The following is a 42075-nucleotide window of genomic DNA, read 5'->3' on the forward strand; positions in this document are numbered from 1 at the left end:
CCCGCCGGTAATACGGAAAGTTGAGCCCCGTTCCCGAGCCGATTTCAAGCACTCGTCCTTCCGCATCCCCGGCAATCTGCCTCCGCATTTTGCAGAAGCTGGCGGCCTCCAGCGGTGTCATCAGATGATCATACAGCCTGGAAAATAAGGTCATGCGGCTTCCTCCTCATTTAAAAAGAAACGGGCGGAGGAAAACAAACCGTCTCCCTCCGCCCATTTTCATTCATGATTTGCCTTTTCGATCAGTACCGGTCGGCTTCCCGGCTTTTCTCGACAGCTTCGTCCACCGCTTCGTTCTGTGCGGTCGTGCCGCCTTCGCCGTATTTCGATTTGATGCCGGCTTCCTGGCCCGGAATGCGCTCGTCTGCACCTTCGGCCTCCAGTTCCTTCATCTTGGCCTCGATGCCTTCTTTCACCCTGCGGCCGTAGTCCTCGTCCGCTTTCGTGAAGTGTTCGACCATCGCATCTTGGATCTTCTTATCGCAGATCGCCAGCACGTCGGACAGGTTGCTGATGAGTTCCTCGCGCTCCCAGTCCTCGAAGCTGCGGTACGTTTCGCCGGCCTGGCCGTAATTGTTCGTGCGGTCGATCGGCTCGCTCATGACATCCGCCGCCTCATAGTGGGGGCGGTACTGAGGGCGCTCTTCCTTGCTCGCCTCATCCAGGCCTCCGAGCATCGACGGCTCGTAGTTGATGTGCGGATTGCCGCCGGCTTCCTCCGGCGTGCGCATGCTCATCATGCCGCGGTGCTGGTTCGTGCGCACTGTCGTCTTCGGTGCGTTCGTCGGCAGCTGGAGATAGTTCGCGCCGATCCGGTAGCGCTGGGTATCAGAGTAAGAGAAGGTCCGGCCCTGAAGCATCTTATCGTCCGAGAAGTCCATCCCGTCGACGAGGACACCGGTGCCGAATGCCGCCTGCTCGATCTGGGAATGGAAGTCCGTCGGGTTCTCGTCCAGGACCATCCGGCCGACCGGCAGCCAAGGGAACTTGTCCTCAGGCCACAGTTTCGTGTCATCCAGCGGGTCGAAATCGAGTTCCGGATGATAGCCGTCTTCCATGATCTGGACAAAGAGTTCCCACTCCGGATAATCGCCGCGCTCGATCGCTTCATACAGATCCTGCGTGGCGTGGGAGTGGTTCTTCGCCTGGATCTCCATCGCCTCTTTCGTCGTCAGGTTGCGGATGCCCTGCTTCGGCTCCCAGTGGTACTTGACGAGAACCGCTTCGCCTTTGTCGTTCACCCACTTGTACGTGTTGACGCCGGAACCCTGCATATGACGGTAGGTCGCAGGGCGGCCCCACGGGGAAAACAGGAAAGTGATCATGTGGATCGCTTCAGGCGAGCGGGAAACGAAATCGAACATGCGGCGGGGATCCGGGACGTTCGACGCGGGATCCGCCTTGAATGCATGGATCATATCCGGGAATTTCATCGCATCACGGATGAAGAAGATCTTCAGGTTGTTCCCGACGAGGTCCCAGTTCCCGTCTTCCGTATACATCTTCACGGCGAAGCCCCTCGGGTCGCGGTCAGTTTCCGGAACGTCCTTCGAGCCTGCGACGGTGGAGAAACGGACAAGGACCGGCGTCCGTTTGCCCGCGCCCTGGAACACTTTCGCGCGCGTATACTTCTCGGCAGGTTCGTCGCCCACTTTGCCGTACGTCTCAAAGTAGCCGTACGCTCCGGTTCCCCGTGCGTGCACGACCCGCTCCGGAACTTCCTCGCGGTCGAAGTGCGACATCTTCTCGATGAAATGGTAGTTCTCCATCATGGCCGGGCCGCGGTCCCCGAGCGTCTTGATGTTCTGGTTGTCCGTTACGGGGTGCCCCTGGCGCGTCGTGAGCGTCTCGCGCTCAGCCTGTTCGTTTGAAGCGTTCATTTTCTTCTCTTCCGACAAAATGAAAACCTCCTCATTGATTGTGGATGCCTTTATACTACCTGTTATCTGAATAATTATAAAGTATAAAGAACTTCTGTTTGTAATAAGTACTTAACGATAATTATTCTAAATAACGTTAAACCAAGTATAAGAGACCCGAAGCAGAGTTGCAACTCTTTTGGTTTGCGCATGACTCTGTTTTCCCCGGTCACACATTGTTTATGCACAGAAAAGCACGGCATCAGGCAAGACGATAATGCCAGACACCGCGCTTCATTGACTTTTCCACTTGCTCCCGCGATTCGAGCCAGTCCAGGTGGCCGATGATCTCGGACATGACGAGAGGGAATTCGGTCTCATATTTAGGTCCATAATAAGCTCGGGCAATGCCGGCCGGCACGGATTGGCCTTCCCGGATCAGCTTCAGGATCCGCTCGTCCTTCCGGTCCATTTTCGCGAGCTTTTCTTCCGCAAGACTGCGGTGGTTCCAGATCTCGTTCCGGTGTCCCGGGAAAAGCACATCCGCCTCCGTCCCGGCGATCAAGCCGAGCGATCCTCGCTGCTGGGCGACGGACGGAAGGCGCTGTCCATCACGTCCGGGATCGATGATGGCATTGACCGACGTACCGTCAAGGATCACGTCTCCGGAGAACAGACGGCGACCGCCCCGGTCCAGGAAGCTGATGCAGTCAGGGGAATGGCCCGGCGTCCCGAGCACTTCCAGCCCCGCCATGACATCCCCCGCGTGCAGCGGCAAAATCCCGGTGCGGAGTCCGAGGCGGTCCGCGTCACGGATCGTCTCTTCGAGCTTCCTGAACCGGTCCGCCCCCATCTCCCCGCATCCCATTTCGCTGTAGAGCCTGCGGAAGAATTCCAGCCGCATCTTGAGGAATTCCCGGTCCGCCTTCAATCGCGGAATAGCCTCGGGATGCGCATGCACGGGGATCTCCTTCTCTTTTAGGATCCGCGGGAGAAGGCCGGCATGGTCCTCATGATGGTGGGTCAGGAGGATCCGGCTGATGTCCCTGACCGATGCCCCGATCGACTTCAGTTCGTCCAGAAGACGTTCCCAGCAGGCATCAGAATCGGCCCCGGCATCGATCAGGGTGAGCTGCCCGCCTTGCTCAATCAAATAAAAGTTGATGGAACCGATCGTTCCGTAGTCGATATCCCAGATGACGGGATGGACGGCTGTAATGGCCGGGCTGCTCGTTTTGTCCAACTTGTTCACTTCCCTGTCTTTGATTACTTGTCCCCGCTTGCCCGGATCTGCCCAATGGCGTCCATCGCCTCGAGCACCGAGTCGATGAACGGTCCGAGCTCATTTATATTTTCTTCGCCGAGTTTCGCATGGAACTTCGCCTCAATCCGGTTCAGCCACACCGGTTCTTCTTGCGGATAAACGAAGCTGAGCGTCTGTTCCACCCGGATGCCTTCCTCCCATATTCGATTAAGCATTGCTTCGATGCGCTCACATCCGGTGGAGATCCGCTCCATCTTCGCAAAAAACCGGACGGCCAGCGTGCAGCCCGGATCCGGAACGCTCTTCTCCAGGATTTCGCCGGCAAGTTCCTCCGCTCCCGCCGACAGACAAATCTCCGCCTCAACGTCCGGCTGACCTGTTCTGATGAAGCGAAGAGACAGGCTCCTCCCGAGAACAGCAAAATCCATCAGGTCGGACCGCCCGGTGATGGAGATGATTTCATCGAGGTTATCCAGATCATACAGACGGTTCTCAAATGCGACTTTCAAATTTTCAAACACGGTCGGATCAAACATGGGCACCCCTCCCCTTCTTCGTTGCCTCTATCCTACTCCAGCGAGGCACCTCCGTCCATCACCTTTCCACGCCGGGTTAGCCTGGACAATAGGGGGGAAGAGGAAGGATTGAGTGATCCGCCCAGGAGGGATTCCATGAAAATCACTTTACTTCAACAAAACGATACGCACGGCGTGCTCTGGGAACACGAGGAAATGTTCTGGCAGGACGGGCAGCCTTCTCTCAGGAAAACAGGCGGCCTCGCCAGGATCAGCCGATATGTGCAGGACGTCAAGGAAGAAACTCCGCGTGTCCTGTTTTTCGACGGCGGCGATACGTTCCACGGCACGCTGCCGCTCACGGACACGGACGGGCAAGCGGCGCTTGATGTGATCGGGGATATGCCGATCGACGGCTTCGTGCCCGGAAACTGGGACTATGCCTACGGCAAGGAGCGGCTGAAGGACATCGCCTGCCGGCTGCCCGGTCCGATGCTCGCCTGCAACTGTTTCATGAAAGAGACCGGCGAGCCGTACTTCCGGGAATACGCCATTTACGCATTCGACGGGATGAAGGTCGGCGTGATCGGACTGACTTACCCGCATGAAGATAAAACGATGCCGCCATCCTTTTCGGAAGGCCTCTCGTTTTCGAACGGCGTCGAGGAAGTGCGCCGGCTCGTGGGAAAACTGTCCGCCAAGACCGACCTGATCGTGGTCCTCAGCCATATGGGACTGCCGCTTGACGGAAAGCTCGCCGGTCTTGTCGACGGAATCGACGTCATCTTGTCCGGGCACAGCCATGACCGGGTCCTTGTCCCGGACGTCATCAACGGAACCTATATCATCCAGGCCGGATTCAGCGCCTCATTCGTCGGCCGGCTGGACTTGGACGTGGAGGACGGCAAGGTGAAAAGCGCCGATTACCGGCTCGTCCATCTTGACGAATCGTTCGAAGAAGACCCGGTCATCCGGGAGCGGGTGGACGCAATCCTCGCCAACTACGCAAACGAACGAAATGAAATCGTCGGAGAAACCGGTGTTGTCCTCCACCGGATGGCACTGGAAGAGACGCCGATGGACAAGCTGATCACGGACAGCTATATGGACGCTCTGGACGTGGATGCGGCGTTCTCCCACGGCTGGCGGTACGGGCCTCCGATGGCGCCGGGCCCGCTTTCCCTGTTCGATTTATTCACGATCATCCCGACCGATCCGGAACTGTTCACGCTCCGGCTGACCGGCCGGGAACTGACGGAATCCCTGGAGAAGAACCTGCAGCATGTCTTTGCAGCGAATCCGTTCGGACAGCAGGGCGGCTATATCCTCCGGTCGAGCGGCCTCTCGATGACCTACAAACCCTACAATCCGGAAGGCGGCCGGCGAGCAGGCGTTCAGCACCTTCAGAGACCGCCGGGAGATGAAAGGGATCCATGCGGTCGAAGCCATCCGGAACTACTTGAAGACCCATGGCCCGTATCCCGGCATCCGGAAAAAACAGATCATCAGTGCTTGAATTCAAAGCGGCACCCCGGCATCAATCCTGCCCGGGTGCCGCTTCTTTTCGGCCGGATCCTTAAACCGGACGGACCGTGATTTCATTGACGTTCACGTGCGACGGCTGGGAAACCGCATAGACGATCGCCTGGGCGATGTTTTCCGGATCAAGGATTTTCCGGTCCACGCTCCGCGAACCCATGAGCGGCGTGTCGACCATGCCGGGTGAAATATTCGTCACCCGGACCCCCGTGCGCGCAAGTTCCTTCTCAAGGCCCATCGAGATCGCACGGACGGCGAACTTCGTCGCGCTGTACACCGTGCTCGTCTTCGTCACTTCGTGTCCTGAAACAGAGTCGATGTTGATGATATGGCCGGAACCGCGGTCGATCATCCCCGGCAGGACGGCGTGGATGCCATAGAGGACGCCTTTGATGTTGACGTCGATCATGTTTTCCCACTCGTCCGTCTTCCCGGAGCGGACCGTTCCCGACAGCATCTGGCCGGCATTATTGACCAGAATGTCGACCGAGCCGTATGCCTCCTTCGCTTTCCGCACCGCCGCTTCCACACTTTCCCGGTCCGCCATATCCGCCCGCACGGCGATCGCCTCGCCACCGCCGGCGCTGTTGATCTTCTCCTCAAGTTCGGCCAGCCGTTCGGCGCTGCGGGCGGCCAGGATTACATTCATCCCTTCTTCGGCGAGCCGGATGGCAACCGCCTTTCCGATCCCGCTGCTTGCACCTGTCACGATTGCCGTTTTTCCCTGTAATTGTGTCATTGGTTTTCCTCCCCTTCATGGTCATTCCCTTTTCCTTTACCCGAATCTTGCTGAAGCGTCCTCGAATAGACGAGGCCCGCGATGCCGACGAGGATGAAGAGGATCGCTCGGATCATGATGGAGACCGTCGCCATATCGACAATGAACAGCTTCAGGAAGCTGAAGCCGAGCAGCACAAACCCCGCGATGCGCACCGCTCTCCAGTCCCGGCTTCTTCCGGCCGTGATGGAGAGGAATGCGAACAGGAACAGGAGGAATGTGTGGACAAACAAGGTGGTCTCGCTCCCCCATCCATGTTCCCGGACACCTGCGAAAAACCATTTGTTCAGCAGCATGAAATAGATCAACTGCAGGACGAAGGCGGCTGCGGGCAGCGGAAGCCGTTGCCGGACCGGGAAGCGGTCTTTTGCAACCTGGACGAACAAATAGGTGATGCCCGCCGCAAACAGCAGCCCGACTGCCAGGCTGATCCAGTAGCCGCCGCCTCCCCAGTTGCTCATCGGCAAAGCGAAGAGGACCACGCCGATCAACAGGACTTCAGCCGCTCCGGCAAGGGAGACGAACCGGCCGTTCCTGAACCTTTGGAGGAAATAACTTCCGAAAGCCGCGGCTCCGAGAATGCCGAGCCTCACATGCCATTCCGGCCCGTACATCAAGCTCGTGTTTTGCATCAGGATGCCCGTCATCTTGAAGAAGTAGACCATCACGGCGACCTGGCCGGCGATGAGCGATGCATCGAGATTCTCACGCTTCAACCAGACCGGAGGATGTTGATAGAACGCCGCGTAGACAATGGCGAACGTCCCGAGGAACATCAGCCAGGCGGCATGCTCCAATGAGAAGAAAACATCGAACGAGCCGAACAGCAACGTAAACATCGCTGTCATGGCATACAGTACGCCGGAGACTGCGAGCGTCCGGATTGATCCGAAGCGGAGTGCGGCCCAGATGCCGGCCGCTCCGGTGATGAACAGGATCATGAACTGCACTGCAGGCTCTTCCAGCCGGAAACTGAGGATGAACACGGCGGCCGCCGCCACCGTGATCGCCGACAGGATATCCTGGAGCGGCGTGTCCTTCAGCAATCTTGCATAAACGGCCAGCGCCGCGTAAAGAACGGCCGTCACGCCGTACACAACCTGCATGAGCGGCTCGTCAAACAGCCCGGTCCACATGAGGCCGGCGGCAAAGTTGACGTACAGCAGCACTTCGGTGAAGACTTGCCGAGGGATGTTCCCTTTTAAATAGAAGAACAGCAGCACCAAGTGCTGGATCAGTGCAGTCCCCGCGACCAGGTTTTCATGGCCGCCCCGGATGCCGTCCAGCGCCAGATAGGCGAGGAGCGTCAGGTTGAACAAAGCGAACACCACGTAAAACGTCACGCGGTGATGGCCGCGGACCGACACTCCGAACACGGCCAGGAACAGGAAAAGGATATACGCACAGAACATCAGCGCCGACGCCCCTTCGCCATCCAGCAGGAACGGCAGGAGGAAGCCCGCAATGGCGGTGAACACCGTAAGTGTCTCCGAGTCGGTTCTGAGAGCTGCATAAAGACCGGCGGCGACATACCCGACGCCGACCGCGAATGCCGCGGGGAGCGGCAAAAATCCGTACAGCTGGTTCGCCGCAAATGTCGTCAGGATGCCAAGCGCAACCGTGCCGCCCCAGAGTGTCAGGCCATAGCCGCGCCGCGCCCGGCGGACCGAGCGGAAGCCGAGATACCCGAGCAGGATGGAAGCAAGATATCCGAGGACGATGCGGACCCCCGGCGTGATCCATCCCATGTCAAAACTGACCTTGAGTCCCCACAGCACTCCGAGGAGCAGGATGACCATGAAGACGCGCGGAAGCCAGACGGACAGATGATGCTCAAAGTCGGGCTCTTTTGCCGGAACACGCGGTGCAGCGGGCCTGCCCGGTGATTTCTCTTCATCGCGCCGCTCGTTGACGGCGGGCGGGCGGCGGACTGTTTCTTCTTTGCCCTGGGCGAGTCCGAGTCCCGCCAGCATCGCTTCAAGAGAGCGCGGTCCGGCATCCGCTTCACCCGCTTCCGCCCCCGTGGCCTCATCGGCGGCATCAGGCTCTTTTTCCCTTGAGGTCTCATCCGGGACGTCCCGCGGGATCGGGGCCTCCTCGGCCTCCACGATCCTCGGCATGTCAGGTACAGCCAAGCGGTCCACGGGTGTTTCCATGAGACCGGGATCCAGCGGCTCCGTTTCAGGGCCTTCTCCTTGGCTGCTTTGAATCTCAGAGGCCGGACGGAGTGCCTGCAATTCTTCCCGGATCTCTTCCATCTGTTTCTCCAGGCCGTCAATCCTTCCGAGAATCTCCTTCAATTCTTCATTCACGTTCCATATCCCCCCTTGCAAAAGCCGCTCCGATGGACGCTTTGAACCTTACCTTCCTGTCTCAAACTATAGCACAGTATGAAACCGGTTTTTCCGGCGGCATGAAAGTTTTTCGCCGAATAGTTAATGAACCCGGTCCGGAACCCCCGACAGCCGCTCCGCTGTATAAAAAACCCTTCTTTCAAGGCCTTTCGGGATGTTTTCGGGCGAATCCTCCGATTTGCGGTTTTAAACGATGCGTTTCAGGAAAGAGTGAAGGAAGGAAGTGGCGGCTTACCGGCTTTCTCACTTCTTCGCAGCAATACATAAGCGCCGGTCATCCGGCGCCTATACATGAAAAAGGAGGCATGCAAAATGGCAGAACCCAATGATACGCAAACGCCGGGGAAAGGCGGAGTGGACCGCAGGACATTCCTGAAAAACTCGGGGCTGCTCGCCGGCGGCCTGATCGGAGGCGGACTTCTCGGAAGTCTCATCACAAATGAAGTCAAAGACAATGACAGCGGGACGAAAGGCGGCAGCACGGGCGATGACGGCGGCACTGACCACCTGGCCGATGCACGCATCTTCTTCAACCGGCAGGAGGACTTCGAAGTACTCGCCGCCGCGACGGAGCGCATCTTCCCTGAAGACAAAAATGGACCGGGTGCCATCAAGCTCGGCGTCCCTTATTTCATCGACCGGCAGCTCGCCGGCGAATGGGGCCTCAATGCGCGCGAATACATGAAGGGGCCGTTCCTGAACATCCCGGAAGCCAACCAATATGAAGATATGAGCCTGACATCCGAAGGCCGCGATGAACAGGGGCCGAGCGGTGATACCCTCAATCCGCTGCCGACTCCCCGCTATCAGACCCGCATGACACGGGCCGAAATGTTCGTCGTCGGCGTACGGGCCATCGACCAGGCGGCTCGCGAGAAATTCGATAAAGGCTTCAAGAGCCTGGAACCCGAACAGCAAGATGAAATCCTTACACACTTTGACAAGGACGAGGCGAAAATGCCCGGCGTCTCTTCCTCTACATTTTTCAATCTGCTTGCACAGACCACACTTGAAGGCGCCTACTCGGATCCTGTCTACGGCGGAAACCGGAATATGGACGGGTGGAGAATGATGGAGTACCCGGGACCGCGGGCGAGCTATGCGGACCAGATCGAGCCGGATGAATTCATCGTGCTCGAACCGCAGGGTCTCACCGACTATCAGGGGCATTAATGACTGGAGGAATGTAAATGGCTAGGAAATTGGAAAAAGTCGATGTCGTGGTCGTCGGAAGCGGATGGGCCGGCGGCATCGTCGCAGCAGAAGCAGCAAAGGCGGGCCATAAAGTCATCGTGCTCGAACGGGGCAAGAACAAGAAACGCTCAGACTACATCGGAGCAAAAGACGAACTGCGTTACACGGACCGTTTCGACATGATGCAGCCCCTCTCATCAGAGACGATTACATCACGTGTCGGCATCGATGACACGGCGCTGCCCGTCCGCACCCAGCAGGAAATGATGGTGGGCGATGATCTCGGAGGCGGAAGCGTGCACTGGGCGGGCTCCACTTACCGTTGGCGTCCATATGACTTTGAGATCCGCTCCAAGACAATCGAGCGGTACGGCGAGGAAAAGATTCCGGAGGGCAGCACCATTGCCGACTGGGGCATCACATACGAGGAAATGGAACCCTACTACGATAAGTGGGAAAAAACCGCCGGCGTCTCGGGCGAGCCGGATCCGCTCGGCCCTCCGCGTAAAAATGACTGGCCGAATCCGCCGCTGAAGGAATCACCGCCGCTGAAGCTGTTCAAGAAGGCCGCGAAAGACCTCGGGTACCATCCATACCAGCTGGCAGCCTGCAACCTGTCCCAGGCCTACACGAATCCCGACGGTGAATCGCTGAACCCGTGCATGTACTGTTCTTATTGCACGATGTACGGCTGCGACTTCAGCGCCAAATCAGACCCGCTCGCGACGGTCATCCCGACCGCCCAGAAAACGGGCAATGCCGATTTCAGGACGAACGCCCTCGTCCGACGCGTTCTCTATGAGGGCGGAAAGGCAACGGGCGTCTTGTACACGGATGTGCTGACGGGCGCAGAATACGAGCAGCCTGCAGATGTGGTCGTCCTGGCCGCATTCACCTTCTCGAACAACCGCCTCCTCATGCTGTCGGAGATCGGAGAACCGTATGATCCCAAAACCCGAAAAGGCGTGATCGGCAGAAACTTCACGATCCAGGGCGACATCACTTTCCTCGGCGCAAGAGGATTCTTCGAAGACAAGAAGTTCAATCTGTACGCCGGGGCAGGCGCGCTCGGCGCAGGGCTCAGTGACTTCGATGCCGATGAATTTGACCATACCGATCTGGACTTCATCCACGGCGGCGGCATCGAGCTCCGCCAATACGGGTACGCGGCCATCGGACTGAACCACGTACCCCAGGGAACGAAGAAGTGGGGCGCCGAGTTCAAGGAGAAATCCTTGCATTATGCCTACCGGAACCTGAACGTCTGGTACACACCGGCCGTCATGTCCTACTGGCACAACTACCTGAGCCTCGATCCGACGTATAAAGACGACTACGGCGATCCGCTCCTGCGCGTCACGAACAAGTACACTGACCAGGAGCGCAACATCGCAAAGTTCGGCATCGAGAAATGTGCACAGATCCTCGAGGAAATGGGCGCGGACATCATCGACAAAGATACGGTCGCGGATGACGAGGAGTTCGACCATATCTACGACGGCGGCCACTACACAGGCGGCGTCATGATGGGACCGGATCCCGAAACGTCGGCGGTCAACTCCTACCTGCAGATGTGGGAAATGGAAAACCTGTTTGTCGTCGGCGGCTCCGCCTTCCCTCAATTCGGGAGCCATCACCCGACACCGACCATCGGGGCGCTCGGATACCGGGCGGCCGAAGGCGTCAATAAATACTTGGAAAGCGGCGGCATGCTCGTTGAAGCGAAAACCGCCAAGGCCAACGCCTGAATGAATCAAAAAAGTTCCGCGGAGCGATCGTGCCCCGCGGAACTTTTTGCATTTCGGACCGGCTCCTTCATTCAACGGCCTTCTTGGGAATATAAAACCGGATGGTGGTGCCCGATCCCGGACGGCTCTCGACCACCAATCCCTTGCCGTACAGCTGCTTCAGCCGCGCGTCGATATTCCGCAGTCCCACGCTCGTCCTTCCCGGCGACCGGTTCCTGCTGAACAGGCTGGCGACCTTTTCGGGCGGCATTCCGACTCCGTTGTCTGCAACAGAAACTTCTGTGAAACTGTCGCAATCCCGTATCCGGATGATGATCTTCCCGCCCTGCGGAACTTTTAAAATACCATGTCCCACCGCATTTTCCACGAGCGGCTGGATGGAGAGCGGCGGTACCAGGATGTCCGGACGCTCATCGATGTCCCATTCGACCGCCAGGCGGTCTTGAAACCGTGCCTTTTCGATGTACAGGTACGAACGGACCAAGGACAGTTCCTGTTCCACGGGCACCAACGGCTCTGCGTTGTGGAAGTCAAAACTCAGGCGCAGGTAGTTGCTGAACTCTTCCAGCAGCTCCTGCATCCGGTCCGGGTCCAACATGCCGAACGCAGAGATGGAATTGAGTGTATTGAAGATGAAATGCGGTTGTATCTGTGACTGCAGCCAAGCCGCCTCCATGCGCATCCGGTCTTCGATTGATGTCTTCAGGGCCATCAGCGCACCGACCCTTGCCTTCAATTCCAGCGGGTCTGCGGGCTTCAGCACATAATCATTTGCCCCTGCCCGAAAACCGGCCACGGCATCCTCGGTCCGTACCCGGGCAGTGAGCAGCAATACGGGCAACTCGGCGATGGAGTAGCGGTCCCGGATCATCCGGGTCAATTCATAACCGGACATCTGCGGCATCATGACATCGGAGATCACCAGATCGAACGCCTCTTCCCCAAGTCTTTTCAGAACGTTGAGCGGATTGGTCTCACCGATGGCCGAATATGCCTCCCCCTCCAGGATCGAGATGAGGATATCCACATTCACGGGATCGTCGTCGACAACGAGAATCTTCGCATTCGCAGTCGGGGACCCAGTCGGAGCCTGTTCCAGGGGACCATCCGGCCGGGGCGGCATCCATTCCTCAACCGGCGAGCTTTGCTCCGGCCGGTCCGGCTCCGTCGGGCTTTGCTTTTCTTCCGCCCCGTCCGGCAACGGCAGCGTGAAGGTGAAGACCGAGCCTTCGCCCGGTGCGGATTGCGCGGTAATCGTTCCTCCATGCATTTCCACCAGCTGCCGGGTGATGCTGAGTCCCAATCCGAAACCGCCGGAGTTCCGTACTTTCACAGCCTCGCCTTGTTCATAGGGATCAAAGATGCTCTGCAGCTCTTCCGGCTTCATCCCGATTCCTGTGTCTTCAATCTGAATGGAGGCCATTCCCCGTTCAGCCGTTGCCCGGACGGCCACCCATCCTTCATCTGTGTATTTCACGGCATTGTGGATCAGGTTGAAAAGAATTTGAGCAAGACGGTTTTCATCCGCCAGGACAGCGGGAAACCCTTCGGGGATCTCCATCCGCAATCGGACCGGCTTCCCTCTCATGATGAATCCGGTCATATCCAAAACTCCCGTGGCCGCCGCCCTCATGTCAATCCGGTCGATCTCCAACTCAATGGTCTGGTCTTTCAGTTGTGAAATATCCATCAAATCTTCTACCAGCCGGGACATCCGCCGGCTTACGCCGATCAATAAGGACAACTGCTTTCGGTGGACTTCATGAACCGGACGCCTGCTGTCATCCAGCATCGTCTGGACGACGGCAGATATGCCATGCAGCGGATTTCTCAGCTCATGGGAAGTGTTCACCAAAAACTCATCCTTGCGCCTGTTCTCCAGCTGCAGTTTCTCCGAAAAGCGCACCGCATCCGTTGCCACGCGAGAAAACCGCTTGAACCAGAATGCGGCAAAGCAAAGAAGCGCGATGATCAAATCGAACGGATAGTGCATCCTGTCCGCTCCGGTGCTGTTGCGCATCACGGTCACCCACGCGATATTCACTCCGATGCTGATGCACCCGAGGAGCAGATAGATGCCCTCGTCCATCCTCAAAGGAGTTTTGCGGATCCGGACGATTGAAGCGAAAACAGGCAAGACCAATACGGCGAGAAGTAAAACTCTTGCCGTTGCGATGACGTCTCTGGGCGGTGCCAGCATGACGAATAGCGCATATCCAATGCAATAAACAATGACAGCTCCTGTCAGCCGTTTCTGGTCCTCCACCGGAAAGATCTGTTTCACAACCAGGAGAAGAAATGCCCCAACACCGATATAAGAGAGAAAAGTGAGTTTCAGGCTCCATTCCTCGCCAACAGGAAACCACCGGTACAACAACTTATCGTCGGATGTCAAAACACTGACGATGGCACAAAGCAGCAACAGGGAAAAGTAGAGCAATCCTTTGCGCGGCTTCACGCGCATGAGAAACAAAATGATTCCATAGACGCTGTGAAGCAACAAAATCAGGCAAAGCAACAACTGTAAACCATAAGAGAGCATCGTTCGGTTTTTGATGGCTTCCGCGCTGCCAAAGTGAATCGGAGTGATCATTCCGCCCTTGCCGACATCACCGGAGACGGAAATGACCAACTCCATTTCTTCTTGGTCAGCCGGGAAGTAAACCTCGTAGGGTCGATTTTGCCCCTTATATTCCTTTTCTGAAGCCGCGACGGTTCCCGCTCCCCCGTACTTTTTCCCGTTAACGGACACAGAAGAGGCGCGCGGCAATTCGTGGATTCTCAGTCCCATAAAAGTCTTCATATCCGGATCGAGCAAAACCTTGAGACGATAGGTCCCGTAATAATAGGAATCCTCTTTCGCAAAAAATGCTTTCCAATTGCCCGGCACATCAGTGAAAGTCTCTGAAGTGTCCGGCAACCCGCCTCCGGTTTCAGGCAATGCGGAAGGATAAAACCCCCACTCACCTGACAGCCGGAGCGTCTGCCTGTCATTAAACGTCCATCCGCGCAGATCGATGACGCCCCGTTCTGCCCGGGGCTGTTCCTCGTACTCCAGCGTCCCCAAAAAATTCATCCATGCAAGCCGCAGCGCGATCAGGAACACGACAAAAACCACAATTGCCAAGGAACTCTTATATTTCTTCATAGGGCCCATCCGGAGTTTATCTCCCTGTCCTTTTGATAGACCTATCATACGTCATCTCGGTGCAGCGGTCATCCATTGACTGAAAATCATGAAAAAGGACAGGCCCGATGTTGAGCCTGTCCTTTCCTTTTTATTAAACGCTGACCGTCTCGGTCTGATGACGGACGAGATAGTCGAATGCACTGAGCGATGCGGTCGCACCGGAGCCCATCGAGATGATGATCTGCTTGAATGCGCTGTCCGAGCAGTCCCCGGCTGCGAAGACGCCCGGCACATTTGTTGCACCACGCTTATCGACGACAACCTCGCCGGCCCGGTTGCGCTCAACCGTGTCGCCCAGCCAGTCGGTGTTCGGCACGAGTCCGATCTGGACGAACACGCCTGCCAGTCCGACGTGATGTTCTTCGCCGGTCTCGCGGTCGATATAGGAGATGCCATCGACCTTGTCGGTACCGGTGATTTCCGTCGTCTGGGCATTTTTGATGACCGTGACATTCGGGAGGCTGTACAAGCGGTCCTGAAGGACGCTGTCGGCTTTCAGTTCGGAACCGAATTCCAGGACCGTCACGTGGTTCGTGATGCCTGCGAGGTCGATCGCAGCTTCGATGCCCGAGTTGCCGCCGCCGACGACCGCGACGTCCTTGCCCTCAAAGAGCGGTCCGTCACAGTGCGGGCAATAGGCGACTCCTTTGTTCCTGAACTCCGCCTCGCCCCGGACGCCGATATTGCGCCAGCGCGCACCGGTGGCCACGATCACGGACTTGCTCTTGAGCACCGCCCCGTTTTCAAGCTCGAGCTCAAACAGGTCTTTTTTCTCAAGGCGTTTCGCCCGCTGGAGGTTCATGATGTCCACATTGTATTCCTTCACATGCTCTTCAAGACCGGTGGCAAGCTTCGGTCCTTCCGTGTGCTTCACACTGATGAAGTTCTCGATCGCCGCCGTATCCAGGATCTGCCCGCCGAAACGCTCGGCCACGATGCCGGTCCGGATGCCTTTCCGTGCCGCATAGATCGCCGCACTCGCACCGGCCGGTCCGCCGCCGACTACAAGGACATCAAACGGCTCCTTGCCTTCGAATTCCGATGCATCGGTACCGCTGCCGAGCTCCGCGAGGATTTCCTCGAGCGTCTTGCGTCCGTTCGTGAACGGCTCGCCGTTCAGGTAGGCTGTCGGAACGGCCATGATGTTCTTGCGCTCGACTTCATCCTTGAACACCGCTCCGTCGATCATCGTGTGGGTGATGTTCGGGTTGAGGACGCTCATCGTATTCAGCGCCTGGACGACTTCAGGGCAGTTCTGGCAAGTGAGGCTGATGTACGTCTCGAAATGAAGCGTATCTTTGATATTCTTCACTTGCTTGATCACTTTTCCGTCCACTTTGGGTGCCCGGCCGCTCACTTGAAGCAGCGCGAGGACAAGCGAGGTGAATTCGTGGCCGAGCGGAGTGCCGGCAAAGACGATGCCGGTCTCTTCGCCCGGACGGTTGACGCTGAAGCTCGGTGTTCTTTCCAGTTCGGCCTTCTCCACTTTGATGCGGGAAGACATGGCGGCCAGCTCATCCGTAAGCTCCAGCATGTTCTCCGAAGCCTTTTCGGAATCCGCACTCACTTTGAGGACGACGTCGCCCTCCATCAGTTCAAGGTACTGGGCCAGCTGTTGTTTGATCTCTTTATCAAGTGCCATGTTATCCGCTCCTTAGATCTTGCCTACGAGGTCCAGGCTCGGCTTCAGTGTTTCTTCGCCTTCCTGCCATTTTGCCGGGCACACTTCGCCAGGGTTGTTGCGCACGTATTGTGCCGCTTTGATCTTGTTCACGAGCGTGCTTGCATCACGGCCGATGCCGTCTGCGTTGATTTCTGCCGCCTGGACAACACCGTCCGGGTCGATGATGAATGTGCCGCGCTGTGCAAGGCCTTCCTCTTCGTCGAGGACGTCGAACGCACGGGAGATTTTCTGGGAAGGGTCGCCGATCATGATGTACTCGAGCGTGCTGATCGCTTCGGAGTGGTCATGCCAAGCTTTGTGAGTGAAGTGAGTGTCCGTCGAGACAGAGTAGACTTCAACGCCGAGATCTTTCAGCGTGGCGTACTCTTTCTGAAGGTCGCTCAGTTCAGTCGGGCAGACGAACGTGAAGTCTGCAGGGTAGAAGCAGACGATGCTCCACTGGCCTTGCATGTTTTCGTCTGTCACGTCGATGAATTCGCCTGTACCTGCGTTGTACGCCTGTGCTTTGAATGGTTCGATTTTCTTGTTGATAAGGGACATTTGTCAATTCCTCCTGTTGGTATGTATTTATAGTATGACCGGACGGATGTGCGTCCATTCAAACTATAATTATTCTAATCACATACTCATTATTATATGATTCAGCGTGTAAGTCAACCTCTTTGCTTCTGATTCGGCGAAAGACATGAATTGTTCAAAAAGCCGCCAACAACCGGTCAAACCTGCATTCGCTCCGTCCTTCCGCCTCCTGGTGGCCCAATGCCCCGCTTCTTCGTCCGACGCGTTCCGCTCATCCCGCCGATTATCAACTGATTCTCTTTCTTATCAGTTGCCCGCCAGGCGATCAAAGAAGCGCCGCCCCGTTTTATCAGGGCGGCGCCGAAATCATTATTGCTCGTCCGGATCGTTTCTCGCATCTTCGTGCGTCTTGTGGACGGTGCCCGGCTTGTGGTCCGGATCCGCATAGATGGAGTAAATCTTCAGCGGCTCATCGCCCTTGTTTGTGATGTTGTGCCAAGTGTTCGCCGGAACGAGGATCACATCATCATCCCCGACTTCCTTTTCGAAGTTCAGATTATCTTCCGCAGGTCCCATCTGGCAAAGTCCCTTCCCGCTTTCAATCCGCAGGAACTGGTCGATGCCCTTGTGGATCTCGAGGCCGACGTCATCCCCCGCCGGTATGCTCATGAGCGTCACCTGGAGCTTCTCGCCCGTCCAGATCGTTGTCCGGAAGTTGTCGTTTTGCAGTGTCGCCTCTTCAATGTTCAGTACGTACGGTTCTTTTCCGTGGTCTTTGAAATCAATCGTCATCGAAAAATCCCTCCCTGCCTATCTATACACTTGTCCGCAAAAATTAAACTCTTCCGCGGTCCGTCAATGAACAAAGCGCCCCCCAAAAGGGACGGCGCTCAGTTCAGGTTCATCGGACACAGAACGATGATGCGGTATGGGACAGTTTGGGCGGGGATGCTTCTCGTTGACGGGCCATACAGCACGATTAAATCACGGTTTGCCGGATACTTTGTAAAAAGCTGCCCGTTCGTCGACAACACCAAAGTCGCCGGGGACAGATTGAGTTTCAGCATTTGGTCGCTGCTCACCAATTGGCTGTCATAGTGAGCGACTTTTACATTCTGTGCCGGATTATCTTTCACCATGACAAGCGCCGGATACTGCGGAGGGTAAATCAGGATTGCCGGTAAATCCCCGTCATAATAACCTGTCACCTGATCTCCCACGCGGATGATTTCATGGCCCACGAAATAAGTGGACGGCGAAACGACAAAGTTTACGATGGAACCGAATCCGTTCTCCATTGTAAACAGTTGATGGCAACCTTCGCTTCCGGGATTTATACCAAAGTCACTGATTGCAGTGACCGTGCCTTGAAATGCATAGAAATTTGTCATGTCATGACGTCCCTCCAATAACAAGATGAGGACTACTGTTCATCTGTGATTCCCAAGAGCCTCCTGACCACGTTCACATATGGTTCCTTAGGATACTCATTATACAAAGAGCTGGCGATGCGGACCGGATCACCGAAAAAGTATCGTTCATACTGCATTCCCCTCGTTCCGAACGAACTCATCGTCAAATCCCAGGCCAGCCGGAAAATCTTCACCCGTTCTTCGGCGGATCTCGTGGCGCCTTGAAGATAGAGATCAAGGTCCGGCCTGATGCCGGAATGGAAAGCGGTCTCGGTCGGAATCGTAATCATTCCGCTGGCTCCGATGATCTGGATGATCTCAGTGAAGCGCGGATACAGCTTTGGAAACACGGCGCTTGCCGTATTCAGCGGAATCACATTTGGCCTCATCACGCCAAATTCATCGATGGCAGCATGGTTTTCCGCCTTCTCCAGCAATGCCTTCATCGTTTCAAGGCCTATAATGATCTCCGATACTTTTTCCTGTATATGCTGGTAGCCATCCACCTTGATGGTTTCGGACAATAACTGGGCGAGCCCTAAAATAAATTCGGTCTTCACAATTTGCCGTGTCACGACTTGATGCTTGGCAAATGCGTGAAAAGAACTACGCTTGATGAATTCTTCAGCCACTTCACCATCATTGTAATAGAACACCCGGTCCCAAGGGACCAAAACATTGTCGAACACAACAACTGAATCCATTTCCTCGTATCGCGCGCTTAATGGATGGTTGAACGGCGAGGACCCTCCGATGAATGTATCCCGGCAAATGAATTTCAACCCCTTCGCATTGGATGGGATTGAAAATGCAAATGCCTCGTCTTCATTGAATAGGAATTTGCCGACACTAAAAACAAGGACCTCATCGGTCAATCCGCCCTGTGTGGCGAGTAAACGCGCACCTTTGATGACAATCCCGTCCGGTTTCACATCCACCACTTTCGCAGCGATGGGTTCTTTGCTGGTTTCGACATAGATTTGGGAGCGGTTTACCTGCGGACTGACGAATGTATGAGTGAACGATAAGTCCTTTTCCCTGGCCTGTTTATAAAACGCAACAAGATTTTGCGGATAACTATTTTCCTTGCCCTCCAAAAACCCGGCGCAAGAAGCAAAGCTCATCAAGACAGAGTTCAAGTAATCGGGACTTCTCCCCATCATCCCAAAGCTTCGGGCAGCCCAATGTTCCATCATTTCCCGTCTTCTTTTCAGATCTCCCATGCTTTTTGGCTGCATATACGACAGTCCGATCGGATCACCTGTTTCAGGCGAACGAAACGTCATCTTGTCTTTGAACCGGGGATCGAGTTGCATGTCGTAGAGAGCCGCTTTTTCCCGGATGATTCCCTTGAACACAGGGTGACTGGAAATCGGCCCTTCCACTTTTTTGCCGTCCAGCCAGATTTCATTGTTCAGGCTGTCAATTCGCTCGATGTACGCCTTCCCGTTGATGGCTCCCACTTGGTCACTCCTAATCAAAGTCTGGAGGCGATAGCACCGGATGGCCGCCCTTTCTATGCTATGCATCAGCCCGCTATTCCTGAACCCCGGAAAATTAAGCGGACATTGAAAATCATTGTGGTATTTCGTACTTTCCCTCTCCTGCAGCCGGCACTTTACGCATCCACCCGTCGGCAGATTGAGAGATTTGAACTATTGGAATGCTGCGGTTCATTGTTACACTAAGATAGGAGATCCACTCGTTGGATCAAACATCATTCAAAATAAATGGGGATTTGAGATGCTAAGGGCTTTGAAAATCGCCGGGGCTTTCGTCGGCGTCATTGTCGGTGCAGGCTTTGCATCCGGTCAAGAGGTTTTGCAGTACTTCACCAGCTTTGGCTACAAGGGGACGATTGCAGCAGTCGTCGCGACTGCGCTGTTCGCCTATCTCGGAATGATCTTGACGAATATCGGAAGCCGGTTGAAGGCAGATTCACATAAAACCGCCATTTATGAAATCAGCGGGCGCTATCTTGGCGTGATTGTGGATGCCATCATCATCTTCACCCTGTTCGGTGTCGGCGTCGTGATGATCGCGGGCGCGGGGGCAACGGTCCATCAGCAATTCGGTCTGCCTGTTTTTGTCGGCAGTCTCATCATGTCGGTCCTTGTGATCCTTGCCATGATGCTCAAGATTGATAAGGTGATCGCGGTGATCGCGAGCATCACCCCGTTCCTCCTCGTGTTCATCGTCATCATTTCGGTGTACAGCATGAGCACGATGGACGCATCATTTGCTGCACTGAACGCGGTCGCCGAAAGTCAGGAAAAGTCGTTTCCGAACTGGTTGGTCTCTGCGATCAACTATGTCTCCTTCAACATCGCGGTCGGAGCCGGAATGGCATTGATGACAGGAGGATCGGAAAAGAATCCGCGGATCGCGGGCTTCGGCGGACTGCTCGGCGGACTGGCCATCGGCGTGATGATCATCCTGTCCCACTTCGCCATCTTCGCCAAAATCGAAGAAGTGGCATCGTATGACCTGCCGTTGCTGAAAATTGTGGAGGACATTTCACCTGTCCTCGCGATCCTGATGTCCATCGTCCTGTTCGGGATGATCTTCAATACGGCGCTCGGGATGTTCTACGGATTTGTCGCCAGATTCTTTGAAATGGATACGAAAAAAGCCCATACGGCGACGATCATCACCGTGGCCATCGGATTCGTCCTGAGCTTTGTCGGCTTCACCACACTGGTTTCCAAGTTCTACTCACTGATCGGCTATCTGGGGCTGTTCCTGATGGTGGCCCTCATTTACGCGCCGTTCAAGCTGAAGCGGGAAGGTAAATAATCCTGATATCCGAAAAGGCCCCTCCTCCATATCGCATGGAGGAAGGGCCTTTCTTCGATGCGAAAGGTGGATAAGCTTAGATCCATTAATACAAGGAATGGCCAAACTTTATTATTAAGCCAGTCAATTCGCTCAAGGCGCATGTGCCTGATCCGCATCAGCCGGACAAGTTTCATTTGAGGACTGGGCGGAATAGCGTAGACGGAGGTGATCGGTTGGAACATCTGGTTCCGATTGCAGTGTACCTGGATGGCTGCCTGTTCATCGCCCTGTATGCGCACCTGTGGAAAGTGAGGAAGCGGGTCGGATTCCATCTGGGCATGAACATCAGTTTGGCCACGGGCGGCATGGCTGCTCTGTTGTTTGGTGTTTTGCTCATCAACCAATATCCGTTTCATTTCACTTACATTACGATTTTATCAGCACTGGTCGGGATGGCTGCAGGCGCGTTGTTCGGCAGGCTGTTTGATTACCAGACTTTCGTCACCGGCCTGACGAATGGGATTGTCGCCGGGCTGATGGCACCGATGATCGGAACAGTCGTTGACATGCCTCTTTTGTTTATCGGCTGCCTTCACATTTTGTTTGTGCTCTGCCTCTGCGTGATCTGGATTTCCGTCATAAGGTCGTGAAGACGCATGATGATCATTTTAGGAGCGTTTGTATGGAGTGCGCTCGATGCCGGCAACATTTACCGGGTGTTCAGGAAAAAGCACCTTCTCTTTGATGACCGGTACTCGAAGACCATGGGCACGGCGTTATCCTCCGTCACTTCACTTGTCATCGCCCTCTACCTCACCCTGCTTCTTCCCCCGTCCTGGCAGATTCCAGCTGCCGCAGCCGGCTTGTGGGTCGGTTGGAAATTCGGTTCATTCATGAAAGCGCCCGCTTCACTGGCCGGCATCTATCACGGGGCCATGGGCGGCATCATGGGGATGATGCTCGGTGCGGTGATCCTGAACCCCGCTCTATGCAAAGTGCCGATTGATACCGAAACGATGATCCGAATGAACTTGTACACGCTGACAATCTTCTGCGCCTGTCTCCACGCACTTGTGATCCGGCTCGTCCGTCATTCGCTGAAAGCCTGAACATGGAAGGAGACTGTTGATGAAGTTCCTTTGGGGGGCATCGGCCCTTCTGCTCGGTTTCCTGGCTGTGTTCTTTTTTTGGCCAAAAACTGTTGAACTGCCCCGCATGGGCACTGTTGGAGAGTGGCCGCTCACCGACCTGGAGGGCCATCATCTCCGGCAGCCGGAGAAGCCGGTATTGGTCACCTTTTTCTTCACCAATTGTCCGGACATCTGTCCGACGACCTTATTTGACCTAAAACAGCTGGATGCCGAGATGAAAAGCCGCGGTCACTCACCTGATGATTATTTGGTCCTGGCCGTCACGCTGGATCCTGAATATGATACAAATGAGCGCATCCATGAATACAAGAATAATCTCGGAATCGATGCCCCCAACTGGCTGTTTGCCCGCGGGAGTGAAGCGGACACAAGGCGCTTCACCCGTTCGTTCAACTTCATCTATTCAAAAGACGAACACGGATTTGTCACCCATTCAACGTCGATGTATATCGCCGATGCAGACGGTGTTGTACGGGCGCATCATGACATGGCGGTCGGCAGCAACCGGGTCGACATCGGACAAATTGCCGATCATCTGGATTCATTGATCAAGTGAACGGGAGGTGAATGCAATGCCAAACGAACAATCCGCCAAACAAGACAGACTTCAACCGACATATGCGTCTCCCCTTCACACATCGCCGACCAGCGCGGTCCCGACTGAAGAAACAAGGGTTCTCACGGAGTACATCCAACAGAAAAATTTGTTCAGGGTGGCAGCGAGGGATGAGTCCCGGCGAAAGTTCATCATGCTCAAACAGTTCTTCAAGATGAAGCGGCATCAGCAGGTCGTCGTCAACTCTGCTCTGGATGAGGGCGAGCTCATCACGACCGAGGGCAAGGTCGCCGCCATCGGAAGAGATTTTGTCATGCTGACGGACATCCGGAAACGGATATGGATCCCCTATGCCGCAATTGACTCCGCAACCATCCCCTATGGCTTCCCCACCTACTCGAACCCCCACCAGAACCATATTTATGACAATCAACTCCGGCAAAAGCTCATCTTGAACTTCGGCGAAACCGTGAGCTGCAGAGAGGAACTTGTCCGCCAGTTCTTTGAAGAGACCTTTCACACGAACCTGTCTTCCTGGAAAGGAACATGGGTTCAAACCAGGACGGCAGATCGATCTTACGTCGGCAGATTGGAAAAAGCGACAAAGAAAGCATGCACCATTCGTTCCTTCAGATCCGGCCGGCTCATCCCGATGGATGATCTGCGTTTTGTTGAAGTTCTCAGTGGGACGGATCTCCTCAAACGGTTTGCCGGACAACTGATGCCAAAGGTGTTCAAAAGAAAATGATCGGAGGCGGCTGCTTTGAAAAAGGCGGAGGCAACTTTATTTGACTCGCTTCACGGAAAACTGGGGGAGGAAGTTTTGATCGTCACGAAGGCTGCGCAACTCAACTTACTGGGACAGGTGTTCCGTCCCATTTTCGCGGGGACCGTCCACGAAGTCACCCTGGGGCACATCACGCTCTGGCCGGTCATCATCAAAATGGTGAATGCCCCCTTCTACCAATTCCCTTTCCCGCTCAGCATCCCGTTTGAGCAGGTGGTGTCGTATTCAACTGAAATCCCGAGCGATCTGCAATTCCCCCTAACTTAACGAAGGAGGTCTTACAATGGAAAATCCCATGGAGAACAAAACGATCAACGATGTCCGGGAAGAAGCGCTCATCAGCCACTTCAGGGATCACGCCGGGCAAAGGGTGTTCATCCTGACAGAGGCCTTCCCGTTCATGTTCATCGGCAAAATCAAGAGGGTGGTCGATGACATGGCTTTCCTGCATGTGGAGACCACGTCCGTTCCCGCCCTGGAGGGCAAGGAATGGTCGATCCACCTGGATTCGGTCGAAGTGTTTTATATCGAAAAAGAAAATGAAAACAAGATTCCCTTCCTACAGGATAACTGGAAAAGAGGGAGGCCATGATCCGGAAGTTCCACGTCGTGGCGATTCCCATCCGCATGGTCATCAATACGTTCGGCGACCATAATCCGAATGGCATGATGTACGTCCTGAAAGAAAATGAAGAGAAAGTGAAGGAACTCGTCAAAAAAAACCCGTTCACTCCCGTCGACCTCGTCCAGCCGCTCATCATCCGGGCGAACGAGGGAGATACGGTGGAAGTTCTGTTGGAAAACAAGCTCAGCTTCCATGCAGGCCTTCATTTCCAGCAGGCGGAGTATGACCCGGATCAATCCGACGGCGCGCATGTCGGGCTGAATGACGACAGCACAGTTGCTCCCGGGGAAACCGGACTGTACCGGATTCATCCCGTAGAGGAAGGCATTTATTATTTCTCCGACCTCGGCAACCCGGCAAGCAGCGAAAACGGGTCGAACATCAACGGCTTGTTCGGGGCCTTGTTCGTGCAAAAACGTTTTTCCTGGTGGACAGACCCCGAAACCGGAAAACCGATGAATTCCGGCACCTATGCAGATGTCCATCATCCGCTCCTCCCCTCGTTCCGCGAATATGCATGGGTCTTCCACGATGAGATGGAAGTGAAAGACCTGACCGGGAACCGGCCGATCCACCACTTGACCAACCAGGAGGAAGCTTCGTTCCACGGGGCGAACTACCGGTATGAACCTGTGAACAGGCGGCAGCAGCTCATTTCGGAGGGAGTGGTCTGTCCCACCTGCGAGGGAGAGGAAGTCCACCATGATTCCTGGGTGTTCGGGGATCCGTCCGCTCCGATCCTGCGCGGCTATGTCGGGGATCCGGCAAAGATCCGCGTGCTTCACGCCGGCGTGAAGGAAACCCACGTTTTCCATTACCATGTTCATCAATGGCTGAGCGATCCGTATGACCTGGAATCGGAAATCTTCGACTCGCAGGCGACCAGCCCGCAGACGCACTACACCGTCGAGCCGCTCTATGGTTTGGGCAGCATGCAGGGTTCATTCGGCGACTGCGTCATCCACTGCCATCTGTATCCTCACTTTGCGGCGGGCATGTGGGGGATGAACCGGGTGTTCAATACGCTGCAGGACGGCAGCCAGTGCTATCCGAACGGCGTTCCGATCAAACCGCTCCAGCCGCTCCCCGACCGGAAGGCGCCTCCAAAGCCGACTGCAGAAAAGCCCGGCTTCCCGAATTTCATCCCCGGAAAAGTCGGTTTCAAGGCCCCCCGTCCGCCGCTCGGCATTGTCGGCGGGCGCGGGCTGACGGAGCTTGAGCGGCATGCGGCCATCGAAAACCCGAGGCCCGGAGCCGTATTCACAGATCCGTGCCCGCCGGAAGCGCCGGTCATGGAGCTGAACATTTCCGTGATCGAGCTGCCGATCACCTACAACCGGCACGGGTGGAATGATCCAAAAGGGCGGATCTATGTGCTCGATGAGGAGCTGGAAGATGTCTGCTCCGGCAAGAAAGCCCCCGAACCGCTCGTCATCCATGCGCCGGCCAACACCTGTTTCAGGATCAACTATACAAACCGCCTGCCGCACGTGCTTGACGGAGATGCATTCCAACTTGTGACCCGGACATATGAGAACGGATTCCATATCCATTACGTCAAGTTCGATGTACTCGTGAATGACGGGGCCAATGTCGGCTGGAACTATGATTCCTCCGTCCTGCCGGGAGAAACGATCCGGTATTCCTACTACGCGGAGTCCGAGCTGAAAGCCTGGTTTTTCCATGATCACCTGTTCCCGAACTCCCACCAGCAGCACGGCGTTTTCGGAGCCGGCGTGGTGCATCCGCGCTTCACCGAGTTCGTGGATTCCAAGACCGGGAAGCCTGTCGTCCACGGAACAGAAGTGACCTCCCAAAGCCCATTGGTACCGGATCAGCGTGAATACGTGCTGTTTGCCCAGGACTTCACGATGCTGTTCGACAAAAACGGAAGACCGATCCAGCCTCCGAGATTCCCCGGATCAGATGATGACCCCGGCTTGTTCGCAGTGAACTACAGGAATGAGCCGCTGCAGTTCCGACTGGGACCGGACTGTGATCCCGCCTATACGTTCAGCTCCTATATGAATGGAGACCCGTTCACCCCCGTATTCAAAGCCTATCAAGGAGATTCCATCCGGATCCGGCTCCTTCAGGGTTCTCAGGAGGAATCCCACAGCTTCAACCTTCACGGACTGAGATGGCACAAAAGACGAGGCAGCCTGAATTCGTTCCTCGATGATCAGCAGCATATCGGAATATCCGAATCGTTTTCCGTGGAAACGTATATCGCCGGAGCAGGAGATTACTTCTGGGCGTTTGAAACGGTGGAGGACCTGTGGAACGGACTCTGGGGACTGATCCGCGCCTATGATGAAAAAGTGCCGGATCTCATCCCGCTGGCCGATCGCCCGGTGCCGCCGGAACGCTCGAAACCTTTGCCCGAATGTACGGGCGATAAGCCGCCGCAGGCTGAAGGTCCCGCCTTGGTCCCGCACGGCCAAGGACCGCTCCGCAAGTTCGATATCGTCGCGTTCCAAGTCCCGATCGAGTACAACAACTACGGCGACCATGATCCGCACGGCATCGTCTTTGCCCTGCAGGAAGATGTGGAGGCCATACTCTGCGGGAAGAAAAAACCGGAACCGCTCGTCATCCGGGGGAACGTCGGCGATACGGTGGAAGTGACCCTCACGAGCCGGCTGGTACCGGAAAAGTTTCCGTTCAAGGACGGCATTTATCCGTATCCGACAGTGAAGGAACAGGCCTTCTATCCGCCTTCGCTCCGGGTCTCGCTCCATCCGCAGCTGATCCAGTATGACGTGAGAAACTCATCTGGCGAAACGGTCGGCTTCAACGGCGACCAGACCGTCGGGCCGGGGGAAACGAGGACATACCGGTGGATTGTGGATACTCCGGTCGGCGTCTGCGGCCTGTGGGACATGGCGGATATCCGCAACCACAAACTGCACGGGGCGTTCGGCGCTTTCGTCGCAGAACCGAGAGGAACGAGTTATCTGGATCCCTATACGCTGAAGCCGATCAAGTCCGGTGCAGTTGCCGTGCTGCGCAATCCGCTTCTGCCGGTCACACGGGAATTGGTCCTCGTCATGCATGACGGCGTTCGGCTTCTGGATAAGAACGGGCAACTTATCTTCGACCCGGTGGACGGGATTTTGCTGCCGCCCCCGGAACTCGATGAAGATCTCCTGGATACGTATGATCAGGGGTCCCGCGGCTTCAACTACCGCTCGGAGCGCTTGATCAACCGGTACAGGGAAAAGCCGTTGCTTCAGGATTTGTTCAGTTCGCGCACGTTCGCCGATCCGGCCACTCCTCTTCTGGAGAGCTACCCGGGGGATCCGGTGACGATCCGTCTGGCAGCCCCGGCAGACCGCAGGCGCTCCCACACGTTCACCCTGCATGGCCACCGGTGGAACTTCGATCCGAAAAACATCAACTCCCGCACAGAATCATTTCTCGGATTCAACTTATCAGGGGCCACGAGAGATATTGAACTGCAGGGAGGCGCGGGGGCCTTCGGAAACCGTCCGGGTGACTATCTGTACCGCTCCGGCAATATCCGCTGGGACATCGAACAGGGCATGTGGGGAATCCTCCGGGTCCACGGAGAGCCGGATGAACGCCTGCCCCGCCTGGAATAAAAAGAAACGAAAAAAGAGAAGCCGGCTCCCTTCTCTTTTTTTCTACATACATCTGACATAGAAAGGAGGGATAAAAATTGCAAAAGGAATGTAAACTGCTTGGCTGTCCAAAACGGCCATCTTCCCCCCAGTTTCCTTCCCCGACGGATTGCCTGCCGGAAGGGGAGCTGGAGGAACTGCTCGGACGCATTGAAGAGGCCAATGAACTGTTGCTGGATCTGGCATTGGAGGATGGCCGCCCGTCCGATGAAGTATTCCGCGGCGCGTTTGACGGCCTCTTCGGCCGGCACGTTGAAGTCGCCACACTCGAAGACGAATCCATCAAAGGAACTGTCAAACTTGCCGGGTTTGACTTCACGCTGCTGGAAGACGGCAAGGAAAGCGCAGTGCTCCTGCCTTACGGACAGATCAGGGAAATCTCGCTTGCCGGATGTGCCGCCAGCCCGCCTCCGGTGCCCGGCTTGATCGGTACCGATGTCTGCCTGCGCAGCAGCCTCGTTTCCTGCTTCGGAGCGACCGTCTCTTCTTCGCCTGAGCTGATCCACCTGTTTTTCAGGATGCGCCTGCCTGTTTATCTGCTCACTCTGGAAGGCAGCCGGCTTGAGATCACAGTGGACCACAACCGGATGGAAGGCCTGCTCACCGACGTCAACCGGGAAACCATCGTTTTGAAGACGGGGAAAGAAAGAAAAATTATTCCGATCGGGCACATTACGCTTGTCCGCGTGAAGCCGTGAAAAACAGGAAGCCGGCCTGAGGAGCCGGCTTTCTGTTTTTATTGGTCTCCCCGTTGTTCGCAGTGCCCGAAGACGACCTCCAAATAGGAGATCCGGTCAACCGGGAAAATGAGCGACCGCCCTTTGGAGTGAGGACGCTTCTTTAATACATACTTGATATTCTCTCGCCTTTTTGCGGCCGAAGCCGGTTTTTTCATCAGCCTCCCCTTCATCTGAGCGTCACTGTCCATCATGGAATGCCGGTCAATCTGCATTTCCACAAAGTTGGAGCCGACCGCCATCAGGGTGCCTTTCACCTCTTCCCCGCTGTCCAGGCTGAACTTGACCTTACAGCCGGTCAGGCGGTGGAGCCGGTGGACCAGTCCGTCCTGCAGATCCGCAAGACGCACGGAAAATCCGGTGCTGCAGAGATCATTCCGGCAACCGCAATGGCAAGTTCCACAGTTGCAGCCTGAACCATGCCCGCAGCTGCACCGGCCCTGTTTGCGTTCACCGCATCGGCAGTGTCCGCCGGAACGGGAATCCTTGCAGCCGCAGCCCCGGTTGCCGAGCCCCGGATGGTCGGATCCATCCCCGCGGCTATGATGTTTCGAACAATCACAGGAATGTCCTCCATACGGCTTTCCGCACGTGCAGGCATGGCTGCCGTCCTTCCGCTCACAGCCGCACTCCTTGCAGTCCTGCAGTCTGGAACAGCCGCATGTCTCTTTAGTGCTGAATTTATCAGGTTTCATCTAATAACCTCCCTTCCCCCTCCCTATTAATATATGTCCGCATTTGAGCGGGCGGTGGATTCCAACCCACGGGACACAATTACTTCACGGCAAAAAACCCGCACACCCAAATGGTTGTGCGGGGTTTTTGCTTCTCCCAGATAGAGGGAAAGGAGATATGCGGAGCACTTCACTTTCATCGGGGTGAGGATGCGCCGTAGTCAGATTCATTACAGATATTCAGGGGATTGCAATCTGTTTACAATCAAATTAAGAATCGCTCATATCGGCCTTTTTCCAAAGGTTTTCCTTTATAATGCGATGATACACTTCCATGGAAGGAGATCGTTATTCATGAAAAAAATGATGTTCATTATAATGACCAGCTTTTTGGCTGTTGCTTTGGCGGCCTGCGGAGGAAATGACGAAAGCAAGGGAACCGCCAATGCCGATCAGGCTGCAACAGCGGAAAACGATCAGCAGAAGCAAATGGAAGACATGCAAAAGAAACTGGAAGCACAGCAAGTCGATGAAAAGAAAACCGTAGCCGTCGTGAATGACCAGGAAATTCTGGGGAGCGAATACAATGGCGCTTTGGCGTCTTCACAGGGACAAATGCAGCAAATGGGGCAAGACCCGACGTCCAAAGAAGCGGCCGAGCAATTAAAAAGCCAAACCATCGACAACTTGGTCGGACAGACTCTTATTCTGCAAGAGGCCGATAAAAAGGGCTATCAGGCTTCAAAGTCCGATATCGATCAGCGGCTGGACGAAGTGAAGGGACAATTTAAAACCGAAAAAGAATTCGAAGCCGCGCTCGATGAATCGGGCATGGATTTGAAATCACTTCAAACTCAAATCGCCGAAGACCTTAAATTCCGTCAGTATGTGGAGAAAGAAGTGCCGGCAGGTGATATCACCGATGAAGAAATCCAAAAAACCTATGATCAATATGCGGAACAAGCAAAGGGTGCAGGTCAGGAAGTTCCAAAGCTTGAGGAAATGAAACCACAGATCAAGCAATCCCTCCAGCAGCAAAAGCAGCAGGAACAACTCGTTCAGCAAGTTGAAAAGCTGAAGGAACATGCGAAAATCGATATCAAGATATAAGAGATGCACAAAAGAGGTCAACCGTTCTCCGCGGTTGACCTTTTCTTTTGCCCCTTTCAAGCGGCAGCCCGGCACAAAGACTGGAATGGCGACTGCTCCAAAACTCAAAAAACCTCCCCGGCTTTTTCCGGGGAGGTTAAGGAAATGCAACTCTTACATCATGCCCATGCCGCCCATGTCCGGCATGCCGCCGCCTGCTGCAGGCGGTTCCGGAATGTCTGCGACAACTGCTTCCGTCGTGAGGAAGAGAGCTGCAACGGATGCGGCGTTCTGAAGCGCATAGCGCGTCACTTTCGTCGGGTCGACGATGCCGGCATCGGTCATGTTCACCCAAGTGCCTTCTGCTGCGTTGAAGCCGATGCCGACTTCTTCGCGCTTCAGGCGGTCTACGACGATCGAGCCTTCGAGGCCCGCGTTTTCTGCAATCTGGCGGACCGGCTCTTCAAGTGCGCGGAGGACGATCTTGACGCCGGTTGCGACGTCGCCTTCGGAGCTTTCCTGCAGTTCGGCCACTTTGTTGTAGACGTTGACGAGCGCCGTGCCGCCGCCGGAGACGATGCCTTCTTCAACGGCTGCGCGCGTTGCGTTCAGGGCATCCTCGATGCGGAGTTTGCGTTCTTTCAATTCAGTTTCGGTCGCTGCGCCGACTTTGATGACTGCCACGCCGCCTGCAAGTTTCGCCAGGCGTTCCTGGAGCTTCTCTTTGTCAAACTCGGAAGTTGTTTCTTCCACTTGTGCACGGATCTGGTTCACGCGGCCGGCGATGTTGTCCTGGTCCCCGCTGCCTTCAACAATGGTCGTGTTGTCTTTGGACACGACGATTTTCGCAGCACGGCCAAGCTGTGTCACGTCAGCCGACTTCAGCTCGAGGCCGAGGTCTTCCGTGATCACTTGACCGCCCGTGAGGATGGCGATGTCTTCGAGCATGGCCTTGCGGCGGTCGCCGAAGCCAGGTGCCTTGACCGCCACGACATTGAATGTACCGCGGAGCTTGTTGAGCACGAGTGTGGCGAGTGCTTCGCCTTCAACGTCTTCAGCGATCATGAGGAGCGGACGTCCCTGCTGGACAACCTGCTCGAGCACAGGAAGGATTTCCTGGATGTTGGAAATTTTCTTGTCCGTGATGAGGATGTACGGGTTCTCAAGAACCGCTTCCATCTTCTCGGAATCGGTCACCATGTAAGGCGACGCATAGCCGCGGTCAAACTGCATTCCTTCCACGACGTCGAGTTCCGTTGCGAAGCCCTTCGACTCTTCAATCGTGATGACGCCGTCGTTGCCGACACGTTCCATCGCTTCTGCAATCAGTTCACCGACTTCATCGTCTCCGGAAGAAATGGCCGCAACCTGTGCGATCGATTCCTTGCCCTGGATTTCTGTGGAGATGTTCTTCAGTTCTTCGACAGCCGTATCGACCGCCTGTTCGATCCCTTTTCGGATGCCGACAGGGTTCGCGCCGGCCGTCACGTTTTTGAGTCCTTCACGGATCATTGCCTGTGCAAGGACAGTAGCAGTCGTCGTTCCGTCACCGGCCACGTCGTTTGTTTTCGAAGCGACTTCGGAAACGAGCTTCGCGCCCATGTTTTCAAACGCGTCTTCGAGTTCGATTTCTTTTGCAATCGTCACGCCGTCGTTCGTGATGAGCGGCGATCCGAAGCTTTTTTGGAGTACAACGTTGCGGCCTTTAGGCCCAAGTGTCACTTTCACCGCATCAGCCAGTTTGTCCACGCCTTTGAGCATGAGGCTGCGTGCATCTTCGTTGAACTTGATTTCCTTTGCCATCGATGAGTCCCTCCTGATAATCAGTCATTGTTCATGTAATAAAACCCGGTTTCAATCCATCCGGCCGGCAAATCAGCCGAGGATGGCCAGTACGTCGTTTTCGCGCAGGATGAGGTATTCTTCCCCGCCGTATTTCACTTCGGTGCCTGCATATTTGGAGAAGATGATGTGGTCGCCCTCTTTGACTTCCAGGTCCACTTTCGTGCCGTTGTCGAGGTAGCGGCCGGTGCCGACTGCGATGACTTTGCCTTCCTGTGGCTTTTCCTTTGCGGAATCCGGAAGTACAATGCCGCTCGAAGTAGTTTCTTCCGCTTCGATCAATTCAATGATGATGCGATCACCCAATGGTTTCAACACGTGAAACACCCTCCTCTGAATCTGTCGATGATTGTCGTTTGTTAGCACTCGGTGAATAGGAGTGCTAACACAATTATTATGATAATCAATCTACAGAGGTTTTGCAAGCGGGATGCATGAGTCCCCCCTCTTTGAAATTTCCTCGGCGGAGCTCTACAATCAATCTATACAGACTTTGCTGACAGAAAGGATTCTGACCTTGAAAAAACGCCATACCTCGCTTTGGATATTCCTGATTTACGCAGCGGCCCAGCTGTCGGGCAAACCGGCCCTTGACCTGATCATTCCGCGGCTCATCGATGCAGGCCGGAGTGAGCAGGAGGCCGCGCTGCTTGCGGCCGGCTGGTGGATCTTCATTTCATTCGGCATCGCCGTGGCGGCCACGCTCTGGCTGGCCTACTCCGACAAAATGTATTTCCGGACGCCGAAAGGGCCGAAGTCGTCGATCGGCATCACGGTCCTCCTCGGGATCGCCGGGTTCTTCCTCGTGCTGTTCGGACAGGGGCTGGCCGGCGTCATCGAGAAGGCGATCGGCATTGAAGCAGGTTCACAGAACACCGCGGCCCTCGTCACCGTCGCCGACATGGCACCGGCCGCCATTTTCGCGATCGTCTTCTTTGCGCCGATCCTCGAGGAATTCATTTTCCGGCGGATCGTGTTCGGCACGCTCGTCGACCGGACGAATTTCTTCGTCGCGGCAGCCGTGAGCTCGCTCGCCTTCGCCGCGATGCATATGGAGTTCACGCATATTCTGCTGTACGCCGCGTCCGGGTTCATCTTCGCGTTCCTCTATCACCGGACGAAGCGCCTCCTCACGTCGATCATCGCCCACATGATGCTGAACGGATTTGTCATGACCGTCCAGCTCAACATGGACAAGATCGAAGAATTTATCCGGCAGATGGAACGGATTGCGAACATCCAATAGAAGAGAAGAAAAAACGCCTTCCGCGGCACTTAGTCCGCGTGAAGGCGTTTTTGTTCTTCCTGTTCTTCGAGGATGCGTCGGCGTTCCGCCTCCATCTCCTCCTGCTGGCGCTTCTGTTCGGCTTTCAAGTATTTCCGGTGGCCCACGCGCGAGATGAACACGCTGATCTCATACAGGATGAGGAGCGGCACCGTCGTGAACAAGTGCGAGAACAGATCCGGCGGCGTGATGAACGCTGCCAGGACGAACAGCCCGAAGTAGGCGTACTTCCGAAACTTGACGAGCAATGCCGGATCCAGGATGCCGAGCCGCGAGAAGAACAGCAGCACGACCGGCAGCTGGAAGACCAGCCCGAACGGCAAGGTGATCTGGAACAGGAAATTGAAATATTCGTTGACGCCGATCGTCTGCTGAATGTCCAGGTTCTCGGACAGGTTCGTCATGAATGAGATCAAGTACGGGAACAGGACAAAATACGAGAACGAGATCCCGGCAATGAACAGGACGAAGGCGAACGGGATGTAGCTGAGCGTCACCCGCCGCTCCGTCTCGTTCAGACCCGGGCTGATGAAGGCCCAGAGCTGATAAAGGATCACCGGCGATATGAGCACGAGGGCGATGAAGATGATCACTTTCAAGTAGATGAACATCGGATCGGCGACGTTGAACGCATTGAGCGTAAAATGTTTCGCCTCATCGCTGTTCTGGAGGAACTGGATGATCGGGCTTGCCAGGAAAAAGCCGCCGATGATCGCGATAACAAAGAAAACGACGATGATCATCAGCCGTTTTCTCAGTTCCTCTATATGTTCGATGATCGACAGTTGTTTATCATTCATAAAGGATGACTTCCTAACTAACGGGGCGTCTTATTTGACGTCTTTTTGTTCGGCAGCTTCTTTCTTGCTGGCCTCGTCATCATCGTCTACAAGACCTTTCGTCGCGTTCTTGAATTCACGCAGCGATGAACCGACCGCCTTGCCGAACTCAGGAAGCTTTTTGGGGCCGAAGATGATCAATGCGACGATTGCGATCACGACAAGACTCATTGGACCTGGTGACATGCCGACACCTCCCTTGTTAATACATCAATTCTACACGATTCCGGGTGAAAACTCCATTTCCCCGGTTGCCGGTTTATGTCGATTTTTCGTCATTGCGGATGGCGTAGATCAGTGCCTGCATCTCCACCGAGAGATCGATCGAATGGACCCGCACCCCTTCCGGCACCGACAGCCTCACAGGCGCGAAGTTGAGGATCCCCTTCACGCCGAGCGCCGCCAGCCGGTCCGCCATCTCCTGTGCCGCCCTCGACGGGACGGTGAGGATCGCCATCTCGACATGGTATCCGGACAGCCGCTCCTCGAGTTCGTCCGGGCGGAAAATCGGGATGCCGTTCGAATCCGACCCGCCATCTTCCACGTTCGGGTCAAATGCCACGACGATCCGGGTGTTATGGTTTTTCTGGAAGTTATATTTGAGAAAGGCGTTCCCGAGGCTTCCCACACCGATGAGCGCCACGTTCGTCACTTCATCCTGATCGAGCGTCTTCCGGAAAAATTCGAGCAGCCTGCGGACGTCATATCCGTAGCCTTTCTTGCCGAGCGCCCCGAAATAAGAAAAGTCTCTCCGGATCGTGGCCGGGTCGATCTTCATCGCTTCGCTCAGCTCCTGCGAAGAGATGCGCTCCTTGCCCGAGTTGGCGAACTTCTGGATGAACCGGTAATAGAGCGGAAGCCGCTTCGATGTCGCCTGTGGGACTTTATTTGTTTTTTCTTCCATGATTGCCTCCTGTGGAGCCGTCCGTCTTGAGCCGATTCCATCTTACAGCAGGCGCCCGTTCCTGTAAAGGCGAGCCGTTGCGCCGCGCGGCTCCATCCATTAAACTAAGTGGGAATAGAGGTGGAAGCCATGATCGTCCTTCAAGTGAACAATGTGACGAAATCATTCGCGGGAGAGGAGATCCTCTCCGGCGTGAAATTGGAAGTTCAGCACCGCGACCGGGTGGCGCTCGTCGGCCGGAACGGTGCCGGAAAGTCGACCCTCCTGAAAATCATTACCGGCCAGATAAGCAGGGACGAAGGGGACATCATCATGCCGAAAGATGTCCGGACCGGCTATCTGGACCAGCATACCGGGCTCGACTCGGACCGCACGATCTGGGAAGAGATGATGACGATCTTCCAGCCGCTCCATGACATGGAGACGGAACTCCGTTCGCTGGAACAGCGGATGGCGGACCCGTCCGTCTATGAGGACGGAGAGGCATACCGGAAAGTGATGGAAGCGTACGATTCTCTTCAGCACCGCTTCGGGGAGTCCGGCGGTTACCAGTATGAATCGGAAACCCGCTCCGTCCTCCACGGCATGCGCTTTTATCCCGAGGATTATGAAAAACGGATCGACACCCTCTCGGGAGGGCAGCGCACCCGACTGGCCCTCGCCCGGCTGCTGCTGTCGAAGCCGGATCTCCTGATTCTCGATGAACCGACGAACCATCTCGACATCGAAACGCTCTCCTGGCTGGAAAGATACCTGCAGGGATATGAGGGAGCCATCCTCATCGTCTCCCACGACCGGTATTTCCTCGATCAGGTCGTAACGACCGTCTATGAAGTATCGCGGCGCAAAGTGACGAAATACGTCGGCAACTACAGCGCCTATCTCGATCAGAAAGCGAAGAACTATGAGCGGGACCGCAAGCTGTACGAAAAGCAGATGGGCGAAAAGGCGAAACTCGAGGAGTTCGTCCAGAAGAACATCGCCCGCGCCTCGACGACGAAAATGGCGCAGAGCCGCCGCAAAGTGCTGGAGAAGACCGACTGGATGGAAAGCCCGGACGGAGATGAGAAGTCGGCGGCTTTCACGTTCGGCATTGAGCGCAAAAGCGGCAACGATGTGCTGTCCGCACGGGAACTCGCCATCGGATACGACGGACAGCCCGTCTCCGAGCACTTGGACTTCCGCGTGTACCGGGATGACCGGATCGCCTTCATCGGCCCGAACGGAGTCGGCAAATCGACCTTGCTCAAGACGCTCACCGGCCGGATCCCGGCGCTGGCCGGCGACATCGCTCTCGGGGCGAATGTCCTGTTCGGCTACTACGACCAGGAACAGGCCGAGCTGACCGGCAACGGCACGGTGTTGCAAGAGATCTGGGATGAGTGGCCGCTCATGAACGAAAAGGATATCCGGACACTGCTTGGCCGGTTCCTGTTCAGCGGAGACGACGTGACCAAGCCGGTCCAGACCCTGTCCGGGGGCGAGAAGGCCCGGCTGGCCATCGCCAAGCTCGTCCTTGAAAAGGCGAACACGCTCGTCCTGGATGAGCCGACGAACCATCTGGACCTCGACAGCAAGGAAGTGCTTGAGAATGCGCTGCTTGATTATCCGGGCACGCTCCTATTCGTCTCACACGACCGGTATTTCATCAACAGGATTGCAACGAAAGTGATTGAACTGTCCCCCGAAGGGAACGAGGAGTTCCTCGGCGGCTACGATTACTACTTGGAAAAGAAGAAAGAGCAGGAGGAGCTCGCGCTTGAAATTGCGGCCGAGCAGCAGGCGGGCCGCCCCGCCGCATCCCCGCCGGCGGCCTCGCGTCCTGTTTCCGAAACCAAGGAACAGCAGCGGGAACGGCGCCGCATCGAGCGGGCGCTCCAGGAAGCGGAGAAAGAGATGGAGTCCCTGGAAGCGGAAGTCGCCCGTCTTGAGGAAGACTTGAACGATCCGGCCCACGCGGACGACCATGTCCGGCTGGCAGAGATCCAGGAGGAACTGGACCGCCAAACGGAACTTCAAGAAGCATCCATGGAGCGCTGGATGGAACTGCAGACCTCGCTGGAAGAAGTCTGAATGAATAGAGAGCGTCATAATAAGGTGCATGCGGCCGTGTCTGCATGCGCTTTTTTCATTTTCCTGCGAAAAAGGTCGAAATCCGCACAGGTTCTCCACATTGTTATTCACAAGGGATACCGCATAAAAACGGGATATTCACACAGTTACCCACATTATCCACAGACGTCCGCCGAGTTTTGCACACTCATTTTTCAAAGATGGAGGATAATCCGGGCGTAAATCCATAAGTTATGAACAAGTTATCCACAAATGTGTATAAGTACAAATGTTCCCTCTTGACAGCTTTCGCGCAATATGGAGAAAAAACAGGGAGTCCGTCCGCAGACAGACTTCCTGTTCCAATTCATTTTATAGCATTTCCGCTCGGCGACCAGCTGAGGAGTTCCATGCCCGGCCGTCCGTTCATGGAGAGGTCTCCCCGGACTCCCGCTTTGTACATCGAAGTGCCGGCCGCGGCAATCATCGCCGCATTGTCCGTGCACAGTTTGAGCGGCGGTACATGGAAAGCGATCCCTTCCGCCTCCAGCGCCTCCGCCAAAGACGCCCGTAGCCCCCGGTTGGCCGCAACCCCGCCGGCCGCGATCACCTGGTGCACGCCGTATTCTTTGGCAGCCCGCACCGTCTTCGTTGTGACCACCTCAACCACGCTCTGCTGGAATCCGGCTGCTACGTTTGCCTTGTCGACCGGCAGCCCTTTCTGTTCGGCGTTATGGACATGGTTGATCACCGCGGATTTCAGGCCGCTGAAGCTGAAGTCATAGGACCCCTCTTCAAGCCAGGCCCTCGGGAAATCGACCGCGCCGTCCGCTTCATGGGCAAGCCGGTCGATATGCGGGCCGCCGGGATACGGCAGGCCCAGCACCCGGGCCACCNGGAAGCGGAAGTCGCCCGTCTTGAGGAAGACTTGAACGATCCGGCCCACGCGGACGACCATGTCCGGCTGGCAGAGATCCAGGAGGAACTGGACCGCCAAACGGAACTTCAAGAAGCATCCATGGAGCGCTGGATGGAACTGCAGACCTCGCTGGAAGAAGTCTGAATGAATAGAGAGCGTCATAATAAGGTGCATGCGGCCGTGTCTGCATGCGCTTTTTTCATTTTCCTGCGAAAAAGGTCGAAATCCGCACAGGTTCTCCACATTGTTATTCACAAGGGATACCGCATAAAAACGGGATATTCACACAGTTACCCACATTATCCACAGACGTCCGCCGAGTTTTGCACACTCATTTTTCAAAGATGGAGGATAATCCGGGCGTAAATCCATAAGTTATGAACAAGTTATCCACAAATGTGTATAAGTACAAATGTTCCCTCTTGACAGCTTTCGCGCAATATGGAGAAAAAACAGGGAGTCCGTCCGCAGACAGACTTCCTGTTCCAATTCATTTTATAGCATTTCCGCTCGGCGACCAGCTGAGGAGTTCCATGCCCGGCCGTCCGTTCATGGAGAGGTCTCCCCGGACTCCCGCTTTGTACATCGAAGTGCCGGCCGCGGCAATCATCGCCGCATTGTCCGTGCACAGTTTGAGCGGCGGTACATGGAAAGCGATCCCTTCCGCCTCCAGCGCCTCCGCCAAAGACGCCCGTAGCCCCCGGTTGGCCGCAACCCCGCCGGCCGCGATCACCTGGTGCACGCCGTATTCTTTGGCAGCCCGCACCGTCTTCGTTGTGACCACCTCAACCACGCTCTGCTGGAATCCGGCTGCTACGTTTGCCTTGTCGACCGGCAGCCCTTTCTGTTCGGCGTTATGGACATGGTTGATCACCGCGGATTTCAGGCCGCTGAAGCTGAAGTCATAGGACCCCTCTTCAAGCCAGGCCCTCGGGAAATCGACCGCGCCGTCCGCTTCATGGGCAAGCCGGTCGATATGCGGGCCGCCGGGATACGGCAGGCCCAGCACCCGGGCCACCTTATCATAGGCCTCTCCAGCCGCATCATCCCGGGTTTCCCCGATGAGCCGGAACGAACCGTCCCTCTCCATATGAACAAGTTCGGTATGTCCGCCCGAAATGATCAGTGCGATGAGCGGGTACTCCATCCCGCCGTCCAACTGGTTGGCGTATACATGGCCTGCGATATGATGGACACCAATGACCGGGAGGCTGTGCGCAAAGGCGAATGCTTTTGCCGCATTGACCCCGATGAGAAGAGCCCCGACAAGCCCGGGCCCTTCCGTCACGGCAACAGCCGACAGCTCGTCCGGACGGATTCCCGCCTCATCAAGCGCCTCGCCGATCACAAGCGTGATCTGCTCGACATGATGGCGCGAAGCCACTTCCGGCACAACCCCACCGAACCGCTTATGGCTCTCGATCTGGGAAGCGACGACATTCGAAATGATTTCATTGCCGTTCCTCACGACAGATGCCGCTGTTTCATCACAGCTTGTTTCAATACCGAGAATATAGATGTCTTTCATTTCATCAGCTCCGTCCACATCACGAGGGCGTCTTCCCCGTTGTCGGTATAGTAACCGCGCCGGATGCCGCCGTCGCGGAATCCGAGCTTGCGGTAGAGATTAAGGGCCGGTTCGTTCGTCACCCTCACTTCAAGCGTCATCGTGCGGGCCCCGTTCGCGGCGGCCCGCTCCATCATTTCCCTCATGAGCAGCTCCCCGATTCCCCGGCCCCTGAAAGTTCCGAGCACAGCGACATTCGTGATGTGACTTTCATCCAGGATGACCCACATGCCGGCATATCCGATCACTTCATCATCGCTTTCAGCAAGCAGATAATAGGCATATTCGTTGCGCAGCATCTCCTGCTCGAATGCCTCGATCGACCACGGCGCCGGAAACGCATCGGACTCGACCCGGTAGACGGCCGGTACGTCGGCGAGCATCATCTTGCGGAAGGAAACGCCGGCCCCTGCCTCATTCCCCATCCTCATGCGCCTCCCCGCGGGCCTTCCGCCAATTGACCTCGGCTTCCGGGAGCCGGCGGTACTCCGGCGTGAATGCATGCAGGTCCGAAACCGGGGCAAGCCCTTCCGCCTCTTCAATCAACAGCGAGGCCCTCGGAACATCCTGAGCCCCGTGCGACCGGACAGCCCGGTCTCCAAGTGATTCCTTCGCGGCTCCCCAGTGGATCCCGGCACCCGGTCCGACAAAGACGACCCGTGCCTCTTCCTCCCCCAGACGGACAAGAAGATCTGCGAACGACAGATGACGGTCCCTCTCCAGCTCTTCCAGCTTTCCTTCGCCCGTCCGTTTATACAGGCCCGAAAATACATTGCCGCGGCGCGCGTCGATCAGCGGGCAAATGATCACGCCGGGTGTAAATACATTCGCCGCCAGCACCCGCAGGCTCGAGACGCCGGTGAGCGGCTTCCCGAGTGTCCAGGCGAGCGTCTTGGCGATTGTCACGCCGATCCTCACGCCGGTATACGAACCGGGCCCCTCGGCCACCGCGATGGCATCCAGATCCGAAGGAACGAGACCCGCCCGGTCGAGCATCTCCTTGACCGCGGGCATGGCGCCAACGGAATGATTGAGCCCAACCGCCAGATTTAATTCCGCCAGAAGTTCGCCGTCGCGCACGACAGCAGCGGACAGCGGAAGATTTGATGTATCAAGTCCAAGCCAGATCATAATCCGATCTCCTTTACGAGCGTTTCATAATAAGTGCCCTGCGGGCGGAATACGAATGCACGCCCGTCCCCGTCCGTGCGGCGGATCTCGATATCCAGCCGCTCTTTCGGAAGTTCGTCTTCGATATACCGGGCCCATTCGATAACCGACACGGCCTCCCCGTAGAACAGCTCGGACCAGCCAAGATCCTCTTCGCTGTTTTCCAGTCGATAGACGTCCAGATGATTCAGCGGCAGCCGGCCCTCATATTGCTTGAGTATCGTAAACGTCGGACTGTTGACGGTCCGGCGGATCCCCAGCCCTCTTGCCAGCGCCTGCGTGAACGTCGTCTTTCCCGCGCCGAGATCCCCTTCCAGCGTGATCACCTCTCCGCCTGCCAACCGGGAAGCCAGTTGCCCGGCCAGTTTTTCCGTTTCGGCCTGGGACCTTACTTCTATCGTCGTTTCCATAGTATTCACTCCATCTTGGAGACCCGTTCCTGCCGGGCTCCGCATTGAGCCTGTCCGTTGCCCGCCGTTATGTTGCGGGCTTCACATGCTGACCCAAGTTTACCGGATTGGCGGGAGATTTTGTACTGATTTGCAGGAGGACGCTTGGTTTTGAAGACACGCCCGATGCTTTCGGGGTGCATCGTCTTATGATGATTTTAGATTGCGAGCGGCAGGAATCATGTTATGTGAGGAGCTTTTGAAGTCGCGTGGGGGTGTTTCGGAGGCGGGAAAGGGGGATTCACAGGCGCGTTTCCTTTCAGGAATTTTTCGAAGGCGCGTTCAGAGATTCCAGAGGCGCAATTATTCATCGTGAATTTCTGAAGGCGCGCTGAGTGAATTCAAAGGCGCGCTATAGATGCGGGAACTCTGAAACCGGTAGATTGTCTCGCATACCACGTTGATGTTGCTGATTGTGTCCATGAGAGGGTGCAAGTTTCATCATTTGAAGAATCCGCCCGCTTGCGGACGGCTTTGCGACACCGTTACGAAGGACGGCGGCTGCATCCCTGGATAATTAACGTTTCTGCTTGGCAAATTAACGTCTCATCTTAGCTAATTAACATCTCAGCTCCGCAAATTAACGTCTCAGCTCCGCTAATTAACGTTTCGGCTCAGATCAACAACGCTTCACTCAAGATAAACAACGTTTCACCTTAGATACACAACGTTTCAGCCTAGATACGCAACGTTTCAAGTTTGCGTCCAGTATTTTGTGGGGGCTATTGCCTCCAACAGAAATCAGACGGTGACCACTCTCACTAAATGACACGCCTATACAGCTTGAACACTCACTTTGCTGCTTGAACACAAAAAAACCGCCCCCTAAAGGAGACGGCCTTGTGCCCAGCGACGTCCTACTCTTGCAGGGGGAAGCCCCCGACTACCATCGGCGCTGAAGAGCTTAACTTCCGTGTTCGGGATGGGAACGGGTGTGACCTCTTCGCCATC

37 protein-coding genes, 1 rRNA gene and 1 pseudogene are annotated in these 42075 nt (G+C 55.8%); 16 read left to right on the plus strand and 23 right to left on the minus strand.

Annotated elements, in window-relative coordinates:
• Nucleotides 1-242 precede the first annotated feature (242 nt).
• The 3 genes from BN1189_RS02450 to BN1189_RS02460 form a co-directional block, all read right to left on the minus strand.
• Nucleotides 243-1880, minus strand: coding sequence for a catalase (locus tag BN1189_RS02450; RefSeq protein WP_098049672.1), 1638 nt, complete (start codon nucleotides 1878-1880; stop codon nucleotides 243-245).
• 241 nt (nucleotides 1881-2121) lie between these two features.
• Entirely contained in the window at nucleotides 2122-3102 is a 981-nt protein-coding gene (locus BN1189_RS02455) for an MBL fold metallo-hydrolase (protein WP_040225112.1), read from the minus strand.
• A gap of 23 nt (nucleotides 3103-3125) precedes the next feature.
• Complete coding sequence (locus BN1189_RS02460; protein WP_040225114.1) at nucleotides 3126-3659, minus strand: hypothetical protein; 534 nt, start codon at nucleotides 3657-3659, stop codon at nucleotides 3126-3128.
• A 135-nt stretch (nucleotides 3660-3794) separates the two neighbouring features.
• Between BN1189_RS02460 and BN1189_RS02465 the strand changes: the two genes are divergently transcribed.
• On the plus strand, nucleotides 3795-5234 hold the full coding sequence (locus tag BN1189_RS02465) for a bifunctional metallophosphatase/5'-nucleotidase (RefSeq protein WP_052455585.1): 1440 nt from the start codon (nucleotides 3795-3797) through the stop codon (nucleotides 5232-5234).
• On the opposite strand, the gene BN1189_RS02470 is transcribed toward BN1189_RS02465, so the two are convergent.
• Together BN1189_RS02470 and BN1189_RS02475 are read right to left on the minus strand one after the other, a co-directional pair.
• Nucleotides 5215-5916 (minus strand): SDR family oxidoreductase, encoded by a 702-nt coding sequence (locus tag BN1189_RS02470; protein WP_040225116.1) that lies wholly within the window; start codon nucleotides 5914-5916, stop codon nucleotides 5215-5217. The two genes, BN1189_RS02465 and BN1189_RS02470, sit on opposite strands and share 20 nt — an antisense overlap.
• Nucleotides 5913-8267 (minus strand): DUF2339 domain-containing protein, encoded by a 2355-nt coding sequence (locus BN1189_RS02475; RefSeq protein WP_040225117.1) that lies wholly within the window; start codon nucleotides 8265-8267, stop codon nucleotides 5913-5915. The genes BN1189_RS02470 and BN1189_RS02475 overlap by 4 nt, the downstream gene beginning before the upstream one ends.
• A gap of 354 nt (nucleotides 8268-8621) precedes the next feature.
• Between BN1189_RS02475 and BN1189_RS02480 the strand changes: the two genes are divergently transcribed.
• Both BN1189_RS02480 and BN1189_RS02485 read left to right on the plus strand, forming a co-directional pair.
• A complete protein-coding gene (locus BN1189_RS02480; RefSeq protein WP_040225119.1) occupies nucleotides 8622-9482 on the plus strand; it encodes a gluconate 2-dehydrogenase subunit 3 family protein in 861 nt (286 codons plus the stop codon).
• 17 nt (nucleotides 9483-9499) lie between these two features.
• Nucleotides 9500-11251 carry a GMC family oxidoreductase gene (locus tag BN1189_RS02485; protein WP_040225121.1) on the plus strand — a complete coding sequence of 584 codons (1752 nt, stop codon included), beginning with the start codon at nucleotides 9500-9502 and terminating at the stop codon, nucleotides 11249-11251.
• 67 nt (nucleotides 11252-11318) lie between these two features.
• On the opposite strand, the gene BN1189_RS02490 is transcribed toward BN1189_RS02485, so the two are convergent.
• The 6 genes from BN1189_RS02490 to hpaB form a co-directional block, all read right to left on the minus strand.
• Nucleotides 11319-14399, minus strand: a complete 3081-nt coding sequence (locus BN1189_RS02490) for an ATP-binding protein (RefSeq protein ID WP_040225123.1) — start codon at nucleotides 14397-14399, stop codon at nucleotides 11319-11321.
• Nucleotides 14400-14532: 133 nt separating this feature from the next.
• Nucleotides 14533-16083, minus strand: a complete 1551-nt coding sequence (gene ahpF / locus BN1189_RS02495; protein ID WP_040225125.1) for an alkyl hydroperoxide reductase subunit F — start codon at nucleotides 16081-16083, stop codon at nucleotides 14533-14535.
• 12 nt (nucleotides 16084-16095) lie between these two features.
• Nucleotides 16096-16665 (minus strand): alkyl hydroperoxide reductase subunit C, encoded by a 570-nt coding sequence (gene ahpC / locus BN1189_RS02500; protein WP_040225127.1) that lies wholly within the window; start codon nucleotides 16663-16665, stop codon nucleotides 16096-16098.
• 348 nt (nucleotides 16666-17013) lie between these two features.
• Nucleotides 17014-17436 (minus strand): cupin domain-containing protein, encoded by a 423-nt coding sequence (locus tag BN1189_RS02505; protein ID WP_040225129.1) that lies wholly within the window; start codon nucleotides 17434-17436, stop codon nucleotides 17014-17016.
• A 98-nt stretch (nucleotides 17437-17534) separates the two neighbouring features.
• Nucleotides 17535-18035 (minus strand): hypothetical protein, encoded by a 501-nt coding sequence (locus BN1189_RS02510; RefSeq protein WP_040225131.1) that lies wholly within the window; start codon nucleotides 18033-18035, stop codon nucleotides 17535-17537.
• A 32-nt stretch (nucleotides 18036-18067) separates the two neighbouring features.
• Nucleotides 18068-19519: a 4-hydroxyphenylacetate 3-monooxygenase, oxygenase component gene (gene hpaB / locus BN1189_RS02515; RefSeq protein WP_040225179.1), complete on the minus strand. Its 1452-nt coding sequence runs from the start codon at nucleotides 19517-19519 to the stop codon at nucleotides 18068-18070.
• 280 nt (nucleotides 19520-19799) lie between these two features.
• Between hpaB and BN1189_RS02520 the strand changes: the two genes are divergently transcribed.
• The 9 genes from BN1189_RS02520 (at nucleotide 19800) to BN1189_RS02560 (ending at nucleotide 28295) form a co-directional block, all read left to right on the plus strand.
• On the plus strand, nucleotides 19800-20852 hold the full coding sequence (locus tag BN1189_RS02520; protein WP_040225132.1) for a YkvI family membrane protein: 1053 nt from the start codon (nucleotides 19800-19802) through the stop codon (nucleotides 20850-20852).
• A gap of 215 nt (nucleotides 20853-21067) precedes the next feature.
• The gene (locus BN1189_RS02525; protein WP_052455587.1) at nucleotides 21068-21484 is read left to right on the plus strand and encodes a hypothetical protein; all 417 of its coding nucleotides are present in this window, start codon (nucleotides 21068-21070) and stop codon (nucleotides 21482-21484) included.
• A gap of 6 nt (nucleotides 21485-21490) precedes the next feature.
• Nucleotides 21491-21943 carry a hypothetical protein gene (locus BN1189_RS02530; RefSeq protein ID WP_040225135.1) on the plus strand — a complete coding sequence of 151 codons (453 nt, stop codon included), beginning with the start codon at nucleotides 21491-21493 and terminating at the stop codon, nucleotides 21941-21943.
• A gap of 19 nt (nucleotides 21944-21962) precedes the next feature.
• A complete protein-coding gene (locus BN1189_RS02535) occupies nucleotides 21963-22541 on the plus strand; it encodes an SCO family protein (protein ID WP_040225138.1) in 579 nt (192 codons plus the stop codon).
• A 214-nt stretch (nucleotides 22542-22755) separates the two neighbouring features.
• Nucleotides 22756-23289 (plus strand): hypothetical protein, encoded by a 534-nt coding sequence (locus tag BN1189_RS02540; protein ID WP_179860883.1) that lies wholly within the window; start codon nucleotides 22756-22758, stop codon nucleotides 23287-23289.
• 15 nt (nucleotides 23290-23304) lie between these two features.
• Complete coding sequence (locus BN1189_RS02545) at nucleotides 23305-23595, plus strand: hypothetical protein (protein WP_040225141.1); 291 nt, start codon at nucleotides 23305-23307, stop codon at nucleotides 23593-23595.
• Between the two features lie 16 nt (nucleotides 23596-23611).
• Complete coding sequence (locus tag BN1189_RS02550; protein WP_040225143.1) at nucleotides 23612-23920, plus strand: hypothetical protein; 309 nt, start codon at nucleotides 23612-23614, stop codon at nucleotides 23918-23920.
• Nucleotides 23917-27558 (plus strand): multicopper oxidase domain-containing protein, encoded by a 3642-nt coding sequence (locus tag BN1189_RS02555; protein WP_040225144.1) that lies wholly within the window; start codon nucleotides 23917-23919, stop codon nucleotides 27556-27558. The genes BN1189_RS02550 and BN1189_RS02555 overlap by 4 nt, the downstream gene beginning before the upstream one ends.
• Nucleotides 27559-27635: 77 nt before the next feature.
• Complete coding sequence (locus BN1189_RS02560; RefSeq protein WP_052455588.1) at nucleotides 27636-28295, plus strand: hypothetical protein; 660 nt, start codon at nucleotides 27636-27638, stop codon at nucleotides 28293-28295.
• A 38-nt stretch (nucleotides 28296-28333) separates the two neighbouring features.
• On the opposite strand, the gene BN1189_RS02565 is transcribed toward BN1189_RS02560, so the two are convergent.
• Nucleotides 28334-28684 (minus strand): hypothetical protein, encoded by a 351-nt coding sequence (locus BN1189_RS02565; protein WP_143242230.1) that lies wholly within the window; start codon nucleotides 28682-28684, stop codon nucleotides 28334-28336.
• A 678-nt stretch (nucleotides 28685-29362) separates the two neighbouring features.
• Between BN1189_RS02565 and BN1189_RS02575 the strand changes: the two genes are divergently transcribed.
• Nucleotides 29363-30118 carry a SurA N-terminal domain-containing protein gene (locus BN1189_RS02575; protein WP_040225150.1) on the plus strand — a complete coding sequence of 252 codons (756 nt, stop codon included), beginning with the start codon at nucleotides 29363-29365 and terminating at the stop codon, nucleotides 30116-30118.
• 153 nt (nucleotides 30119-30271) lie between these two features.
• On the opposite strand, the gene groL is transcribed toward BN1189_RS02575, so the two are convergent.
• Both groL and groES read right to left on the minus strand, forming a co-directional pair.
• The gene (gene groL / locus BN1189_RS02580) at nucleotides 30272-31900 is read right to left on the minus strand and encodes a chaperonin GroEL (RefSeq protein ID WP_040225152.1); all 1629 of its coding nucleotides are present in this window, start codon (nucleotides 31898-31900) and stop codon (nucleotides 30272-30274) included.
• 72 nt (nucleotides 31901-31972) lie between these two features.
• Nucleotides 31973-32257: a co-chaperone GroES gene (gene groES, locus BN1189_RS02585; RefSeq protein ID WP_040225155.1), complete on the minus strand. Its 285-nt coding sequence runs from the start codon at nucleotides 32255-32257 to the stop codon at nucleotides 31973-31975.
• Nucleotides 32258-32456: 199 nt separating this feature from the next.
• On the opposite strand from groES, the gene BN1189_RS02590 reads away from it, so the two are divergent.
• Nucleotides 32457-33185, plus strand: coding sequence for a CPBP family intramembrane glutamic endopeptidase (locus BN1189_RS02590; RefSeq protein WP_052455589.1), 729 nt, complete (start codon nucleotides 32457-32459; stop codon nucleotides 33183-33185).
• Between the two features lie 29 nt (nucleotides 33186-33214).
• Here BN1189_RS02590 and tatC read toward each other — a convergent pair whose 3' ends face one another.
• From tatC to BN1189_RS02605, 3 genes are all read right to left on the minus strand, one after another.
• On the minus strand, nucleotides 33215-34024 hold the full coding sequence (tatC, locus tag BN1189_RS02595) for a twin-arginine translocase subunit TatC (protein WP_040225157.1): 810 nt from the start codon (nucleotides 34022-34024) through the stop codon (nucleotides 33215-33217).
• 30 nt (nucleotides 34025-34054) lie between these two features.
• On the minus strand, nucleotides 34055-34249 hold the full coding sequence (locus BN1189_RS02600; protein WP_040225160.1) for a twin-arginine translocase TatA/TatE family subunit: 195 nt from the start codon (nucleotides 34247-34249) through the stop codon (nucleotides 34055-34057).
• A gap of 73 nt (nucleotides 34250-34322) precedes the next feature.
• Nucleotides 34323-34967 carry a redox-sensing transcriptional repressor Rex gene (locus tag BN1189_RS02605; RefSeq protein WP_040225161.1) on the minus strand — a complete coding sequence of 215 codons (645 nt, stop codon included), beginning with the start codon at nucleotides 34965-34967 and terminating at the stop codon, nucleotides 34323-34325.
• A gap of 129 nt (nucleotides 34968-35096) precedes the next feature.
• On the opposite strand from BN1189_RS02605, the gene BN1189_RS02610 reads away from it, so the two are divergent.
• The gene (locus BN1189_RS02610; RefSeq protein ID WP_040225163.1) at nucleotides 35097-37040 is read left to right on the plus strand and encodes an ABC-F family ATP-binding cassette domain-containing protein; all 1944 of its coding nucleotides are present in this window, start codon (nucleotides 35097-35099) and stop codon (nucleotides 37038-37040) included.
• A 346-nt stretch (nucleotides 37041-37386) separates the two neighbouring features.
• Here the strand turns inward: BN1189_RS02610 and BN1189_RS02615 are convergent.
• Nucleotides 37387-37914: pseudogene (locus BN1189_RS02615) on the minus strand (Kae1-like domain-containing protein); the annotation flags it as partial.
• On the opposite strand from BN1189_RS02615, the gene BN1189_RS16715 reads away from it, so the two are divergent.
• Nucleotides 37873-38082, plus strand: a complete 210-nt coding sequence (locus BN1189_RS16715) for an ABC transporter C-terminal domain-containing protein (protein ID WP_373604606.1) — start codon at nucleotides 37873-37875, stop codon at nucleotides 38080-38082. The pseudogene BN1189_RS02615 and the gene BN1189_RS16715 sit on opposite strands and share 42 nt — an antisense overlap.
• A 346-nt stretch (nucleotides 38083-38428) precedes the next feature.
• Here BN1189_RS16715 and tsaD read toward each other — a convergent pair whose 3' ends face one another.
• The 5 genes from tsaD to rrf form a co-directional block, all read right to left on the minus strand.
• Complete coding sequence (gene tsaD / locus BN1189_RS02620) at nucleotides 38429-39466, minus strand: tRNA (adenosine(37)-N6)-threonylcarbamoyltransferase complex transferase subunit TsaD (protein ID WP_040225166.1); 1038 nt, start codon at nucleotides 39464-39466, stop codon at nucleotides 38429-38431.
• The gene (gene rimI / locus BN1189_RS02625) at nucleotides 39463-39930 is read right to left on the minus strand and encodes a ribosomal protein S18-alanine N-acetyltransferase (protein WP_040225170.1); all 468 of its coding nucleotides are present in this window, start codon (nucleotides 39928-39930) and stop codon (nucleotides 39463-39465) included. The genes tsaD and rimI overlap by 4 nt, the downstream gene beginning before the upstream one ends.
• Nucleotides 39920-40636, minus strand: coding sequence for a tRNA (adenosine(37)-N6)-threonylcarbamoyltransferase complex dimerization subunit type 1 TsaB (gene tsaB / locus BN1189_RS02630; RefSeq protein WP_040225172.1), 717 nt, complete (start codon nucleotides 40634-40636; stop codon nucleotides 39920-39922). The genes rimI and tsaB overlap by 11 nt, the downstream gene beginning before the upstream one ends.
• Nucleotides 40633-41085, minus strand: coding sequence for a tRNA (adenosine(37)-N6)-threonylcarbamoyltransferase complex ATPase subunit type 1 TsaE (gene tsaE / locus BN1189_RS02635; protein WP_040225174.1), 453 nt, complete (start codon nucleotides 41083-41085; stop codon nucleotides 40633-40635). Before tsaE ends, tsaB begins: the two co-directional genes overlap by 4 nt.
• Before the next feature lie 883 nt (nucleotides 41086-41968).
• Nucleotides 41969-42075, minus strand: a 5S ribosomal RNA gene (gene rrf / locus BN1189_RS02640); the annotation flags it as partial.

Source organism: Bhargavaea cecembensis (assembly GCF_000826125.2).
In the GTDB taxonomy this organism is placed as follows: Bacteria; Bacillota; Bacilli; order Bacillales_A; family Planococcaceae; genus Bhargavaea; species Bhargavaea cecembensis_B.

Excerpts from the sequence above, each read along its gene's own strand:
- BN1189_RS02450 (WP_098049672.1), bottom strand. The coding sequence starts at position 1,880 with ATGAACGCTTCAAACGAACAGGCTGAGCGCGAGACGCTCACGACGCGC.
- BN1189_RS02460 (WP_040225114.1), bottom strand. The coding sequence starts at position 3,659 with ATGTTTGATCCGACCGTGTTTGAAAATTTGAAAGTCGCATTTGAGAAC.
- BN1189_RS02465 (WP_052455585.1), top strand. The coding sequence starts at position 3,795 with ATGAAAATCACTTTACTTCAACAAAACGATACGCACGGCGTGCTCTGG.
- BN1189_RS02470 (WP_040225116.1), bottom strand. The coding sequence starts at position 5,916 with ATGACACAATTACAGGGAAAAACGGCAATCGTGACAGGTGCAAGCAGC.
- BN1189_RS02480 (WP_040225119.1), top strand. The coding sequence starts at position 8,622 with ATGGCAGAACCCAATGATACGCAAACGCCGGGGAAAGGCGGAGTGGAC.
- BN1189_RS02485 (WP_040225121.1), top strand. The coding sequence starts at position 9,500 with ATGGCTAGGAAATTGGAAAAAGTCGATGTCGTGGTCGTCGGAAGCGGA.
- BN1189_RS02490 (WP_040225123.1), bottom strand. The coding sequence starts at position 14,399 with ATGAAGAAATATAAGAGTTCCTTGGCAATTGTGGTTTTTGTCGTGTTC.
- ahpF (WP_040225125.1), bottom strand. The coding sequence starts at position 16,083 with ATGGCACTTGATAAAGAGATCAAACAACAGCTGGCCCAGTACCTTGAA.
- ahpC (WP_040225127.1), bottom strand. The coding sequence starts at position 16,665 with ATGTCCCTTATCAACAAGAAAATCGAACCATTCAAAGCACAGGCGTAC.
- BN1189_RS02505 (WP_040225129.1), bottom strand. The coding sequence starts at position 17,436 with ATGACGATTGATTTCAAAGACCACGGAAAAGAACCGTACGTACTGAAC.
- BN1189_RS02510 (WP_040225131.1), bottom strand. The coding sequence starts at position 18,035 with ATGACAAATTTCTATGCATTTCAAGGCACGGTCACTGCAATCAGTGAC.
- BN1189_RS02520 (WP_040225132.1), top strand. The coding sequence starts at position 19,800 with ATGCTAAGGGCTTTGAAAATCGCCGGGGCTTTCGTCGGCGTCATTGTC.
- BN1189_RS02530 (WP_040225135.1), top strand. The coding sequence starts at position 21,491 with ATGATGATCATTTTAGGAGCGTTTGTATGGAGTGCGCTCGATGCCGGC.
- BN1189_RS02535 (WP_040225138.1), top strand. The coding sequence starts at position 21,963 with ATGAAGTTCCTTTGGGGGGCATCGGCCCTTCTGCTCGGTTTCCTGGCT.
- BN1189_RS02540 (WP_179860883.1), top strand. The coding sequence starts at position 22,756 with ATGAAGCGGCATCAGCAGGTCGTCGTCAACTCTGCTCTGGATGAGGGC.
- BN1189_RS02550 (WP_040225143.1), top strand. The coding sequence starts at position 23,612 with ATGGAAAATCCCATGGAGAACAAAACGATCAACGATGTCCGGGAAGAA.
- BN1189_RS02555 (WP_040225144.1), top strand. The coding sequence starts at position 23,917 with ATGATCCGGAAGTTCCACGTCGTGGCGATTCCCATCCGCATGGTCATC.
- BN1189_RS02575 (WP_040225150.1), top strand. The coding sequence starts at position 29,363 with ATGAAAAAAATGATGTTCATTATAATGACCAGCTTTTTGGCTGTTGCT.
- groL (WP_040225152.1), bottom strand. The coding sequence starts at position 31,900 with ATGGCAAAGGAAATCAAGTTCAACGAAGATGCACGCAGCCTCATGCTC.
- tatC (WP_040225157.1), bottom strand. The coding sequence starts at position 34,024 with ATGAATGATAAACAACTGTCGATCATCGAACATATAGAGGAACTGAGA.
- BN1189_RS02600 (WP_040225160.1), bottom strand. The coding sequence starts at position 34,249 with ATGTCACCAGGTCCAATGAGTCTTGTCGTGATCGCAATCGTCGCATTG.
- BN1189_RS02605 (WP_040225161.1), bottom strand. The coding sequence starts at position 34,967 with ATGGAAGAAAAAACAAATAAAGTCCCACAGGCGACATCGAAGCGGCTT.
- BN1189_RS02610 (WP_040225163.1), top strand. The coding sequence starts at position 35,097 with ATGATCGTCCTTCAAGTGAACAATGTGACGAAATCATTCGCGGGAGAG.
- tsaD (WP_040225166.1), bottom strand. The coding sequence starts at position 39,466 with ATGAAAGACATCTATATTCTCGGTATTGAAACAAGCTGTGATGAAACA.
- rimI (WP_040225170.1), bottom strand. The coding sequence starts at position 39,930 with ATGGGGAATGAGGCAGGGGCCGGCGTTTCCTTCCGCAAGATGATGCTC.
- tsaB (WP_040225172.1), bottom strand. The coding sequence starts at position 40,636 with ATGATCTGGCTTGGACTTGATACATCAAATCTTCCGCTGTCCGCTGCT.
- tsaE (WP_040225174.1), bottom strand. The coding sequence starts at position 41,085 with ATGGAAACGACGATAGAAGTAAGGTCCCAGGCCGAAACGGAAAAACTG.